This window comes from Paenibacillus sophorae, assembly GCF_018966525.1.
Taxonomy (GTDB): domain Bacteria; phylum Bacillota; class Bacilli; order Paenibacillales; family Paenibacillaceae; genus Paenibacillus_AQ; species Paenibacillus_AQ sophorae.
This window is the reverse complement of record NZ_CP076607.1, coordinates 977,818-1,035,488: the sequence shown is the minus strand read 5'-3', so window position 1 is coordinate 1,035,488 and position 57,671 is coordinate 977,818. Positions and strand designations below refer to the sequence as shown.

Sequence of the window (57,671 nt, the reverse complement as noted above, 5' to 3'; positions counted from 1 at the left end):
TGCTGCAGCTGTTTAAGCAGAACGACACCCTCTATCATCCGATGTACCTCGCGCTCGCCTTCTCGCGGCATGTTGATCCGGACAAGATTGCGAAACTGTTGGAGGAGCGCATCCGGGAGACCGAGCATCAGGTCAATCTCGCTTATCAGGTCTATGAAGAGCATGTTTCCACCGTTCCCCGCGCCGCGCTTCATCTCATGTACGGCAAATATGAGCACAGCCTGACGGAACTGAAATGGCTGAAGCGCCTGTACGCTGACGTACGGGCGCACAAGCTCGGCGATATCGGGAAGCCCTTGGATCTAAAGGAGTAGCCCCCTTGTATGCCGCCTGGCACCGCTTCTTAAGCGATTAAAAGTATCGTACTGGCTTCCAAAGTTGTACAATATCTCTGAAATCATCTATCACTATGACGGAGGGATTGAATTGAAAACGTTACCGCTTAACAAGCGCGGAATTCCCGCAAGCCGGCTTGTCCTGGGCTGTATGGGCCTTGGTGGAGACTGGGACCGCGAGGCGATTACCAAAGAGCAGATCAATGAAGGACATGAGGCTGTCGAAGCTGCGCTCTCCATCGGCGTCAACATGTTCGACCATGCCGATATTTACACCCGCGGCAAAGCCGAGCAAGTATTCGGCACCGTCCTTAAAGAACGGCCGGAGCTGCGTGAACGTATCATTCTTCAATCGAAGTGCGGCATTAAGCTGGCCGAACCGGGCGAAAGCTCCAACGTGTTCGATTTCTCCAAGAGCCATATCCTGAGCAGCGTGGACGGCATCCTGTCTCGTCTGGGAGCCGAATACCTTGATATTCTGCTGCTTCACCGGCCCGATCCGCTGATGGACCCTGAAGAGGTGGGCGAAGCGCTTCACCTGCTTAAGCAATCCGGCAAGGTGCGGCATTTCGGCGTCTCCAATATGAGCGAGGGGCAGATCAAGCTGCTTCAGGCATACAGCGAAGAGCCGTTTATCGTCAATCAACTGGAGATGAGCCTTGAGAAGATCTACTGGCTCGATTCGGTTGTAAGCGTCAATCAGAAAGCCTGGAGAGAGCAAGGTATGCCCGAGGGAACGGTCGAGCACTGCAGACTGGAGAATATCCAGCTTCAGGCGTGGGGGCCGCTGGCCCAGGGCAAATACAGCGGTCGCCCGCTGGACGGAGAATCCGAAACGGTCCGCAGCACCGCGCGCCTTGTCCGTACGCTGGCCGATGAGAAAGGGACAACCCCGGAAGCGATTGTCCTCTCCTGGCTGATGGCGCATCCGGCCACGATTCAGCCCGTCATCGGAACGGTAAATCCGAAGCGCATCTCAGCCTGCGAAGGGGCGGACAAGCTTGCACTTACCCGTAAGGAATGGTATGACCTGTACGTCAGCTCCCGGGGCGTGCCGTTACCCTGACGATTCGCTGGCGCGCCGCCGCAGAAATCGAAGGGATAGAAGGCAGCGCCCAGCCGCCGATAGCTTTCAGATTCGTTAGAATTTCTGGAAAATGCCTGCTTTGCCTTGTATGCGGACCTTTGCTATACTAGTACCAAAAACAAGGAGGGGGGCGTAACTCATCGTGCCAGATAATATAGGACAACACATTCAGCATCTTCGTCTGGAGAAGGGATTATCTTTATCCGAGCTGGCGGGCAAGGCTGATGTGGCCAAATCATACTTAAGCAATGTTGAACGCAACATTCAATCCAACCCCTCTATCCAATTCATTGAAAAAATTGCCGAGGCTCTGGACGTTCCCGTTCACGTTCTTCTCTATGGGGAGATTTCCGATACGCAGGAGGAACCGCTGGATTCCGAATGGTTCAAACTGGTTCAGGAGGCTATGGCTTCGGGCGTCAGTAAACGCGAGTTTAAGGAGTTTCTGGATTACCAGAAATGGCGTCTTGAACAGAAGGACCAGTGACCCAGCAAAGCCCACAAACATACAGAGGACATGACGCCGCGCCGCCATGTCCTCTCTCAAATTTCAATTGATAATGCCCTGTCAGACCCCTCTTGCTACATTGCCTTAAGGGTCCTGTCATTGAAGAACCGACGAATCTCATCCACTTGGAGCCCTTGCTTCTTTGCTTTCAGAAGCAAATACACCCATTCCATATCAAGCTCTGACGTCTGCAGCTCTCCGATGTTCCCCTGGTTGGACTTGTCCAAAAAATCTCCTCCTAAGATTTTTGTCCCCAGGCAGTCCGGCCGTCGTAGTATATAAAAATTACCTTAGACCCGAGACTTTGTGCCCCTGCCTTTCAGCAAGTTTACCTTTTACTGGACCCTTGCTATTCAAGGATCTGATCTTGTTCTCATTACAACGAGTCTTGCAAGAATATTATACAAGAAGCTTGCCCAAAAGTGTGTCGAATTTTGGAAATAAGTAAGTATGCGCGGAGAAAAAAATAGAGTTGATCAAACGGCACCCGGAAGTAGAAATAACTTGAACATATGTATGATCTTAGTAGTATGAATGAACTATATATGACAAATACCCATTTTTCAAGTCTGCTAACCATTAATTTTGAAAACAGAGAACCCTCTATGTTGGTCCTGCTCAAAATTATGCCTTTTTTCGAACGAATTGGACGAAAGCTTGAATTGATTACAAATGTTGAAAGTAGCACAATAGGATGAGGCACTTACTTTATAATGGTTTCTTTTTATTATAGAATGTAAACGTAACCATCGAAGCTCCAAAAGCGGGCCCTCCTTGTTCACCGCCACCTTTGGAGTTTAACTGTTAGGAGGATGTTTCATGTCAGCCAAAGAGTCCTACAACGAATCCGTCTGGAGCAAGTATTACGGTCCCAATCTGGGCTACATTCAGGAAAAGTACGAACATTTCGCCGAAGATCCTTCTTCAGTGGAAGCCCACTACCGCGAACTATTCACCATCTATGGTCCTCCTCCGCTGACATCCGAGGCTGCCAGAACTCCCGGACCGTCCCTGTCCGAAGATACCGATTGGCTCCGCAAAGCGGTTAGAGCCTCCAAGTTGATCGCTAGCATCCGCATTTTTGGCCATCTGGCGGCCGACATTGACCCGCTGGAACAGGGCCATACCTCCATGGCCAAATGGCTGGACCCCGAGACTTATGAGCTTACGCGCGAAGATTTGCTTGCCCTGCCGGCTTCGCTTATCTGGGAGAATGCTCCGCAGGATGTGCTGACAGGCTGGGACGCTTATCACCGGATGCGCCAAACCTATACCAAGACGATCGCTTACGAGTTCGGCCATGTCCACGACGAGCAGGAGCTTCGCTGGTTGAACAGCCAGGCCGAATCGGCCACCTCGCCCGCTCCGCTGACTCCGGCGGAACGCAAAGGGCTGCTGGGCCGGCTCATCCAGGTGGAGCAGTTCGAGACGTTCCTGCATAAGACATTCGTCGGCCAGAAGCGGTTCAGTCTGGAAGGCAATGATGCGCTTGTTCCCATGCTGGACGAAATTGTCCGCGCGGCCGCGCACGACGGCGCGGAGCATATCCTGATGGGGATGGCCCACCGGGGCCGTTTGAATGTGCTCGCGCATATCTTGGGTAAACCATACGATATTATTTTCTCCGAATTCCACCACTCTCCAAACAAGGAGCTGTTCCCGTCCGAAGGCTCCATGGGCATCAACTACGGCTGGACCGGAGATGTAAAATACCATTTGGGCGCCGACCGCGCGTTCCATGAAGGCGAGACCGTACGAGCCCGTCTGACGCTTGCCAACAACCCGAGCCACTTGGAATTCGTCAACCCGGTCGTGGAAGGCTTTGCGCGCGCGGCCCAGGAAGACCGAAGCGCTCCGGGGCTGCCTGTGCTCAACACGAACAAGGCCATGGCTGTGCTGATCCACGGAGACGCCGCCTTCCCCGGCGAAGGCATTGTAGCGGAGACGCTGAATATCGGCAAGCTTCAGGGATACCAGAATGGCGGAACGATCCACATCATCGTCAATAACCGGATCGGCTTCACGACAGAGAGCGAGGATTCCCGCTCCACGCACTATGCAAGCGATCTTGCCAAAGGCTATGAAATTCCGATAGTCCATGTCAATGCTGACGATCCGGAAGCCTGCATTGACGCCGTCCGCCTGGCCAGCGCTTACCGCAACCTGTTCAAGAAAGATTTCCTGATCGATCTTATCGGTTACCGCAGGCACGGACATAATGAAATGGATGATCCCGAAATGACCCAGCCGATCGTCTACGGCAAGGTGAAGAATCATCCTACCGTTCTCCGGATTTATGCCGAGAGGCTGGAGCGCGAAAAGGTGATTACCCAGGATGAACTGGCGAAGATGAGCGCCGAAGCGGACAATGTGCTTCAGCAGGCTTACGAGCGGATGAAAGAGGGTAAGCAAAAGAACGGCGAAACGAAGACAGCCGTCGCCTTGCAGACGGATGAAGAAAGCTCAGCGCCTACAGCTGTTCCGCTGGGCAGGCTGCAGAGCATTAACCGCCAGCTGCTGTCCTTTCCCGAAGGCTTTAAGGTGTACCCGAAGCTGCAGCGGATTCTGCAGCGGCGCAAGGATCTGCTGAACGACGGGGAAAAGGTGGATTGGGCGCTGGCCGAAACGCTGGCTTTCGCGACCATTCTCCAGGACGGAACGCCAATCCGTCTGAGCGGCCAGGACGCGCAGCGCGGCACCTTCTCGCAGCGGCATCTCGTGCTTCACGACAGTGAAACGGGAGAACTCTATTCTCCGCTTCACCAGCTTGAAGATACCAAGGCTTCCTTCGGCGTCTACAACAGCCCGTTGTCGGAGGCTTCGGTGCTCGGCTACGAGTACGGCTACAATGTATTTGCACCGGAGACATTCGTGCTGTGGGAAGCGCAGTACGGCGATTTCGCCAATGCCGCGCAGGTGATTATCGACCAGTTCATTTCTGCCGGACGCGCCAAATGGACGCAGCGCAGCAACCTGGCCATCCTGCTGCCCCATGGCTACGAAGGGCAAGGACCGGAACACTCCAGCGGCCGATTGGAACGGTATTTGCAGCTATCCGCAGAAGAAAACTGGACGGTTGCGAATCTTACCAGCGCCGCGCAGTACTTCCATCTGCTCCGCCGCCAGGCATCTCTGTGCGGACAGGCGGACGCAAAGCCGCTCGTCATCATGGCGCCGAAGAGCCTGCTCCGCAACCCGCGCAGCGCTTCTTCCGGCTTAGAGCTGGCATCCGGCCAATTTCAGCCCGTGCTCCCGGAACCGCTGCTCGGGCAGACTCCGGGCGCAGTGAAACGTCTGGTCGTATGCAGCGGAAAAATCGCCATTGACCTGCAAGCCGAATTGGAAGCGGCAGCGGGCCAGGACTTGTCCTGGCTGCATATCCTGCGCTTTGAACAGCTCTACCCGTTCCCGGCGCGCGAATTGGCCGTCTACCTGAACGATTTTACTTCTCTGCAGGAGATCATCTGGGTCCAGGAGGAACCGAAGAACATGGGCGCCTGGAGCTATATCGAGCCGCGGCTGCGCGCCATTGCGCCAAGCAATACCGCTGTACGGTATATCGGCCGTCCGGAACGCTCAAGCCCGGCCAGCGGGTATGCGGACGTCCACACCTTTGAACAACGCAGAATCGTCACGGAAGCACTGAACTCGAACTCGCAAACGAAAGCGGCTGTACCGTCTCCTTCCGGGACGGTGTCACGATAGCATTAATCACAATTTGGGGAGGTAGCGGCCTGTGTCCGAAATTAAAGTGCCCGATCTGGGCGAATCCATTACCGAAGGAACGATCTACAAGTGGATCGTAAAAGAAGGCGACCATGTCGGCCAGGGGGATGTGCTGGCAGAGCTTGAGACGGATAAGGTAAACCTGGAAATCAGCGCGGAGGAGAGCGGCGTCATTTCCGCCATCTTGCGCAGAGACGGAGACAATGTCGCGGTCGGCGAAGTGATCGGCTTGATCGGCAGCGCTGGAAGCGGCGGAGCCGAAGAGGCTTCGGCAGCGGACAGCGGCAAGCCAGCCGCGCCGGAAGCGCCTGCGGCTTCGCCGGCGGCGCAGCAGCCGGCAGCGCAGCCAGCCGGGACCCTGGCGGCCGCCCCGGAGGGCCCGGCCGCCGAGAGCGGCGCCGCGTACCTGGCTACGCCGGGTGCGCGCAAGCTCGCGCGCGAGCGCGGCATCGACCTCGGCGAGGTCGGCGCGCGCGATCCCATCGGCCGGATTGGCCAGGCCGATGTGAAGACCTTCGGCGCAGCAGCGGCGCCCGCTGCGCCGAAGCCGGCCGCGCCCACGCAGGGCGCACCGGCCGGCGGCACGCCGCCTGAGGCCAAGGCGGCGGACGGCAAGGAGACCGAGCGCAAGCGCATGTCGCGCAGACGGTTGACGATTGCAAGCCGCCTCGTGGAGGCGCAGCATACGGCGGCCATGCTGACCACCTTCAACGAGGTGGACATGACCGCGATCCTCGATATCCGCAAGCGGCGCAAGGATAACTTCAAGGAGAAGCATGACATCGGCCTCGGCTTCATGTCCTTCTTCACCAAAGCGGTGGTCGGCGCGCTTAAGGCGTATCCGCTGCTCAATGCCGAGATTGACGGCGAGGACCTCATCATCAAGAAGTATTATGATATCGGCATCGCCGTGTCCGCCAAGGAAGGACTGGTCGTGCCAGTGGTGAGGGAGGCCGACCGGCTCAGCTTCCCGCAGATCGAGCGGCAGATCGCCGAGCTCGCCGCCAAAGCCCGTGCCAACACGCTCGCCCTCTCCGATCTTCAGGGCGGCACCTTCACGATTACCAACGGCGGCGTATTTGGTTCCCTGCTGTCGACACCGATCCTGAATGCTCCGCAGGTCGGCATTCTGGGCATGCACAAAATCCAGCTCCGCCCGATCGCCATCGACGAAGTAACGACCGTTAACAAGCCGATGATGTACATCGCCCTGTCCTACGATCACCGGATCGTTGACGGAGCCGAAGCGGTAAGCTTCCTTGTCAAGGTCAAAGAACTGCTGGAGGACCCTGAAGCGCTGCTGCTGGAAGGCTAAGCGCAGAATCTGTCGCGATAGCACGGCTTCATTCTATGGCTTTTTGTCTAAAATGAAGAGGATATCTCTCCCCAGTGAAATGGAGTGTGATATTCTCTTTTCCACTCTTCCCTAGCCTAAGCTTTGTCATTTCAAGAACCGCTTGATGCTCTTAAGCCCGTTCTTCCGGTTCGGGTACCGGAACGGGAGATCGAACCATGTCGTCTGCTTCATAACACTCTTGCTGTGCGAGAACGTATCGAAGCTCGCTTGCCCATGATATGCCCCCATCCCGCTGCTCCCTACTCCGCCAAAAGGCAGGTACGGCGAAACGATATGATATACGGTATCATTGATGCAGCCTCCGCCGAAAGAAACGCTCTCCCGCACTTCCTCCTGCACGCTGTTGCTTTCCGTGAATAAATACAGTGCAAGCGGCCGCGGCTGGTTGCGTATCCTGGAAATCGCCTCGGACAGATGGCGGTATTCCAGCACCGGTAGGACAGGCCCGAAAATCTCCTCCTGCATCACTGGATCTTCCCAGCCAATGTCCGTTAGAACGGTTGGTTCGATGGTTAATCTCTCTGGGTCCGTTCCTCCGCCGAATGCCAGTGTTCCATTCCCCAGAAACGCCCCAAGCCGGTCAAAATGCTTCCTGCCGACAATCCGCGTGTAGTCCGGATTCAGCAGAGGCCGTTCCCCGTACAATTCCTTTACCGCGCTTTCCAGCTCACTCAGAAAACGGTCTTTAACGCTTTGATGGACGTAGATATAATCCGGCGCTACGCAGGTTTGTCCGGCGTTCATGAACTTCCCCCAAGCAATGCGCCTCGCGGCCAGCTTAAGATTGGCGTCTTCATGAACGATGCAAGGGCTTTTCCCCCCAAGCTCCAGGGTCACCGGCGTCAGATGCTTTGCGGCAGCGATCATGACGATCTTCCCGACCGGAACGCTCCCGGTAAAGAAGATATAGTCGAACTTCTCCGCAAGCAGCGCCTCGCTCGTTTCAATACCGCCCTGAACGACAGAAATATAGTCTTCCTGAAAGCTTGTACGGATGATCTCTCCGATTGTCTCCGAAGTCCTCGGGGTTAATTCCGACGGCTTCAGGACCGCGCAGTTTCCTGCCGCGATTGCGCCGATCAATGGAGCGGCGGCCAATTGAAACGGATAATTCCAGGGAGCGAGGATCAAGGCCGAGCCGTACGGCTCGGAATAAATGTACCCCCTGGTGCCAAAATGAGTGATCGGCGTCTTTACCTTACGAGGCTTGGCCCATGCCCGCAAATGCCTCAGCGTAAAGCTGATTTCCTCAAGAACAATTCCAATTTCCGTCGAGTAAGCTTCGAATTCGGATTTGTTCAGATCCGCTTTTAAAGCATTGATCAGCTGTCTTTCATGCTTCTGTATGCCTGCTTTAAGACGGCGAAGCGCGTCGATCCGATAGCTTAATTCTTTTGTTGCCTCGCTCGCAAAAAAAGATCGTTGTCTGTCGATCAGCCTTCCATAGCTCACCATTCTACAACATCCTCCGTTTGATGCGTTCTACGAACTATCATATTACACTTATCCGCTAAAATATCAAAAGTCTGCTAAAATATCAAAAGCTCACTCCGGCTGAACAAGCCTAAAGCAAGCTTTTTTCAAAATGCCATCATTCTGCGAAAACTTGGGTCAGCTCAGCTTCAGCCGTTGTCCCGTGGATGCTGCTTGCCTGATGGTGTCCAATAGCCGATGGAGCCGTAGCGCATCATGAAAATTTGCTGATTGAAAGGTATGATCAAGAATATCCCTGGCAAGTACTGTGTGAGCCTTTAGAACATTTTGCACGGGGGACCTGGTCTCCTCTTTCTCAGGGAGAACGGTTATAAAGTCATCCATGCTGCTTGCTGCCGAGCTGCCGGGTGCATACACCGCCTGCTGAAGCTGCAAATTTCCAAACTGCACATGTCCCACTGAAGACTGCTGCCGCAGCCGGATAACTCCTTTCTCACCCTGGATATCCATAGTGAACCCCGGATAGGCGCCTCCTTGAATATGGACGGAAACCGATGCCGCGCTTTTCAATGTCCCGTGAATCATAATCTGATCCGCTGTATTCTTAGCTGCTGGTTCTCCTGTATCCGTAAAAACGGCTTGTAAATAGTTACTGTTCATTGCAGCAGACAATTCCTTGAAATCACCCAAAAGATAACACAGAACGTCCAGAGAATGCCCCCCATTAATCGTGAGCAGCGTAGCGCCATTTTCCTCCATCAACAGGTATGCACCCTTTCGGTCCGTCACACCGCCTTTGCCTTGAGTGGATACTTGCATGGTGCAGGATAGAATCCTGCCTATTTCGCCGCTTTCAATTCTCCTCTTTGCTTCAAGTACCGCATTGTCAAGCCGTGCCTGAAGACCAATCGCATGATGAATCCCGGCCTGGTCGGCAAGCTCGGCCAATTCTTCGGCTTGACTGGTGGTAGCTGCCAAAGGCCACTCACAGTATACATTCTTTCCGGCCAGAATAGCGGTCTTCACCGCTTCATAATGGAAAGGAACCCGGATGCTCACTACAACCAATTCCACCTCAGCGGATTGGCTTAGCTCTTTATGTCCTGCAAAAGCAAGAGGGACATCCAAGGCCGCGGCGCTCTGTAAGGCGCTCTCCATTTTGGAAGTAGCAATAGCGGTAATTTGATGCACGGGGCTATTCCTAAGCGCAGGAATATGTGTCTGGCTTGCCCATTGATGATTGAGCGAGCCGCCGATGATGCCCGTTCGAATACGTTCATTACTCATGTTAATTCCTCCATTTGCGGGGGGTGAAATGATTTTACAGAGCAAGTATACTGAACATGAACCTTTTAGAATAATGCTGATTTAGCATAGTAGTATCATTTTTTTTGATGGGAAAAGGGAGAGAGAAGGATGGACATCGATAATATCCGAGCTTTCGTTACGGTAGCTGAATTAAAAAGCCTCTCTGCCGCCGCCTCTAGAATGAATCATCTTCAATCCAATATGACGGCCAAAATCAAAAAGCTGGAGGCACACTATCGGCAGCAATTATTTATACGCAGCGCAAGAGGGATGGAATTAACGGAGGAAGGAATTAAACTGTACCGTCAGTACAAAAAGCTGCTGGTACTTTGGGAAGAAACAGAGCAAGCGATGAACCGGCGAGAGGCCAAGCTTCGGCTCGGTACCATGCAATCCGTCATCAGCGGAGAGATAACTTTGGCGCTCACGAATCTATATGAAAAATATCCTGATCTTTCAGTAACGCTAAAAACCGGAACAACGGAAAAAATGGAACAGGAACTGATTCAAGGCAATATCGACCTGGCTTATACCATCGGAAAAACCGCTTCCTCGCAGCTTACTTACCGCAAAATCGGGACAGAGGAATTGGTTCTGATCGGAAGAAAGGCAGCAGAAGGCGCAAGTCTGGAGTACTGTCTACAAAAGGAGAATCGGATCATTCTGTCCGAAGACTGCTTGTACACTTCGATTCTGGAGCAATTATATTCGGTTTATGGCTTTCAGAAGGGCAATGCAATCGAGGTTGGCGTGCTGGAGACGCTGCTTCAATTTGCCCGGTTGGGCATGGGAATTTCCGTGATTTCCAAGCGCATTGCGCAGCAATATAAGCTAAATCATTTTGTGCAGCTTCCACCGGAGTACCGGTACATCGACAAATATATCGTTACCCGTTTGAACTATGAGCTTTCGCCACTGGAGAGGCAGTTTATCGAAACCAGTCATTTCTTGTAAAATGACCAGTTTCGACTTCCGCCACGCAGGCTTCGAATTCGGATTTGTTGAGATCCGCCCTAAAGCTCTCTGCCGGTTACTTTATCCCGTCCTCTTCCACCCTGTCCAGCCATTCCTGCATCAAGGCGTTGAACAGCCCCGGCTGCTCGATTTGCAGGTTATGACCCGCTCTGTCCAGCACCGCAAATGAAGTCCTGGTATATTTGTTCAGGATGGAAAAAGCATCTATGTAGCCCGTCATGGAATCCTGCCTTCCTTCGACAAAGAGTCCCGGTTTATGAAATTCGTCCTGATCCACCGGGAATGAAAAGCCATACCGGGCTTTGATCGCAGCCAGAAAATCTTCGTCGGCCAATCGGCAGCCCGATAAAATCTCCTCGTTGTAGCGATTCCAGGTATATTCATCAAGGACGACTCCGATTGAACTGAAATCGTCCCGTTGTTCTTTTGTAAGCTTTTCCACAAAATTCGCGTCCGTATGAACAACGGAATGTGCGGGAAGCTTCCTGCCCTTTTTCTCCGGTATAATCATCGGACAAATCAAAGCTACGCCATCCACTTGTTCCGGACGATCTGCAATGATTCCCCTAACCATATAGCCGCCATAAGATTCCCCAACCAGACAATAGTTCTCACCCGGAAGCACGGCATCCAGAAAAGCCAGGACCGCTTCGAGCATCTCGTCCGAGCTGCCGATATCCTGATAATTACGTGACCTTCCCATACCCGGCAGATCAATGTACAACCGTCTCCAGCCTTTTCTTCCCCTAAATACAGGCTCCATACAACCGCTCATCAGCCGATGGTCGGGACTGTATCCGTGGATCATCACAATCGGCCTTCCCTCGCCCCAATCCTCATAATAAAGCTCCGCTTTTCCGGTTTGACAGTATGGCATATAACGCTTCCTCCCTTTTCCATTTTATAATTTTACCACTATATCCCTGATTTCGAAAGTATGTTCCCATACGAAAAAGACTGTCCCTTCAGGCCTGGTATGACCCTCAGGGAACAGTCTCCTTACATGTTGCCGCCCTTTTTCTATTCTTTTAGGAGATTATTGAAATCTTGTTTGGGCGGTCTGTTGTCCGACATCATTTGAAACTTACTGCTGCCTTTAAGAGATCCGTCCGTACGCAGTGCGGCTCTGTACCTCCGTATTCCGTTTGCGTTCCTTGCGCGCTCCAACCGGAGGCTTCAAGGATACTGCGATCAGGCAGGCAATCGCGCACAGCACGCCAATAGTGACGAAGGTCGGTTTGAATCCGCCCAGGAAGGCGGCAATGATCGAACCGGACAATGCCCCAAGGCCAAAGCCTTGATAGATGATGCCATAATTCTTGTTGTGGTTCTTCAGGCCGAAGAAGTCGCTGGCAATAGCCGGAAAGACGGTAATATTGCCGCCGAAGCAGAAAGCGATAGCGGCCACACAGGCGAAGAACAGTCCGAAGTTCAGCTGCGCGAAGCTCAGAGTCAGCGTGGCGACGGCAGTAATGGCCATTGTCCCGGCAACCAGCTTCAGGCGGCTCATTTTGTCGGACAGCGCGCCGAGAATAAGGCGTCCCGCCGTGTTGAAAATCGCGATCATCGCCACCGCGTTAGCCGCGGTCTGCACATCCAATCCGGCCAGCTTCACGCCGATATCCTTTACGATACCGATCAAATAAAGGCCGCTCATGCAGGCGGTAAAGAAAATGACAAACAGCAGATAGGCTTGCTTAGTGCGAAGCATTTCGCCAACCGTGTAATCCTTGACTACGTTTCCGGTATCCGTCGCCGAGAGAGACGGCGAAGCTTTAACAACCGAAGCCTCACGCACAAGCAGGGAACCGATGACGACCATAGCCATTACGATCATGCCCCAGTACAGGAACGCCCGGGATACGCCGACCGAACTGATCAGACTGCCGTTCACATATTTGAAGACCAAGCTTCCTGTTCCGTAAGCGCCGACCGACACTCCCGAAATGAGTCCTTTGCGATTAGGGAACCATTTAATCAGATTCGACAGCGAAGTGATGTAAGCCGTTCCATCCGCATACCCGGCAATGACCCCTGCCAGCAGATAAAGCATCGGCAGCGAGCTTGCCTGCGAGCTAAACATTAGACCGAGACCGAGCATAACTCCAGCCACCGCTGTCAGGCGGCGAAGCCCGATTTTATCCTGAAGCTTGCCCGCGAAGAGTGTCGCGAATGCCAGCGCAAAGCTCGTTATAGAAAAGGTAGTGGATACCGAGCTTAGCTGCCAGCCAAATTTGGTCACGAGAGGCTGGTTGAACAAGCTCCATGTATAAATGGTACCCAGACCCATCTGCATAATGATTGTTCCCAGTACAATGAGGAAGCGATTGTTTGCTTTAGTGCCTACCGACATGGTCATTTCCTTCTTTCATCCGATATTGCCGCGTTCATGAGCGCCTTTTGCATCTTTATTGTAACTCGCCTGCAAAAATGCGGATCAAATACGGAATGAAATGACGAAAAGAAGGAATGAACTGCCTCTACAGCCGCATAATCTGCCTGAACTCTTTTACCTTGCTCCGGCTGACCGGCACTTCAAAGTCGAGATCGCGCAGCCGCAGCAGATACGTATTGTTGAACCAGGGGATGATTTCCTTGATTTTGGACAGGTTGACGATAAAAGACCGGTGGCAGCGGAAAAAACGTTCCTGCGGCAGCCGGCCGTGAAACTCGCTGATGCTGATTCCCATGGAGTACTCTTCGTTTCGCGTAAAGACGCTCGTCGTCTTCTCCTGGGCCGAGGCGTAGTAGATGTCATCGGCGTCGACCACGATAATTTTTTCATTTTTCCACAGATTGATCTTGTTGCTGACTGGACTGCGCTCCTCTTCCCCGCCGGGTCGGTGCGCAAAGGCCGCCTCCAGCTTGCCCAGCATCCCCTTAATCCTTGTTTCGCTGTACGGCTTCAGGATGTAATCGAACGCTTCAATCTCGAAAGCTTCGGCTGCATGCTCTTTGTAGGCGGTAATGAACACAATATAGGGCTTTACGGAAAATCTGCTGATATTCTGGGCCAGCAGCACGCCGTCCACAGAAGGAATATTGATGTCCAGAAACAGCACATCGACTTCCTTGGTCTGCAAAAATTTCAGCGCGTCCAGACCATCCTCGAACTGGGCGACGATCTCGATGCCGCTGTTCGCCTGAATCAAATAGGCAAGCTCCTGTCTGGCCAGCTCTTCATCTTCTACGATTATCGCTCTCATCGGCTCTCCTTTTTGACGTCAAAAGTAATATCCGTCCCTTTATCCAGCCTAGTAATCGTCAGTCCCTCGCCGTAAATCAGCTTCACCCGCTGATGCACGTTGAACAGCCCGATCTTGTTCTCCGGCATGCTGCCATCATACACCTTCTGAATCGTTTCTTCACCGATGCCGATCCCAGTGTCGCGGATGCCGATCCGCACGCTGTCCCCCCGGTCCTTGACCGAAATCATTACCGTTCCCGCACCCCGCCCTTTCAGTATGCCGTGTACAATCGCATTTTCCACCAAGGGCTGAATAATCAGGCTCGGGATGCGTACTTCCGTCTCGTCGTCGATATCGTAGAGAACCTTAAGGCGTCTGCCGAAGCGCGCTTTCTCGATCTCCACATACTGCCGGACCTGCTGAAGCTCCTTGCGGATATCGATGAAGTCGTCCGTCAGCTCCAGGTTGTACCGCATATAACCCGAAAGATTGATAATAAGTTCCCTGGCCTTGTCCGGATCAATACGAATGGAGGAAACGATAGCGTTCAGCGCGTTGAACAGAAAATGAGGATTAATTCGGGTCTGCAGCGCCTTCAGCTCCGCCTTGTTCGCCATCTCCTTGATATCTTCCACCCGCGAGACCTCCATTAACGTAGATATCATCTGCGACAGGCCGATCGCCATCGCCTGCAGGGAATACGTGATTTTGTGGGCTTTCGTGTAATAAATTTTGAGCGCGCCGGTAACGATTCCCTTTTCCTTGAGCGGAATGATGATGAGCGATTTGATATGCTGATGATTGTAGTCGGTATCGTTATTGCGTATCGTAATCTCCCCGCTGGACAGCGTAATCTTCGTCTCCTCGCTGATAATCTCGTTCTTCTCGGCGTAATACTCTTCACCGATGCCGACGTAGGCGCGAATCCACCGGGTATCGGTAATCGCGACCGCATCCGCGCCGATGTCTTCCTTGATGATCGTGCATATTTTGTGCAGAGACTGCGGATTGATGCTGCGAAAATAGGGAAGCGTCTTGTTGGCAATATCCAGGGCCAGCTTGGACTGTCTTGCCGCGATCCGCTCCTTCTCCCCTTCTACGCTCTGGACGAGCATGACGATGAGTCCGACGCTGACCTGGCTCATAATCATCGGAAAGGCAATCTTCGATACAATCTCTACGCCAAGCGACGCCGGGTGGGCCATAACGAGAATCAGCAGCATCGTCAGCGCTTCGCAGCCCATACCCGCCAGAATCCCGGCCTTCCAGCGGCGCTCGGCGGATGTGCGGCGGTAGATGATTCCCGAGACGACGCCGGTCGCGATGCTGGTAATCAGACAGGGTACCGAGGTGACGCCGCCGATATCGATCAGAAACCGGTGAACCCCGGAGATCAGGCCTGTAATCAGCCCTACCCAGGGTCCGAACAGAATGCCGCCGGCCATGATCGCTACGATCCGCACATTGACGAGAGAGCCTTCCACCTTAATTCCGCTGTACGTGCTGAATATGGCGAACAGGCTGAAAATGACGGTTGCAATAAACAGCTCCTGCGGAGTGTAGGCCCTTTTTTGAAAAATCTCCTTGAAGCGCGGCACCCGGGTCAATACAAACAGAGTCATAAGCAGCAGCGCCGCGCGTTCCAGCAGCTGCAGCAGGATGACGAACGTATACTGCATCGCTTACTTGCCCCCATAATTAAAATATATCGGTCATTATAGACAGATGAACCGTGAAATGTCCACGAAAAAAAGGAAAGCCTCCGGCTCCTTACTAATGAGGAGAACAAGCAGCTTCCCTTAATTGTTAATTGAGAGACCTGTTAATCCGCGCGCGGTTCAAACGGCTTAGGCCCGGTCAAGCATGCCCCGTGCTACCCAAATCCCCGCCGCACCCGCCTGGGCCAGCCCGCGCGTGATGCCCGCGCCGTCTCCGCCGCAGTAAAGGCCGGAAATTTCCGTCTCGAACGTCTCCGTAAGCTTCGGACGGGCCGAATAGAATTTGGCTTCCACTCCATAGAAGAGTGTATGCTCGGAGGCGATGCCCGGCGTTACCTTCTCCAGCGCCTCCACCATTTCGATCAGACTCTTCATCGTATTGTAAGGCAGCACAAGACCAAGGTCGCCCGGGACCGCCTCTTTGAGCGTAGGCTCGACGAAGCCTTCGGCGATTCTCGTTCCGGTAGAGCGGCGCCCCCGCAAAATATCCCCGTATTTCTGCACGATGACTCCTCCGCTCGACAGGTCATTCGCCCGTTTGCAAATTTCGCGCGCATATTCATTGGGCTTATCGAACGGCTCGGTGAATTTATGGGAAACAAGCAGCGCAAAGTTGGTGTTAGTGGAACCGAGCGCAGGGTCCTTGTACGAGTGTCCGTTCGCCGCCATAACCCCGCTGTGATTCTCCACGACAACATGTCCGGAAGGATTGCTGCAGAACGTGCGGACCCGGGTTCCAACCGAGGTATTGAAAATGAACTTGCCTTCATAGAGATGCTCGTTGATCTCCTGCATAACGACATCCGAGGTTTCCACCCGGACGCCAACGTCCACCTGGTTATTGTACATCTTCAGCCGATGTCTCTTGAGCACTTCCGTTAGCCAGGCGGAACCGTCGCGTCCCGGAGCGACCATGGCTAGTCCCGTCTCGTAGGTCTCCCCGTTCTTGAGCGTAACACCCGTAACCCGGTGAGTGCCGTTATCATTAACCGTCTCAATGTCCTGCACTTCCGTCTTGAACAGCATATCAATCCGGGTGCGCAAATATTCGTAAATCGACTTCAGGATTTCCAGGTTCTGCTCCGTTCCCAGATGGCGCACCTGCGCCCGCAGCAGCTTGAGTCCGGCTGCGTACCCGCGCTGCTCGATGCGCCGGATCGGATCGGTTGTGGGATCGGTGATCGTCTCCGTCGCCCCGTGCTCCAAATTGATGGCATCGACGTAGCGGATCAGCTCCAGAACTCTGGAAGGAGGCAGATAATCCGTCATCCATCCCCCGAATTCGGTCGTAATATTGAACTTTCCGTCGCTGTATGCCCCCGCCCCTCCGAAGCCTGCGGTAATGGAACAGGCCGGCAGACATCCGGCAAATTCCTTGCGGCCGGCAGCCGGTGGACAGAACTGAATCTTTTCCTCCATAATCGGGCAGCTGCGTCTATAGATGTCATGTCCCTTGTCTATCAACAGCACTTTCCAGTGAGGGGCCTTCCGGGTCAGCTCATAACAGGTAAAAATACCGGCAGGACCGGCACCAACGACAATCACATCATATTTACTCATCTGTTCCTCCAGAAATCGAATTTATCCATCCAAAGTAAGGGCAGCACAACAAAAATCCCGGCCGGTGTCAGGGTAGGCCAAAGGCACCCATCCGTAGCCAGGAATTTACGGTTCCCTGTAGAAACCCCCAAACCTTATCTTTGAGGATATACGAACAGCAAGAAATATTTATTTAGCCATTAGAATCTTATCGAATATAGACGAATATGTCAATTGAAATATTGACGATTATTCGTGTTTCAAAGAATGATTCGCATTAATTTTAAGATTATTGTAATAAATATATATAAAATCCGAACATTGCAATCATTCCGTCGCAAGGGAGGAAAATGGGGATTTCTGTCGAATTATATAAGCATCGAGACTGGAAATGAGGATCACCTTATGTTTAATTCTTTGCATACTCCTCGTCAATTAAATTGGAACCGTCTGCTGCTGAATGCCTTCTGGATTATGCTGCTGGTCCATTTATTAAATCAAATGCTTAACTCCCATAGCTTGCTGCCCGATTTAATGATTTTGGGCATCATTCTTCTGCTTGAGTGCGTTTATAAATGGAAGACTGCGTTTTCTGAAATCTCTATCACCATTGGAAGCTACTTTATTTCCAGTCTGATCATTTCTTTTCTTTCGGAGAATATTCATGTAAAACCGTTCTTCCTGCTGCTTCCGCTTCTGGTATCCATGATCTATCTAGAGACTGCGTACCTGCTTCTTTCCTCGATAGCTGCCCTGCTGTATACCGTAGTGGTGTTCGGGAGAACGATTGGCAACGAAGACATGCGGATTGAAATGATTCTGACCATGAGCATTATTGTGGCAACTTTGCTGACAGGGCTTGCCGTAATCCGCCGGGGACGGGACTTGATCCGCTCGCTGGAAAGCTCGGAGAAATCGGAGCAGGATCTGCGCATCCAGAATATCATTATGGACCGTCTGTCCAAGATCGACCCGCTGACGGATCTGTATAATCACAAGACCTTTCACGAATATTTTGGTTGGCTGATCGAACACCAAGAGTCGAATCCGTTTCCGATGCAGCTGGCCATACTCGATATCGATAATTTTAAAAAGGTCAACGATACCTACGGGCATTGGGTAGGGGATATTGCGCTAAAGCAAGTGGCTGGTACGATACTGGATCACATCGGTGCAGATGACTTTGCCGCCCGCTACGGAGGCGAAGAGTTCGTCGTCATTCTGACCGCCAAGCCGCTTGAGGCAGCCCATGAAATCATGGAACGGGTCAGGACAGGCATCGCCGGTCTGCCCATTGCCGAAATGGAAGGGAAATCGGTAACGGTGAGCATCGGTATGCATGATTTTCAGGGTGCCGGCTCCAAAAGCCTCGTCTTCCAGAAGGCGGACGACGCTCTATATGAAGCCAAGAAGACGGGAAAGAACAGAATCGTCATTCTATAATGCCAGGGAAACAGCGAAAGGGATGTCCACACCAGCATAAGGCTGGACTGTAGACATCCCTATTTTTCTTGCAGAACATGAATATCATTTCACTCGGCTTGCTGGGTGCTTACGACATACCGGGTTACCTCCAGCCTAATCAAGCTTATGGCGTCGCATCAGCTCCTGCGTATTCCGCTGCGAGAGCGGTCTGCTGAACAGGTAGCCCTGTACCTTGTCGCATCCGGCCTCCTCAAGAATAACCAGCTGGCTGCTGTCTTCCACGCCTTCCGCTACGACCTCCAGCCCCATTTCATGACCCAGTGACACCATCGTCCGGATAAACGACTGGCTGTATGAATCGTCCGACAGCGGATCAATAAAGGCCTTATCCATCTTGAGCGTGGTAATCGGCAGCTGCTGCAGGTAGCTAAGCGATGAATAGCCCGTTCCGAAGTCGTCCAGTGCGATGCGGATGCCTTGCATTTTTAAATACTCCAGCTTACCGACAATCCGCTCGAACGATTCAATGAAGACCGTCTCCGTAATCTCCAGTTCAAGGCACCCGGGGGAAATTCCGCTTTCGGACAGGACGTTCAGCACGGTTTCGATAAAATCGTCCTGCAGCAGTTGAATAACCGAGATATTGACCGCAATTTTATAGCAATTATTTTTCTGCTGGCACAACCCCGACATGAAATGGCAGGCCTTCCGGAGCACCCATTCCCCTATAGGGATAATCAGCCGGGAATCTTCAGCAATCTTGATGAACGACAGCGGCGAGACGAAGCCGAGAACGGGGCTGTTCCAGCGGATCAGCGCTTCAAAGCCGGAAATGGCGCCGGTAAGGAGATCAACCTGCGGCTGGTAGAATAGTTCAAACTCCTCATTGTCCAGCGCGCTGCGCAGATGCTTCTCAATCACCACCCGCTCGTTAAACTCGGTGTGCATCCCCCTGTCGTATACGGCATAAACGCCCTTGCCCGCTTCCTTAGCGCGGTACATCGCCACATCCGCATTTTTGAGAATTTCCTCCGTCGTATTTCCGTCTTCCGGGTAGAAGGAGATTCCGATGCTGGCGGAGACATAAACGCTGCTCTCACCGATCTCGAACGGTCTCCTGAACTCGAGGAGCAGCTGCTCCGCCAGCGCCAGCACTTCCTTATGCTCTTCAATATTTTTTAAGAATACGACAAATTCATCGCCGCCCAGTCTTGAGAGCATGCTGCCGTCACGAACAATGATCGACTGCAGTCTTTCGCTCACCTGGCAGATGAGAATGTCGCCGAACTTATGGCCCATCGTATCATTGATGTATTTGAAATTGTCCGTATCCACGAACAGCAGCGCAGCGCTGCCGCCGGGGCGCCCGAAGTATTCCTCCATCGTCTCCAGCAGAAAAAGACGGTTGGGCAAATGGCTCAAAGAATCGAAATAGGCGAGATGATGCATCTTTCTCTGATTCTCCAGCAGAGTGTCATACTGGTCCACAAGCTCCTGCTGCGTTGCCGCAAGCTGCTCGTAGGTCGCTTCAAGCTCCTGATAGCTGCCGCTAAGCTTAAGCTCCATTTGTTTCCGGTTGCTAATGTCGATCAGGGAACCAAGGAACAGCTGGATTCCTTCCCCCTTGTCGTAAGTCGCCTTGCCTCTGACCTCAAACCAGAAGTAATGCCCGCTCTTGGTCCGCATTCTATATTCACTTTCATACAGCGGCGTCAGGCCCGCCAGATGCTCCTCCCGGGCCTTGCTTGCCCGCTCCCGGTCATCGGGATGGATCAAACCAAGCACCGTTTCCACGGAAAGATCAATTTCATCTTGTTTATAACCCATGACCTCATACCAGCGTTCCGATACCCAGTGCCCCTGCTTCTCGTGATCGTATTCCCACAAAAAGGCGCCGGAGGCTTCCACAGCCAGGCGGAATCTTTGCTCGCTGTAGCTCAGCTTGCCGTTCTGATCCTGCAGCTCCTCCTTTGCGGTTGCCAGCTCTAAATGAGTGGCTTCCAGCTTCCTGTAGCTGTGCTGCAGCTCCAGCTCATTACGCTTAGACTCGTCGATATCTATGCCGATCAGTACAAAAGCTTTTGAATTGCCGCCCCCAAGCCCCTTAATCAGCGTCGTCCGGAACGTAAAGTATCGCCCCTCGGAAACTCCGTCCGGGATTTGAAATTCAACATGGCTGACAAAATCCTTCAAGGCCGCCCGGCACAGTAATTCTATCATCCTGTTTCCGCCGGGCACTCTCACCACCACATCGTCCAGGCTTTTTCCGATGATTTCCTTCTCCCTGAGGCCGATGACTTTTTCACCGTACTTGTTTAGGCGCAGCACCGTCCTGTCCTCATAAACCGCCCAGACCAGAACGCCCGTATGCTCGATCATATCCTCGAAAAACTGCTGCTCGGCCTGAATAATCCGGCGCAGATGATTAATATACATTCTGAGAAGGAAAGCGCCTACGGCCAGCAGACAGCAGCCGATCACGATCCAGGCGATGGTCTTCAAATGCATCCTGTTGCGGTAATCTTCGGAATGCTCGAAAAAATACTGCTGGTACAGCTCTTCAAACGCCCCGCTCTGCTTCAACTGCTTCAGACGGTCATTAATATAAGGCACAAGTTCCCGTGAAGTTTTACTGACTCCGTAAGCCACGTCCGCCGGATAAAGATTTCTCATTTTATGTATAATGCTGTCGGTTAATCCTTCTTCCACAATCAGATAATCAACGACCGTCTGGTTCTCGAACAGGAGATCAATATCGCCCCTGCCCAGAGCATTCAAAGCTTCCGCCACCGTCGGATACGCAGTATAGCCAGGGACCCCCAGCCTCTTCCGAAGCACGTCCTCGGTATACTGTCCCGCCCCCACGCCGACTTTATAATTGCCCAAGTGTTCCAGATCAATATCATCCTTTAAATCCTGCCGGGCGTACACGGAAATACGGATCTTCATGACAGGACTTGAAAAGAGAACGTCCTTCTTCCGCTCCTCGGTTACAGCCATCATTCCCGCCGTGTCAATCTCTCCGTCGCGAAGCTGCTGGTATACCTTGCTCCATGAGTCGCTGCCATAATGAACCAGGTAGTCCTGCTTCCCGAAAATCATATTGGTGAGATCAATGTCAAAGCCGGTCAAATATTCATTCTGTATATATTTGTAGGGAGGATAGTCCAGTTCCGCCTTGTAGACGACTTCTTCTCTTGCAGCGTAAGCGGCATCCGGCAAAAGTATAAGTAGAATAAAAAACAGGAGAATGACTTTGAACCGCCTCATACAATTTCTCCTTTTCGAGTACTTATTAACTATATAAGATCTTTCGACAAATATTGGGAGATATCCTGCTAACATTAGTATAAAACACCATCTCTAATCGTAAATATCACTTCTCATATCCATGCTTACATTATTAAATATTCCTTCTCTTGTCAGTTTGCTTAAAATTGTAACATTTCAAAGTGAGATATTTCACTTTTCATATTGATTTTTAGACGTATTATGTGGATAATAACAATAATGGTTTTGGTGATAATGATTATCATTATTAAAAACTGTTGTTGAAATTAATTTGAAGGAGACTGATTGCATATGAACGCAGCCGCTGCCCGGACGTCACTGAAGGTTGATGATTACCTGGATTTGTTTAATCTTGCCGTCAAGGTAGGAGATGTGAAATGGCAAAAAGAAATCAAATCCCGCCTGCAGTTCATAACTTACAAGAACTGCTGACTTACACTTGAACAGCCGCTGCCCGGTTTGCCGGAATGCGGCTTTTTTGCTGTTTACGCTGCCGTATTTCCTGTATGCGCATATCTTCAACGGCTTAACTTTTTACTCTACCTGCCTACCTGCATCATTTCAATAAACCGCTTGAAGGAAGAGGACAGCCAGCGGTCTTTGCGGTATATCAGCTGGATGAAGAAGCCTTTGCCGCCGTCTTCCGACACTGGAATCGCCTTTAGCTCCCCCCGCCGCAATTCTTCTAAAATCGTATAGCCCGGAAGAAAAGCAACTCCCCACTCATGCTTGACGGCCTGCTTGATTCCCTCCAGATTGCCGAACTCCAGCTCCACTCTCGGCGTCATTCCCAAACCTCTCATTTTTTGCAGCAAAAGATTCCGGTACGTACACGTATCCTCGGTCAGAACGAGCGGCTCGGCGGCAAGCATGGACAACTCTACCGAATCACGGCCCGCCAGCGGGTGCCCGGGATCGACAATGATGAACAGTTCCTCCGGCTGCAAAGCCAAGACCTGAAGCTCATCCGATGCATAGGGCATGTCAAAAATCAGGCCAAAATCGGCGGATTTATTCCGTACAGCGGCGATAATGTCACTTTCGGAACCCGGCAGCACGCGCATGCGGATATCCGGATACTGTTTACGGTAATGATGCAGGCGCTGCGGCAAAAAATAGGCGGCAAGCGTCTCGATCGAACCGATCGTCAGCTCTCCCGCCTGCCCATCGGAGATCATCTCCTTCGCTTCCTCCCTTAGCGCCAGCATTTGACCGGCATATTGGAGCAGCGTTCTGCCGGCAAAAGTGGGAACCATTCCCCTTCCCGAACGCTCCAGCAGCTTCGCCCCGTACATTTCCTCCAGCTTGGCAATCTGAGCCGTTACGCTGGACTGTGCATACCCCAGATTTTCAGCCGCCCGTGTAAGGCTGCCGCTTGCGGCGACCTCGCAAAAGGTTCGCAAATAGGTAAGCTCCATCCCGCATCCTCCCATTTAAATATCATTTATTTCGATAGTTGTTATCCAATACTATAGATAACTATAATGACCGATTCAAGCTAAAATAAAGAAAACAGCCATTTCAGAATTTTCAAGGAGGTTGAACGCATGAATTTCAAGCCGAAATCGCAGGTGCTGGCCGCCCCGGCCACTTCTCCTGCCGAGGCCGCAGCCTATTTTGCCGCAAAAGGAAGATTCGAAACCGACGTAGCCGATGTCGCTTACGATATTCGCGAACGAATCCGGAACTTCGTTCTGGTCGATGTCCGCGATGCCCGTTCCTATGAAGAAGCGCATCTGCCCGGCGCCGTCTCTCTCCCCTCGGGACATCTTGGCAGCGGCGGACTTACGGCTCTTCCGCAGGACAAAGTGCTGGTCCTGTACTGCTGGGGGCCGGCCTGCAACGGAGCAACCAAAGCGGCCGCCCGGCTGGCCGCGCAGGGCTACCGGGTCAAAGAGATGCTCGGCGGCATCGAGTATTGGCGGCGGGAAGGCGGACCGCTGGAAGGCACGCTTCGGGAGGAAGCGCCGCTCTGCTGGCATATGCCGCCAATGCCGCCGCAGGACCGCTAACCAGGAAGAAACGGGGCGGCCCATCAGGCCGCTTCGCAAGCAAAAGGCCTTCGCTTCTGTCTTCATGCAGAAGGAAGGCCTTTCTTTAATCAAGCCGGAGGATGCCATGAATTCCAGCCGCCGCCCCTTAATTAATGCGCTTCATCGTCCAGGAAAGGCTTGTTCACATAATAGTACATGACACCCATCAGCACGCCGCCGCCGATCAAATTGCCGAGGGTTACCGGAACCAGATTGTGCACGACACCGCCCCAAGAGATCGTTCCGGGGTGATCCAGCACAAGCGCGATCGCGAAGGTACACATATTGGCAATGCTATGTTCATAGCCCGAAATAAAGAAGCAGAAGACAAACAATACCATGGCGAACAATTTGGCGCCGTCGGCCTTCATCGACAGCGGCACGAAAAAGGCGAGACAGACGAGCCAGTTACAAAGGATCGCCCGCCAGAACAGCTGGATCGCCGGAGCTTCCATTTTATGAGCAACGACATTCAGGAGGAACCCGTTTACATTCGAATCATAGAATAGACCAGTCAAATAAATGAGCAGTGCAAATGCCGTTGCTCCAAGAATATTTCCGATATAGCTCCACACCCACATCCGTCCGACATCCGTCCACTGCATCTTCTTGCGAAGCGCCGCATAGGTGTAATAGAACGTATCGCCGGTAAACAGGTCGCCTCCGCCGTATGAAATAAGGATGATAGCGGCTCCGAATGTGACGGCAGCCATGGGATAGGTCATTGGAGAATGCTCCATGTAAAAAAAGTTTCCGGTTTTAAATGCCACGATAACCCCGAACCCGATAAACATACTGGCCAGCATAGCGCGGGCAATGTAACGGAATATACTGTTGCGGTATACTTTTTGCTTCTTGAGCGCCAACTGCTCGACTTTTAACAGCGCTTCATTCTCCATAGTTCCTCCGTGGGTTGTCGTATTTTCAGCAGCCTCTGGGATAACGCGAGCCTCGGCCTTATTATACCCAATAAACCGCAAAAAAACGCTTGAAACAACAAACCTCGAAGATTGGCGAATAATCTCTATTGCCAGAAATCCCTGTCGTCATTGAGCTCAGCGATTCCCTCCGCCTTCTTGCTGCTTGCCGCCACAAGAAGCACGAGAATCAGGCACCCCAGGATCATAAGACAGCCCCCTCCCCCATATTGCCGCGCCCTGTGGCAATGTATGTACCGGAGAGAGGGATTATGATTGCAGCGGCAAAAAAAGGCCTGCCGATCAAATCGGACAGGCCTGGCGATGATTCAATAAAAGAGGGTTGTCCCGATTTAGAAAACTGCCCAGCCCATGGTCCGCCGCTTTCAGCGCCTGAGGCCTGAGAAAAGGTTGTTCAATGGTGAACTTCGTTCTTCGCTTCACTATTATGCTTACGCCCGGCGCTGTACAGAATCGTTCCGACAAAGACGGAGATGATAACGGCAAAGAAGATAACATGGGGCATTTCGTATCCGAAAGCGCCGGCCATCATTTTACCGGCTATAATGGCAATCAGCAGGAAAGCCATCTGCTCCAGTTCAGGGAATTTCTCGATCAGCTTCAGGAAGATCTGCGCCACGCCGCGCATCATCAGCACGCCCAGAATTCCACCCATAAACAGCACCCATACTTCGCTGCTTAGGCCGAAGGCGGCGATGACACTATCGATACTGAAGGCGACGTCCATCAGCTCGACGAGCAGCACCGTTCTCCAGAAGGAAGCTCCCTTGTTCTCTACCGTTCCGTTCCCGCCGCCCTTGAAGATTCCTTTATAGGCGATGTAGAAGAGATAGAGGGCGCCAAGCACCTTGACCAATGTGAACTTGATCAGATAGGTGCCAAGGCCGATGGCCAAGAATCGGAACAGATATGCTCCCAGAATTCCGTAAAAGAGTGCCTTCTTCTGCTGCTCCTTGGGCAAATGCTTGACCATTACGGCAAGCACGAGCGCGTTGTCCGCCGAGAGCAGACCTTCAAGCAGGACCAGACTTGCGATGATGCCCCAGCTAACGGGGTTTGACAGCGTAGCCATTACATCATGCCATGAGAAAAAATGGCCATAGCTGTCGCTCATGCTCCTAACAAAATTTGATAACCCTTCCATATTCGCTTGCCTCCGGTAAAATCATATTATTTTCCGCCTGCGACACGGCGCAATCCCGGGCATTCGGCTTCGTTCATCTCACGCGCCCGCTGCTGGTATTTGTTCATGTCCCAGGTTATACATACCGCTCAGCCAATTGACTGATATGCGCCGCATGGCTGCCTTCGCCGATCGCCGAAAATTTCCATTCCGATTCGTGCCTGTACAGTTCTCCGCTGATCAGGGCGGTGAACCCGGAGTAGTTGTCCGACAAGTTATACTTGACCAGCTCGGCGCCGCCCGAAGCATTCTTCACACGGATATACGCCGACTTGATCATGCCGAAATCCTGTCCGCGGTGCACGGCATCGTAGATGTTGACGACAACCAGAATCCGATGCACATCAGATGGGACCGCGTCCAGGTTCACCCTGATTTGCTCATCATCCCCGTCATCATCCCCCGTCAGATTATCGCCGGAATGAACGACCGAATTACAGGAGCTTTGCATGTTATGGAAGCAGACCAGATTGGTCTTTTTCGTCAATTTCCCGTCAGCGTTCAGCAGCAGAGCCGAGGCGTCGCAGTCGACATTGTTCTTCTGCTTGGAGCCGAACAATCCCTTGTTCCCGGCAGGGTCCCAACCCAGACCGACGATCACGTTCGTCAGACCTGAGTTTCCCTTGGTCAGATCAATGTTCTGGCCTTTTCCCAAATGAATTCCAGCCAAGCGTGATCCCTCCATTTCGCAAAAAATGCATATACAAAGTCTTACGCTTAGAAATGGAATATGTTTCAATAAGGCGTACAACCACTTTCCCGCTTCTCGAAGTTTCCGGCTCCGATAGCGGAGCATATGGCAACAATGATAGGGTCCTTCCCACGCAGAAAAAAGCGGCGGAAAATCCCCGCCGCCTACAGTACCTTCGACAAAAATTCCCGGGTCCGCACATGCTTCGGATTTCCGAACAGTGCCTCCGGCGGCCCTTCTTCCACAATAGCGCCCTGCTCCATGAACAGCACCCGGTCGCCTACCTCGCGCGCAAAGCCCATCTCATGCGTGACGACGACCATCGTCATCCCTTCGCGGGCCAGATCCTTCATGACGGCCAGCACCTCGCCGACCATCTCGGGATCGAGCGCTGAAGTCGGCTCATCGAACAGCATAATTTTCGGTTCCATGGCCAGCGCCCTGGCAATGGCTACGCGCTGGGCCTGTCCTCCGGACAGCGAAGTAGGATATACCTCGGCCTTTTCGGCGAGCCCAACCTTATTCAGCAGCTCAAGTGCCTTTTGACGGGCCTGCTCCTCCGGCCATTTGCGAACCTGAACCGGCGCCAGCATAATATTCTCGATCACTTTTTTGTGTGGAAACAGGTTGAATTGCTGGAATACCATCCCGACCTCGGTGCGGATCTCGTTGATCCGCGTCTTCTTGTCCATCAGGCTAACGCCCTCGATAACGATGTCGCCTCCCTGCGGCTGCTCCAGCAAGTTCAGACAGCGGAGAAAGGTGGATTTGCCCGAGCCCGAAGGCCCGATTACGACGACTACCTCCCGGCTGTTAATGTCGATACTAACATCGCCCAGCACCGTATGGCTTCCAAACGACTTGCGAAGATGTCTGACTGAAATAATCGGTTCCATAGCTACTTACATCCTCCGTTCGATATAGCCGAGCAACTTGTTCAGCGAATAGGTGAGAATAAAATAAATAACCGCCGCCGTCAAATACGGCTCCCAAATCCGCATATACTGGCCTTTCATCGTATTGCCCCAGTACATGATTTCCGGCGCCGCGACGAGCGCCAGCAGCGAAGAGTCCTTGACCAGTACGATGAACTCATTGCCGAAAGCCGGCACCATCCGCTTGATGGCCTGCGGCAGCACCACGAACCGCATCGACTGCCCTCTGGTCATGCCCAGCGACAACGCCGCCTCCCGCTGACCGGAATCGACCGACTGAATGCCTGCCCGGAAGATTTCCCCCGCATAGGCCGCCGAATTGAGCGACAGCGCGACAACACCGGAAATCAGCGCGTTCGTGCTTCCGTAAAAGAAAGGCACCACCCCGAAATGCACGATCAGAATCTGCACGTACAGCGGAGTGCCCCGAAAGATATTGACATAAGCGTCAAAAGGCCAGCGCCAAAGCGGACTCTTCAGCATTCTGCCGAATCCGATACCCAGCCCGAGGATGGACCCAAGTATAATGGAGGCGATTGAAAAACCGATCGTGTACAAGGTTCCCCGTAAAAATAATGGAAAGTACCCCCAAATGATGTCGAAATTGAAATCCATCTTTCTCTTCCCCTTCTCTTCTTTTCGCGGGTAGGCGGCATGCGCCGTTCCCCATAGCTTCTCTGTCAAAAAAACAAGCACGCGCAATAGTGTTCATTACGCATGCTTGTTGGTCTTCCTTGCTTACTGCGCATTCTTCAAATTAGTCAAGTCGGGAGCTTCTCCGAACCATTTCTTGTAGATTTCCTCGTACTTGCCGTTCTCAATTACCTTTTGGATCGCAGGGTCCAGCTTCGCTTTCAGCTCGCTGCCCTTCGGATACAGAATCCCGTAAAACTCGGAGCCGAAATTCGGCGTATCCGTGATGCCAACCAGCTTCATTTTAGGATTGTTCTTGATGTACTCGCGAACGATCGCGATATCGGCTACAACCGCATCCGCTCCGCCGTTGTCCAGTTCCATCATCGCTACCGTATTGCTGTCAAAGCGCTTCAGCTTCGTGTTGCCCACGCCCATAATCTTGCTCATCAGTTCATCGGCGGTAGTGGCGGTCTGTACGGCAACCGTCTTATCTTTCAGGTCCAGCGCACTCTTGATGTCGCTGCCTTCCTTGACCATAATCATATTTGTCGATTCAAAATAAGGAACAGAGAAATCGTAGGTCTGCTGGCGGTCGTCGGTAATGGACACCGAAGACAGGCCTGCCTGATATTCCGTACCCTGCTTCACGCTCTCAAGCATCGTATCCCAACCGGTGTTCACCACTTCGTATTTCATTCCTGCTTCTTCCATGACCGCAGCGATAAAGTCGATGTCGAAGCCCTTAATCGTATCCTTGTCCATGTATTCCATCGGCGCATAAGAAGCGTCACTCGCGAACTTAACGACTGTTTCTGCGGCGCTGCCGCCGGAGTTTGTGCTGCCTGCATTACTTGCGCTGCTTGCATTATTTGCATTATCCGATCCGCAGCCCGCAATAGCCAATACCAAGATTGCGATTAAAGCTGACAAAATCCATTTATTTCTGGTCTTCGTCCCTTTTCTAGTCTCCACTCTCTCAATCCCCCTGAGAAATTATCTATAATACAAAGAGATTTTAACAGATTAAAGTGCGGATGACAATTATGTTTTCCTCATGATGTTATGTTACATCACATATTATCGGAAGTTTGTAACAATTTATCTGTACCCCCACTTAGCTTACGCATGAAGTGGGGGCTTCTGTTGGCATCGATACAGAGTTGCACACGCTTGCGAGCTTCATAATTGAAGACTTAGGCGCCTGTTTTATAAGAACATATGTTTGTTGATCAGACATGTCTAACCCCCACCTTAGCTTTTGGCTTAGAGATGGGGGACTGCGACACTAAATCTGTTCAATAAAAGTCATCAAAGGTGCGAATACTTCTGACACAAATATCATAAATGGTTCGATAAGCAGACTCAGAATACCCTTCTTCCTTATCTTCCTAATGGGGTTTGGTTCCCTAAGTTGTATGTCACATAACAGCATTGAACTCTCTTTATGATTTAACTGGAAGCCATTGCAAAACTCTCTGAATTTGGGTGTCCCAGTAACTCCAATCATGCCCTCCGGGACCTTCTTCGTAAGTTAAATCGAGTCCAATCTTTTTGGTAAAATCTTTGAAATCCTCGTTAACTTCATAAACATAATCTTCTGTTCCACAGCACTGATAGAGTTTAGGAATTTCTGTATTGGATTCTTTGACTCTCTCTGCAAGGTAATTCAGATCGTGCTCCGTTCCACTCAGTTCTCCCATATTTCCAAATGCATTCATAGCAACTTGATGCAAAGGCAGCAGAGTAGGACTTCCTTTATGCACCTTCTGGGCTAAGCTGTTAGCGACCTTATATAGATTAAGTGCTCCAGATAGGCTTGCAGCGGCAGCGTATTTATCCGGGCTGCTGAGTGCAAGCTTGAATGCTCCGTATCCTCCCATTGATAATCCGGCAACAAAATTATCTTCTCGCTTGCTGGAAAGAGGAAACAACATTCTTGCTATCTGTGGCAGCTCTTCGCTGAAATAGCTATAGTAAGGTTTACCATAGGCCATATCCGTATAAAAACTATGATCTGCTGCCGGCATCACAATCGCGATTTTTTTTGCCTCAGCATATCGTTCAATCGAGGTATTTCTCAACCAGGCACTGTGGTCATCGGACAAGCCATGGAGTAAATACAGAGTAGGATACTTCTTACCTTCTTCAAAATATTGCTGTAGTCTCCCGAAATTTTCATCATCCATTGTCGGAGTAGGAATATAGACGAACATAGAAGTTTGTAACATTAATTTCCTAGAAAAAAACTTACATTCCATCAAAGCCAAAAAAACCACACTCCATTCGTAAAAATATTGAATGCCAGGCTGCGCCTACCGGCGTAGCCTGGCGGGATTAATCGTGCGATACTTTTAACGCTGGCTTCAATCATGGTATGGTTAGCGCTCAGGCCTACATACGCCCCTTATGATTTATCTCCAGTTTTTAAACAAAGTTTCAATTTCCTCTAAAGTTTGAGTAGAGCTAGCTTTCTTTGCAACAAACTTCTGTAATACTTGACCGATATCGGTTGCTATAGGAAAGTAGTCCCAAAATGCCACTGGCACGACTTTTCCTTGTTCAAGATAAGATAATAAATCCATATTGATGGGACCAACGAATTGCTCTGTGGGTTTGATCGTTTTCATGGCTGGAACTTGATGAAAAACTTCAACGAGAGTTTTCTTCCCTATATCTGAGGTTACAAGGAAATTTAAGAATTTTTTGGCAATTTCTTTATTCGGAGATTTGTTGTATACCGCTAGTGAATAAATTTGCATGTTTATTTTGTCATTTAAATTGATATCATCCGTAAATGGGTATGGCATGATTCCCATTTTTAATCCCGGATTTGATTTATTAACATTGTCTTGAATCCAATTCCCTTGTAAAGCCATCGCAGCCTTTCCATTTACGAGATCATTTGCCTGTGTATTTCCGTCAGTTGTTAAATCTTTATGGTTTCCATGTTCAGCCGAAAAACGTAAAACATCAAGCATTCTTTCAAATAAGGGGTTACCAACAAGATGTGCCTTGCCATTCCTAAGGTCTTCAATAAACTGAACGGGATTATCTACTCTATCCATAGCATTATTAAAAAAATGTGCTCCCAACTGAAATAATGGTTCTCCATAAGAGTTAACAAACGGCTGGGTTCCAGAATCCTCGAGCTTTTGTGCAATAGCTTTAAGCTCTGTGAACGTCTTCGGTGTTGCTGTAATACCTGCTTTTTCAAAGAGCTCTTTATTATAAACCAGCCCAGCCCCTTCAATAATATAGGGCATCCCTAACAACTTGCCATCCCTCGTGACAAATCCTTTCGTACCTTCAAATAAATCACCCACCCACGGTTGGTCGGACAAATCCTCATAAAAGTCTTTCCAGACATCTACATTCCAGTTATTGAAAATATCAGGCATATCTCCGGCAGCGTATCTTGCTTTCATAGTTGGATCAAAGTCGACTGAATTAATATACGAGAACTCAACTTTAACTCCAGGGTTCTGTTTCTCAAATTCCCTGGCTATATCTTTGTATCCTTCAAGATTCTTATACTCAACCACTTTAATCGTTACTTCTTTTTGTTTATTGGATCCATCACCATTTGCTGCTTGATCTGTTTTTGATTGATTTCCACTAGAAGAACATGCCGACAGTAACGTTCCCAGTATTATTACCGTACAAACAACCGACCAAATCTGTTTCATACTTACCCCTCCAGTAATTTTTTGGAATTGCGATTGCTTATGAGAACAAACCCCTAATATGAAACAATTTATTAGGTAGATAGTTTGTTCAATTCGTTACCCTTTTACAGAGCCGGCTGTAATCCCATCAATGATATAACGCTGTAGGAAGAGGAAGAATAATAAAAGTGGAGCAGAAGTTATGACTAAAGCAGCCAATGCAGTGTTCCAATCTTTTTCCCTTTCACCAAAAAAGGTACTTACTGCCAGTTGTATAGTGCCGTAACCCGGTTTCCGCAACATAATGTTTGGAAGCAGAAAATCATTCCATATCGAAAATGAATTAATCAAAATAACCGTTACAACCATCGGTTTCAGTAAAGGAAATACAATTTTCCAATATACTCGGTACGGGCCGCAACCGTCTATTCGTGCCGATTCCTCAAGCTCTATTGGAATGGATTTAATAAATCCGTGAAATAATATTACAGCAAAAGAAACTCCGAGCCCCCAATATACAACAACAATTCCTAGAATGTTGTTCATTAATTGAAACCATTTCGCGACCTTGATCAAAGGGATCATTACCGCTTGAAACGGAACAGCCATTGAAGCTATACACATTCCAAATAAAAATCTATTCACCCGAGATTCATGACGTGCGATTCGGTATGAACCCATTGCCGAGATCAAGGTAATCCCTATTGATCCTAACAATGTGATAACAATCGTATTTCGAAATGCAATCGGAAGATTAATAGATTTCCAAGCTATTGAAAAGTTTTCCCAATGAAAACTAGTTGGAAGGGTCGCAGCGTTTTGGGTAATTTCGGCGAAAGTCTTGAAAGAATTAGCTAACACAAGGTAGAAGGGAGAGAGAAATAGGACAAGAATAAGCAGTAGCATTAGTTCTATTAGGAAAAATTTGCGGAAATAAGTGACACTCATCACACTTGCACCTCCCGCTTCTTCGTAAGATATACTTGAATAATTGAAATAATCATGACTATAAAAAAGAAAACAATGGCTTTTGCAGCACCCAGGCCCATATTATTTTTTGCAAATGCCTCAGTATAGATGTTCATAGCAACTGATTCGGTAGAAAGAAAAGGACCTCCTTTTGTAAGGGAATAGTTTAAATCAAATGATTTGAAGGAAGCGACAGTAGAAATAAAAATACAAACTGTAATGGATGGCATGATCATTGGGAAAATTATATTGCGCAGAATCTGTAGGGTTTTAGCTCCGTCAATCGTAGCTGCCTCGATCAAATCTTGCGGTACATTTGCAAGACCTGCAATATAATAAACCATAATATAACCGACTCCCTGCCAGACAAACACGATGACCAGCGCCCAAAAAGCGGTTGTTTCAGTACCTAGCCATGGTAGATTAAAAAAAGCAATGCCAGTATACTCACCGATAGTAGAGAACCCCTGAGTATATATAAATAGCCATATGAAACCAAGTATTATTCCACCAATTACGTTAGGCATAAAAAATAATGTGCGCAGTACATTTCTGCTCTTTAAAGGCTTCGATAAAAAGTATGCTATTATGAACCCGATTACATTGCATAAAATAACTGACACAATTGTAAAACGAATCGTAAACCAGAGTGAATGTATGAACGCTGTATCATTTGTGAAGATAAATTTATAGTTGTCAATTCCAACCCAAGGCAGCTTATCCGACAAACCGTTCCAATCCGTAAATGAATAATAGATACCAAAAGTAAAAGGAATGGCCGTGATCAAAATGAACAAAACAACAAAAGGGCCCATAAATACAATTTGTTGCATTATACTTGATGACCAAACTCTGTTCATTACAACACCTCTGTTGTTATTTCTTAATATTAATAATGCTATCTGGAATAATAACGAACTTCGAATGTTTTACAGCCAGTCGGCGATATCCAAGGACCGTGCTTCATACCGGGCGGTCGGCAAGCCACCATACCCGCAGTAAACTCCTGATTTAGAGTCAAGTCGATTATTGAACCTTCAATGATATACAATTCCTCCCAAAAATCATGGATCTGTACCCCGTTAGGCGTCGTATCGGTCCCTGGCTCAAAGATGAGGATCCGCGTCGCGACACCCGATTCCGGATCTTGGGCGATGACTCTTTCTGATAAGCCTTCCACCTTGCTAAAAGGTACTTGCGCAAATTGACGATAATCGGTAAATTCCAGTTCCGGTTTTCCCATTTCTTATTCCTCCTCAGCATTTTTTAAAAGCTTCATTTGATATTTAAGCTCAAGCTTGCGGCCTGTCTTGCGATCCACCAGCTCAGCCCGAAAGACGCCTCCAAACACAAATCCCCCGTGAAGCGGCAGTGTGCCGCAATAAAGCGCCATATCGGAGCCTGCATAGCCTCTTTCTTCTACAATTCTCATCAACTGCTCCGGATGCAGAAACTCGCCTAACCTTCCGGATTGATATAATTGCTCGCTGCCATTGATCTGTACCCAGCTTTTAATTTCAATTTCATCCCACCGATTAATAAACGAATCAAGCAACCAAAGCTCTTTAGTAACGGTTTTGGCGCAAACCTGTTTTGATTTTTGGATCGATACCGCCTCCAGTATCCGATCGGTATGGTCACTGCCAAGCCCTGCGTACCAGCTTCCATTAATGTGGAGCAATACGACCTCTGCTTCACCGCTGCTGTCATTTTGAACAACTGTGATTTCGTTCGAGGTAAGCAGCAGCTCCGGGGATAGATCATACAGCATCGGAACCTGTGGCGGGGCCGGGACACCCAATTCTTTCAATTCCTCTATATGTTTCTTGACAGCCTCTTGATCCTTGCCTGTATAACCCGCAATAACCAAGCGTTGGGGTGACCAGCTTATAACGGTCTCTTCGCATATAAATTCCATCTTCTCATACATCCTTTCTCATCAGCCTATAACACACGATGTTTCAAGCTAGGGAATGTTTCTCTTATTCGGGATACTTCGGACGGATCAATTTCTGATTTCACGATCGTTTCTTGTTCTTCGCCTGATGCCAACGTAATGCCCCACGGATCAACTATTGAACTGTGTCCGCCGAGCAGAACATTCTGGGTTGTACCTACACAATTACATGAAATAAGAAAGCTTTGATTTTCCAATGCGCGCGTAGCATTAAACAACTTCCAATGCTCAAGACGCTGATGCGGCCAAGCCGAGGCAACAAGGAACATCTCCGCTCCTAAGTCAACCTGCTGGCGGTAAAGTTCAGGAAACCTAAGATCATAGCATGTTGTCAGTCCAACCTTTCCGAACTCGGTTTCGATTACTTTCGCGCCATCTCCTCTTGTCAGAAGCTCGCCTTCTTTTGAGCCATAGCGGAATAAATGCGTTTTATGATAAGTGCCTGCCAGCTTGCCTTGACGATCAAACAGAATGCTTGTGTTGTAATAATTTCCGTCTCTCTTTTCGACAAAGCTTCCCGCAAACAAATAGACCCCGTGACTTTTCGCAATTTCAGAAAATAATGTAACAAAGGGACCTGTGATCAACTCCGCCTCTTCTATATACCTATCAAACGAAAAGTAACCGGTGGCCCATATTTCCGGCAGCAGGATCAGATCTGCGTCTTGAGCCGCTTGATCCACCAGCCCGGCAGCACGTTCAATTCGCTGTTCTTTACTCTCCTGATCCTTAATTTCCAATTGAATGGATGCAATTTTCATGCCTCTCTGTCCCCTCCTTTTGGGATCGTGAATATACGTTAAGCAAGGTTAATCAGCGCATTCTTCATTTCGTCATCCAGCTTTTTAATCAATTCAGCTTTGTATGTTTTGACAAATGTCGGAAGGGTAACCATTTTGCCGCCGTAGAAGATGATGTCTCGAATTTCTTGTATTTCCACTTCTAACAGTGCCATCTTTAACGTAATATCTTCTGTTTTACTGACCTTTACCACTGCAGTCCCTTTAATAGAGTACACCGTCTCATGTGAAAAAAAATTCAAAACCAATTTGGGGTCCTCTTTCAATATCCGTACAAAATCAGATTTGGCGTCGATTGCAAAACGAATCGTTTGGGGACCTACTGCATAGACCCATGAAAGGGCCGTCGAAAATATATCCCCGTTTTCTTTATTCACTACATTCAGGATCACAATGCTCTGGCCTTGTAACTCGGATATCATGCCGGCTGTAAGCTCGGTAATAAGTGTGGTCATGTCCTACTCCTCCTTTAATAAGGCTTTCGGAAGGGTATAGCTTCCCAGAAAACGGTCGACGATTTCAAGAGGTTCATGATAACCATAATTACGATAGGCGTGCCCCCTTACGACAAATGGAGCTCCATTGTAAAACATTTCATATTGTTGGTGGCGTCCAGCGAACTCTGAACCGATGATATCCCATGCCAATCGGTACAATTGAATTCTTGCCTCTGAATCGACGCCGGAAGCGCGTATATATTGGCGGATATCATCTTTGGTTTCCGGATTGACCATCTCATGATAGGAGGAAGGCAACTGCAGCACGCCTCCACCGACAAGCTCGCGCAGAATTTTAATTACACCTGCATAAATTTGATCTTGCATACCGACTATGCCATACAAAAACCGCGCATTAGGTCGAGCTGTGCCCTTCTCATCCACTACACACTCATACTCACTTGCAAGCAGCATGCCTTCAACTGTCGCAGCCAATGAAGCAAGTTCACCTAACCGTTCCTGTACCTGCGGAAACTTGTCAGTCCCCCCCATTGCAGTAATCTTTCGGGCTACCCCGATCGTAAATTTCAATTTTGTAGACAGTCGAATTTGCGCCTGATTGTTCCCTAACACATGAGCCGGTGTCTCATGGAACTGCGCCCTCGTTGCTTCAATGTTCTTATATGTGAATACATGCTTCCACGGAATAAATACATCGTTGAATACAACTAGCGAATCACTTTCGTCAAACTGAGTAGAAAGAGGATAATCGAATGTGCTTTCCTTGCCTGTTGCATAGGCAGGACGAGGGTACAGCTTTAACCCGGGCGTATCAATCGGCAGGACAAAGGATATGGCATAATCCTCATCGCCCGGTCTGAGAGGTGTAATACAACTGACAAATAAATAGTTGGAAACTGCAGTGCTCGTCCCGAGCATTTGCGATCCGCGTACGACTATGCCCTCCTTCCTCTCTTCAAGAACACCAACTGGTAAATACTTTTCTTCTTGCTCATGTGCGGCCTTGCTGCGATCCACCTGCGGAGGAATGATGACATAGGTTACAAACAAGTCTTCATCGCGAGCGTACTGATAGAAGTCCAACACGTTTTGCTTGTACTCACCGAATACTTCCGGGGAACTGGCGAATCCTGCAAGGAAAGCGGCAACGTGGTCAGGGCTGCGTCCTGCGAACCCACAAGTCGCTTCCGCCCACTTGGTGATTGCTCGGCGGCGGATAGCCAGTTCCTCGCGACAGCGGGGGATCATAAACACTTTATTGGCGGTGGTCCCGTCCTCGGTTGTATAAATCATGTCGTTAGCCGGATCCGCAGCCAAATCATACAGGGTCGCAAATGACTGTGTAATACCCCTGAACGCGGGATGTGTCGTGACATCATCAACTTTCTCCCCATTAATGTAGATACATCTGTTATCTTTCAATGAATCCAAATATTGTTTGCCATTACGAACCATCGCTGACCATCCCTTCGCCTAATTCAAGTTTGAATTCCGTATGTTGTGTTGTGTATACACAAAATCATAAAAAAAATTTACTTGAATCGTTTATGTTAGATTAGCTAACTAAATTCTATGCATTAGGCTCTTATTAGTCAATAGTATTTCAAATTTTCTGAAAAATTTGTAGGTTTCCTTACATAAGAAGATATATATATATAAAATACATGTAATCGCTTTCTTAATTGGGTGCTATCATTTTATTATCTTATTTAGTTAATTAACGTATGTTTTGTATTGTTTAAATGTAAAGTCATCGCTTCACCAGATTTTTCTTCATCTTTGCTTTCCATACAAGAAATAATAGACATATGCTCCTCTAATACCTCGTTCATCCGGTTACTTTTCTTAATGGCCCTTAATCCGATAAGCTGTGACAAATTATGAAGATTCAGCAGCACTTGCTCAATTAATTCAAAATCGACAAATTTAACAAGAGAAGTATGAAATAATTGGTCGAGTTTAATAAAAGCAATGTCATCGTTGGCTAACATAGCTTCCTTTTGCTGCTTACAAATATTTTTTAGCATCTTCAATTGTTCCGGTGTAATGATTTTGGCCAGTTTTCGGATTATTTTCGTTTCTATTGAAGTTCGAAGTAAAAATATTTGCTCGATTTCACTTTCAGTCACTCTGCGAACTGTCATCCCTTTGCGCGGAATTGAAACGATTAAGCCTTCTTTAATTAAATCCTGCAAAGCTTCCCTAACGGGTGTTCTTGATGTATTCAGTAATTCTGCCAACTTAACTTCAGTAAAAATTTCTTCCGAAGAAATATAGCCACTCAAAATAACGTGCTTAATTTCATTGTAAACTCTTTCCTTTGTCGTGGAAGGTTTATCGATTGGTTTTATATTAAACTTAGTTGAAGCCATGTCAATTCATACCTTTCTATGTAGTGATTTATGTATACATAATACGCAACTAATCTAGTAACGTCAATATAATATATGGCAGTTTTCATTTTCATATCCTCAAGACTCAGCGCCTGTTGCACCCGAATGAGAGAGCCAACGTCCAATACGTTCGTTTTGCCAATGAAGGGTCTTTTACCTCCAAGGACAACCGGATTTATTCAGAGGTGGATTTTTGTATATTACGTAGCACGTACCGCGCGCCGATATTATACGAGACGCCCAGATCCGCGTGATACGTTTTGCCTGTTGTAAAAAAGAGCACTGCCAAGAGTGTAGCCTCTTGATCAATGCCCTAATATAAAAATCTGTGAAATTTTGTTAAAACGTCAGATCCCCGTCATAGGAAGCGATCAGGCGATACAGCTCCGGACGGCGGTCGCGGAAGATGCCCCACTCGATCCGCAGGGTCTCCAGCGCGTCCAGATCGAACTCGCCGACCAGCACCGTCTCTTCGCCGCGTCCAGCCTCGGCAATCTTGTTACCCTGCGGACCGGCGATGAACGAGGACCCGTAGAAATTGATGCTTGATTCTTCGTCCTCTTCACGGCCGATGCGGTTGGAAGCCACAACGGGAATCAGGTTCGCCGCGGCATGGCCGAGCATGCACATCTGCCAGTGATCCTTCGAATCAATGGAGCTGTCCTGCGGCTCCGAGCCGATGGCTGTCGGATAGAACAGAAGCTCCGCGCCCATTAGCGTCATGACGCGCGCCGCTTCCGGATACCATTGATCCCAGCATACCCCTACCCCGATTTTGGCGTAACGGGTGTTCCATACTTTAAAGCCGGTGTCCCCGGGATTGAAATAAAATTTCTCCTCATAGCCGGGACCGTCCGGAATATGGCTCTTGCGGTATTTGCCAAGAACGCTTCCGTCGGCGTCGATGACGGCCAAAGAATTGTAACGTGCATAGTTTTTCTTCTCATAGAAGCTGATCGGCAGCACGACCTTCAGTTCTTTTGCCACCTCTCTAAAATGGTTCACGGCTTTATTCTGTTCCAACTCCGTGGCGTACTCATAGTAATCCGACTTTTCCTTCTGGCAGAAATAGGGCGTCTCGAACAGCTCCTGCAGCAGAATAATCTGCGCTCCCTGCGCCGCCGCTTCCCGAACCAGTTTGTCGGCCTTGGCAATATTCTCATCAATGCTGCCGGAGCAGCTCATCTGCGTTGCGGCTACTTTTACGTTTCTCAAGCTTATGTCCTCCTTGCTATGACTTCAATCGAAATATATTAACTTCTGGGGCCGGCATTTGCTGCGTCGTGCAGTGCACATTGCCGCCCTCACGGATGACCGCCATTCCATTTACCGTGCGGATTCGCCGGTCCGGGAACAGGCGCTTCAGCGTTTCCTCCGCGAGCGCATCGCTCTCGGACGCGCCGAACACAGGCAGGATAATTCCGCCGTTGACGAAATAGAAATTCAGATAGCTGAGCGTCAACCGGCTTCCCTCATGGTCGGCGCGCGGCGGCTGCTGGATTTTGACGATCTCCAGCTTCCGGCCCTTAGCGTCCGTCGCATTCTCCAGAATGCGCAGATTCTCAGCCGTGATCTCATAATTCTCATCCTGCGGGTCCTCGCAGACCTGAATGATCACCTTGCCCGGAGCGGCAAAGCAGGCGATATTGTCGACATGTCCGTCAGTCTCGTCTCCGCTGAGGCCGCGTTTCAGCCAGATGATCTTGTCCGCGCCGGTGTACTGGCGAAGAACCTCCTCAATATCTCCCCGGCCGAGCCCCGGATTGCGGTTCGGATTCAGCAGACATTCCTCGGTCGTAATCAGCGTGCCTTCGCCGTCGGTATGAAAGGAACCTCCTTCCATCACAATCGGTGCGTCGAACCGGGCAACCTTCACCGTCTCGATAATTTGCGGAGCAACCTTGTCGTCGAGATCCCATGGCGAGTATTTGCCGCCCCAGGCGTTGAACTTCCAGTTGATGCCGGCAAGCTGCCCGTCAGTGTTCATGACAAAGGTCGGACCGTTATCCCGCAGCCAGGCGTCGCTGTGTTCAATCGGCAGAAAGGTGATTCCGGGCCCGCTTACCAGGCGCATGACCTCCTCCTGCTCGTCCGGATTGACAACGACCGTCACCGGCTCGAATTCGGCGATGGCCCGGATAATATCCGCATATCCTTGGCATACGGATTCATGATCGTCCGGAAAGCACATGGACGCCTGCACCGGCCAGGAAATAAACGTGCGCTCATGCTTCGCCCATTCGGGCGGCATGCTATAATTCAAATCTTCAGGATTCATCATTTTAGCTCACTTTACATTAGTCTCCGGAATACAATTCCCCTGCATTCCTTACCCATCATACAATATTATCAACCCGGGCTCAATTCCGTCCGGACGACTGAAATCCGGCATTTTCCGGCAGACGAATGACCGCCAATCGAAAAAACCGGACGCATGCGCCCGGTCTTCATCCATGCCCGCAGCGGCGGGCGTATTCTTTTTACGAATCAGAATATCTGAATCGACTTCACCGTCTCCCCCGCAAAGCTCTTTACCGTAAACACCCCGCCCTCCAGTACGGCATAGGAATTGGGATTGTTTTCTTTGGGGAGCGAGATGGAGCCGGGGTTAAGCACGTAAATGCCTTCCTTGACGTCGGCCACCGGAACATGGGTATGTCCCTGGATAAAAATATCCCCTTCGCTAAGCTCCGGCAGATTCTCAATGCTGAAGCCATGTCCATGCGTGACGTAAATGCGTCTGCCTTCATACAGAATTTGCGTATAGTCTCCCATCATCGGAAAATCGAGCAGCATTTGGTCTACCTCGGAGTCGCAGTTGCCCCGCACGGCTGTAATATGCGGCTTGATCGCATTGAGTTCCTGCGCCACTCCCTTAGGATCGTAACCATCCGGCAGCGGATTACGGGGACCGTGGTACATGAAATCCCCCAGAATAATGAGACCGTCCGGCTTCTCCTCGGCGTATTTCTCCAGCGCTTTCTTTAACCAGTGCAGCGAACCGTGAATATCGGAAATAAACATCAGCTTCATGCGTTTCCCGCCCTTTCCTGTTTTGGATATGTACTATTATCACGCAAAAAGCCCCACAAAGTGAGGCCTTTCATTGATGTTGGTCAGATATTGTGCCCGGACCCCGAAAATAATACCGGTAAAGGGGGCCGGCTACCAGCCGGACGCCCCGCTGTTGCTATCGCGCTTGCTTCCTGTCTGCAGTTGCCAAGCCTTAAGGCAGATTCGAGGAGCCCATCAGATAACGGTCCACTTCCCGGGCAGCCTGACGGCCTTCGCTGATCGCCCACACGACAAGGCTCTGTCCGCGGCGCATGTCTCCGGCGGCAAAGACGCCATCCACATTCGTTATATGCACTCCGTACTCCGCCTTGATGTTGGAACGCTCGTCGAGCTCCAGACCAAGCTGGCTTGCCACCGTCTCCTCCGGTCCGGTGAAGCCCAGCGCCAGCAGCACGAGCTGCGCCGGAATGACTTCCTCGCTGCCCGGCACTTCTTTTGGCACCATACGGCCGTCTTCGCTGCGTACCCATTCGATACGTACCGTGTGCAGTTCCTTCACATGTCCGTTCTCATCCCCGGCGAACCGCTTCGTCGATACAAGATAGCGGCGCGGATCTTCCTGATACAAAGCCTTCGCTTCCACCTGTCCGTAGTCCACCTTAAGCACCTTTGGGAATTCCGGCCACGGGTTGCTTGGCTGGCGGGTGAGCGGCGCTTGCGGCATGATTTCCAGTTGGATTACGCTCTTGCAGCCATGACGGATGGAGGTCGCCACGCAGTCGGTGCCGGTATCGCCGCCGCCGATGACGACAACATCTTTGCCGGCTGCGGACAGATACTCCCCGTCCTGAAGCTCTGAATCAAGCAGGCTCTTCGTATTCAGGGTAAGAAACTCCATCGCCTGGTAGATGCCGGACAGCTCTCTTCCTTCGATCGGAAGATCCCGGGTCTTCGTCGAACCCGCGCAAAGCACAACCGCATCATACTGTGCCTTCAGTTCCTCGGCCGAAATATCCTTGCCGATTTCCGTTCCGGTTATAAAGTTAACCCCTTCGGCCGCAAGCAGATCAACCCGGCGCTGTACCTTCTTCTTGTCGAGCTTCATATTCGGAATGCCGTAGGTCAGCAGTCCGCCGATCCGGTCGGCCCGTTCATAGACGGTGACCGTGTGGCCCGCTTTGTTAAGCTGCGCCGCGCATGCCATTCCCGCCGGCCCCGATCCGACGACGGCCACGGCCTTGCCGGTGCGTGCAAGCGGAGGCTCAGGCTTGATCCAGCCTTCTTCGAAGCCTTTGTCAACGATAGCTTTCTCGATCGAGCGGATCGTTACGGGCTGCCCGTTCATTCCCACCGTACAAGCGCCTTCGCAAGGAGAAGGACATACACGGCTCGTAAATTCGGGGAAGTTATTAGTCTTCTGCAGCCGCTTCAGGGCTACCTCCCAATTCCCTTTATATACAAGGTCATTCCATTCCGGAATCAGATTATGAAGGGGACAGCCGGAAGCCATGCCCGACAGCAGACGGCCCACATGGCAAAAAGGCGTTCCGCAGTCCATACAGCGCGCACCCTGCTCGCGCAGCTTCTCCTCATCCATCGGTACCGAAAACTCATTCCAGTTCTTAATCCGCTCCAGCGCTTCGCATTCCGAAGGCGTTACACGCTGATATTCCATAAATCCCGTAGATTTACCCATCCCTGTCATCCTCCGTGTCTTCTTGGATTTCCGCCGGGCCGGCCGGCGATGTATTCTAGGGTGCCGCTTACACCAAGGACTTCAGTCCCTTCCGAGCGCCCGTTCGTATGACGCAGTAAAGCAGCAAAGCAGCAGGCCGCATCCGGGCGATTGCCGCCGGCTGTACGGTTGTCCGCCACATTTAAAATTAGAAGTAATAAGTGACTACATAGTACCATCCGCTTTCCGTATCCGAACGTGAGCAATGTCACCTTTTGTTGAAATCGAGAACATCATTTTGCCATTATCACAGAAATTTCAAATTTAAATCAATTTATCTTTAATCGTGGAGGCGCAACCGGGAGACTCTTCACAATAAAAAAGACCCCGAAGGGTCTATAGATCCAAAAACAATCACTGCACCGCCAGCACCGTCATTCCGATGCCCCGGATAATGGCCTGTTCTTTGGTTAGACGGACAATTTGTTCTCCGCCGAGCAGCGGCTGCCATTCTCCCAGCTTCGGAAGCGCCAGCGACATCTCTCCTATCAGCGCTTTATAAACCACGTATAAGTGACTCGCCGAATCTCCTCCAGCGTGATTCCGCAGCGTATAGGCTACCGCTCCGCCAGGGGTCCGCTCAAAGAAAAGACCCCGGCGGATCTCCTCCGCGCTCCGCAGCCGGAACGCCGGATGCTCCTTGCGCAGCGCAATCAATTTCTTCATATATTCAACGTCATCCCGATGGGCGGCACACCGCTGCCAATCGAGCCAATTGATTTCTTCCGGTCCGTTATAGCTGTTCTCAATGCCGTATTTCGTCCGCATGAACTCCTGGCCGGCATGCAGAAACGGAATGCCCTGACTCGTCAGCACCATTGCGGAAGCAAGCAGGTGCATAGCGCGGCGTTCCTCGTCCGTCGCCCCTTCCGTAGACAGCAGCAATTTATCCCACAGCGTATGATTGTCATGGCATTCCACAAAGTTGACGGACTGCTGCGGTTCCTGGGCGAACTGCCAGATCCCCGGCCCGTAAGTGATGCCTCCGGCGATTCCGGCCATGACCCCGTTCTCGGCTCCGGCTCCTCCGCTGATGAAGCCTTTGCGGTTATGCAGAAAAATGCTTCCCTTGACCGCGTCACGGAAGCCGTCGTTAAACTGCCCGAATCTTGGCAGCAAAGCGCTGTTGTGCTGGTTCGCCCGCTGCGAAGGCGCAAGCTCCGTGTCCATCACCCAGCCCTCCCCGATCGTAAGGATGGAAGGGTCCAGCTCATCAAGCCGCCGGCGGATCTCCGTCATGGTGCCGATGTCCATGAGGCCCATCAGATCGAAGCGGAAGCCGTCGATATGGTACTCTTTTGCCCAATACAGCACGGAATCGGCAATATATCGGGACATCATCCTGCGCTCGGTAGCGCAGTCATTGCCGCAGCCCGATCCGTTCGACAGCGTACCGTCCGCTTTATAGCGCAAGTAGTACCCCGGAACAAGCTTGGCCAGATTCATGCGGTAGCTGTCATAAACATGGTTATATACAACGTCCATTATGACCCGCAGGCCGCGGTCATGCAGCGTCTGAACCAGGCACTTAAGCTCTTTTATTCGAACCCCCGGAACGTAAGGATCGGTCGCATAGGAGCCTTCGGGAACATTATAGTTCTTCGGATCGTAACCCCAGTTATAATGCGGCTGATCGAGCTTCGTTTCATCCACGCTTTCGGTCGCGTAATCCGCAATCGGCTGCAGCTGCACATGGGTGACGCCAAGACTGGCGATATGGTCCAGCCCGGTAAGAATCCCCTCCGGTCCGCGTGTGCCGCTCTCGGCAAGGCCGGTAAACTTCCCTTTCTGCCGGATGCCTCCGGCCGGATGAATCGATAAGTCCCGCAGGTGCAGCTCATAGATGACAGCGTCCACGGGATCGTTAAAAGGCGGTTTGTCTTCGGTCCAGCGCAGCGGATCCGTCTTTCGGAGATCGAGAATGGCCCCAAGGTCGCCATTTACGCCGACGGCTCTAGCGTAGGGATCGACCGCTTCGTTCCACTGCTCTTCGATCCATACGCGATACGTATAGAATTTGCCTTCCAGATCGCCCTTAACCGTCAGCATCCAGGTTCCCCCAATATCACGGGTCATCGGCAGAACAGCTGAAGCATCTCCCTGCCAGGAGTCGTACAGTACCAGCTCCGCTTGCTGGGAGGTCGGCGCCCACACCCGGAACGTGGAGCGCTCCGGCGTGTAGCTCACGCCCAAATCGTCGCCCTCGTAACCGGGCAAATCGTCAAAGCCGCCAACATGGACGGGGACACCCCCTACGACCGCAGGATCGCCGTAATCAATCGGCTCACCCTTTCCCCTTTGTACCGACAAATCGATCATGGCTCCTTTATATTCTCACTCTCGGCGATCTGCCTGATCGCGCGCAGAGCAAACGTTTGATTTGTTATCATAACGGATGCGGTCTCTAAAAGGACGGGCACGCCGTTTTTTCCTGTATTCCCCGGGATTATACAATGCGTCCCATCTGGTGTCAAACTGCTAAACTTCCGTTTTTTGTAAACCAACCATCCAGTTTTCTGTAAAATACTGCAAAAATCAGAGCAATTGGTTTAATAGCTTGCCGGATTGCCGCGTAGGGATCGAAGTCATTGCTCCGCCCGAATTAAATCCACCGCCACCATCGTAATCACCTCGCGATTCGCAGCATATTCAATCCGGCGCTCCCGGCTTGCGGTAAACCCTCCGTTCGCCCGTTTCGATCCGTTATCCTGGACAATCAGCCAGAGATTGGGCTCCGTCATCTCATAGCCGGTTCCCACGGTCCAGTGATAGTTGTATGCGTAGTTCCCGAACCAGCGCAGGGAGAACCATTTGTCGAACTTCACCGCCACCGGCCGGCCTGCGTCGATTTCCGCCTTGTACAAGGCGAAATCATTGAAGCTCCGCAGCCGAATCGCGGGTGCATTTCCGAGGGACGTTCGGAGATACGCCTTAATCCCCTTTTCGAAACCGCGCGCGCTCATCCCCCAGCGCCTTCCTCCGTATCTCGCGTACAAATGATTGATATGCTCCGTCTTCGAGCGGAAACGCTCCTTGCCGATAAGGTTCGGCTCCCCCAGCTTCCTGCCCCAGTACTCGGTGATCGCGGCCATCGTGGCGGGCCCGCAGGCGGATGAGGCAAACCTGACACCCTGCGCCCATTGGGTGTACGGCTCCAGATTGAGCTTTTTTCCGGTTACGGTACTCGTCATAAAGCAACAGCATCCAGCCGCCAGAGCCGGACCCTTCCGATCTTTGGTGAAAGAGGAGGCTTGGTGACGAAATCCCGCAGTCCGCACTCGCGGTCTTCTCTACTAATGTATGCCGGCACCGCCAAGCAGTTCATTGAATTAAGACCCCTTTCTGAGCGTAAAGCCGCTGTTGAACGAAGAATTACTGACATTCAAGTATACGGTAACAGGGAGGCAAACATACGAGGGTACATAAAGGCTATTAGGGGAAAAATCTCTGTAATCCGGAATCATTGACAGCTCCTTCGCTGCTTAATAGGTTCATTACAAAACAGAAGCACCCGCAAAGGCTTCTTTCGCCCATGATTCGGGTGCTGTGTGTCTTTCCTAAAAGCCTTGATATAAGTTCGGTACCGCTCCAGCGCAGAGGCCGTGAATCTGGCACCAGGCGATTAGCTTCGGGTCTGCGCTCCTCTGAGCTCCCGTATGCCTCTGAGATAGCCGCTGCTTGCCTCTTTCCGGCGCCGAAGAGCCGTTTCCGCATATAAAAATCCGGCTGTCCACAGCAGCATGGCATAGCGGAAAGGCGTTATGCCGGTTCTGAGCTTCAGCAGCTCATAGTGGTTGATAACCTTGGTATAGGCGACCTGTTCCTCCTTGTCTCTGGAAGCCGGCGATCCGTAATGCACCAGCTTGAGTTCCGGGTTCACAATCATCGGCCCGTGCAGCCCGGCCAGATAGGACAGATACAGGTCCTCGCCAAGGCTGTAGCCGTTCAGCCATTCAACGGGTTCCACATCCCGAAGCGCCGATTTGCGGAAGCACATATTGCATCCGTGCAGGAATTCGGTCCGGAAGATCCGTTTCTGCCGGTTCCACAAATTCATGGAGGAGGCAAATCCGCTGTAAGACAGCTTCCCGGGGGAGAAGCGGCTTCGGCCGCTTACCAGCATGAGCAATCTGCCCTTCAGGGAGCAGGAGAAGCTCTGGTCTACTCCGCCGACGCCGACGGCATCAGGATAGCGTTCAAAAGTCCGCAGAAGTACGGCCAGATAATCCGCTTCCAGCTCTACATCGTCATCCAGGAACAGAAGGGTCTCATACTTGGAGGCATGGGTCGCATAAATCCGTGATTTAAGCAGGCCCGCTTCCTCCCGATTCTTCCGGTGATAGCCCAGTTCCATACCGGAAGGCATTTCCCTCCTGACCTCTTCCAGCCAAGATTCCTGCGTATCGCCGTCGTCAATGATCAGAATTTCAATCTCCGTACCGGCAATATCCCGCTGGCTAAATATCGATTTCAGGCATTTCTGCAAATCCTCATGTCTGTTCCGGGTGCAAATGGCTATCGATAACGTCACCGATCCGTTCAAACTCCCACCCCTTTTTCCAAAAATGAATAATAGACGGACTGTTCTACAGACTGCGTTGCTACTGCTACCTGACGAAATTCGATCTTTTCCACAATTTTTTTGTAATTACCCTTTATTGTGCAGGTTGAAACGCAATATGCAAATTTTCTTGTTTTTTTTCATTTTCAGAAAGAAAAGAGTGCAGGTTCTAACGTTTGGGACGGGTTGTCTGCTGTGCCCGGCGGTAGGCCATAACCTTGCGGTACATGGTTTTATCCGAAAGCTGATTAAAAATGTACGGATCGGGATTGGTGTTGACTTCAATGATCCATGGAGTCAGGGAACGGTCGAGGCCGACATCGACCCCAAGCTGCTTGAACCCCGGGTATTTTTCCTTGTAAAATTGTCCGACATCCTTGCCGAGCTTCCGCAGACGCTTCATGGTTTCAGCCCGAACCGCATCGCTCATATGCGGAGCGAGCAGCTTCTCCACCGAAGTCGGTTTGCCGCCGGCATGGTAGTTCGTAACGATCTTCCCCTCCCCGGCCACTCGGCCGATCAGCCCTGTCGTTTCCCAGACTCCGCTGGGACTGCGCTGAACCATGACACGGATATCAAAGCGCCGGCCCTTGGCTTTCAGCAGGTCGATTCCTTTTTGAATCAAGTAATTGCGGCTTCCCGTCTTCCCTTTAAGTGAGGTATAGAACGCCTCAAAGGTGCCGAAGGTTCTCTGCTTGGTCCCGCTCTGATACCAGTACGCGGCTCCGCTTTTTCCCGATCGGCGTTCTGCCCGTATTACTCCGTTTCCGTAAGTGCCCACCTCCGGCTTGATATACACCATTCCGTATTTGTCCAGCATTCTCTTGGCATTCTCGCGAGTCAGTCTTACCGTCTCTGGAATCAGTGCCGAAATTTCCGGACTGCGGAGCAGCACCTTCGTCTTGATCCATTTGCTTGTCAGCGTCGATTTTGCTTTCATCCTTCCATTCCACACTCCCGTTCACTAAGTTCCTGTCGAAGCATGATTATACAAGGTAAACTATGCTTCGGCAGAAGCTTTCGCATTGGATAGACGCCGCTCTCCGGCAAAGAAAGTGTCTACCGGCGAGACATGAGCATATAGTGCAAGGAAGAAGAAAATCCGCTGCTTGGGAAAGGGGCCTAACGATGAACATCTGCATGATAGCGCCGGGACGGTTTCCGCTTCCGGGCAGCGGTTCCGTGGAAATCTGTATCTGGGAGACAGCCAGGCTGCTTGCCCGCCGACATAACGTCACCGTAATCAGCCGGAGAATGCCGGGACTTCCCGGGCTGGAAGAGCGCGAAGGAGTCAGGCTGATCCGCCTGCCTGCTGATACTCCCGGCGTCTACCTTGCCGGGGCGCTGAAGGCCCTCCGGGAGGAGCCGTATGAGCTTATTCAGGTAGACAACCGTCCGCATTTGGCGGCCGCCGTGAAGCGGACCTCCCCTCACATTCCGGTCGTGTTGTTCCTGCACTCCCTCACCTTTGTGCCCAGGGACCCGAAGGTCGCCATGAGCCTTGGCCTCGCCGATCTTATTGCCGTCAACAGCCAGTCGCTGCACGGCCGGCTGGACCGCCGATTCGCTGCTGCCCGCCTCCCGATTGAAGTTGTACCGCTGGGCGCCGACCTGTCCCGGTTCACGCCGCTTCCGGAGGATCAGCGGCAGCTGCTCCGCCGGGAATACCGGCTGCCCCGCCGCTTTACGGTTCTTTTTGTCGGCCGGCTCATCCCCCGCAAAGGCCTGCACGTCCTGATGCGGGCGGCGGCTATGCTGGAAAGACGCTTGCCCGTGCATCTCATAATCGCCGGCACGGGGAAACCAGCCTATATGCGGAAGCTCAAGCAGCTCGCCCGGCGTTTGCGCCTGTCCGTTTCCTTCATCGGAGGCGTTCCGCACGAGGAAATTCACCGAATTTACCAGATTGCGGACTGTCTGGTCTGCCCTTCACAGCGGCATGAATCTTTCGGGCTGGTCAATGTGGAAGCCATGGCCGCCGGACTGCCGGTCATCGCATCCAACAACGGCGGTATCCGCGAAATCATATCATCCGGCCGCAACGGCTTCCTTGTGGACCACTACCGGGAGTCCGCTTCTTTCGCCCGAATGATGCTGCCGCTTGCCCGCAGCCCGAAATGGGCCGCCGCCATCGGAACGCAAGGGCGACGGGACGCGCTTCAGACTTTCGACTGGGCGCAAACGGCGAATCGTTTGGAGCTTCTGTACTCCGGACTCTGTCAGCGCCGGAAATGAAATTAAATATTATGCAATGACAATATTCACTTTTGCACATCGGCTTCCGTTGTATAATGACGATGTAAGCGTTGCCATACCGAAATAAACATCTCATCTCCTATGTCGGCAACACCCTGCATATCTTTTGTCCGTGGAAAGGGTGGATTGTTATGTTGATGCTTGAAATTATCGTAAGACCGGAGAAAGTCGATGATGTGATGGCGGAATTGCTGCTCGCAGGTTTTCCTTCCATCAGTAAAATGGATATATTGGGACGCGGTAAGCAAAAAGGAATTCAAGTCGGCACGAACCACTACAACCAGATTTCGAAAAAGATGCTGATGATGGTCATTCCTGAGGATGACAAGGAGGAAGTCATCGACATTGTGAAGCGGACGGCAAGAACCGGCGAACACGGCTCTTTCGGGGACGGCAAAATTTTCGTACTCCCCGTCCTGGAAGCGTATACAATCAGTAACGGCAAAAAAGAATTGTAATTAGCTGCGAGTCAGCGGCGGAACCCCCCCTTATGGCAGGAACCCCGAACCCCAAATCCTGCCATGACCGTACGGATGTGTCGGCTGTATTTTACTTAAGAGAGACAGACTTAAAGAGAAAGGGCAAGGCTCCGGATGCTTACAAAAAGCTCCGGCAGCCTTGCCCTTTGAACATTAGCGCATCCCGTTTAAGTTAACGGGATCCATTGGATTAGGGTAAGCGCCAGACCGACCACGAACCCGCACACCGCGCCGTTGACGCGAATCCATTGCAGGTCCTTCCCGACCTTCTGCTCCAGCATGGCGACCAGGCTGGCATCGTCCATTTTGTCGAGATTTTCCTTCACCAGCACGCCGATCCGATAATGGTTCGCCTCCGCAAATGCGATAAGGGAGGAACGGATTTTGCTCTCCCATTCCGAGATCCATTCCTTCTCCCCGGCGATGCGGCGGGCAAGCAGCGCATAAGCGGCGAACAGCCCCCTGCCCCCGCGGAAGCGGTCTTCTTCCAGTAGAGCGAGTACCCTGCCGCGAATCTCCTCAAGCCGGGCCAGCAGAAAGGCTCCCGCCTCCTGGCCCTCAAGTTCGGCCGCAGCCCAGTCCGCCAGAGCTTTCATCCGCTCTTCGTCGTTCACCAGTTGGAACAGGGCGACGCGGACCTCCCGGATGATGTCCTCACGGTAGACGTTGTCCTCATCCTGAATATCGCGGATGGCAGACCGCAGCATGTTCTGCAGCAGTTCGCCCAGCATCTCTTCATCGACGAAGCCGACAAACGCCTGAAAAGCCACTCCCTTCAGTCCACCCAGCTTTACTTCGGCAAGCTTGGAGGACGCGAGCTGGCCGAGCATGGCCTTCGTCTCCGGACGGCTGATCCAGACCTCAGCCTGCCCGAGACCGTAATCAAGGGCTTCCTTATCCCTACCGTCATGCAGGAGCCTCGTAACGACTGTATCGGCGGTCTTCTTGAGGTCCGCGTTCCGGACATAACCCGCGAGCGCCGACTGAAGATACGGCAGCGCCTTTTCCGCCGGAATCTGGCTCACAAGGACGCTCAGGCGGGCCAGGATTTCCATTCTCGTCTGCTTACGGCTGAAGAACTTTGTAAGCATCGAGGACCCCAGCGAGATGAACTTGATTCCGCGCAGCTTGTTCTCGATGCTCTCCTTGTTCAGCAGTTCGTTCTCCATTGCCGAAATCAGGGACCCTACGATCTTATTCCGGTTCTTCAGCAGCAGGGAAGTATGCGGAATAGGAAGGCCCAGCGGATGGCGGAACAGCGCCGTAACCGCAAACCAGTCGGCAATGCCGCCGACCAGTCCGGCCTCAAAGCCGCCCCGGAGCAGCTTTACAGCCGTATTCTCAGGCAAAAACAGCGTCAGCAGAAAGCCGCACGCCATAACTACAAGTGAGATTGTAGCCAAGTTTCTGGATTTCATATCAAATAATGCCTCCCACGTTCTGTCGACAAGCCTAAACACTAAAAAATATTGTACCACGAATAATCCCCGTTTCGGAAATTCACGCTCCCGGAAAAAAAATCCGACCAAGACCAGACGCAGACTGCGCCAGTCCATCCCTAGGCCAATAAGCCGGCTGCCGGCTGGGCCGGACCGGACAGGGGCTTATCTGGCTCAAAATTCGGCCTCACTGAACAGGGAGCCTTTTCCCCATTCGTTATTTCCCCAGACGGATTCTCCAGAGCGGCAATCGAATCGTGTTCGGGCTTCGGGAGCGATTTCTTGCGGATGGTCATTCCTATATTCATGAATAAAAAAAAGCAGCCCCCTGCCGCCAAGGGCCCAGGGGACTGCCAAAATTTTATAACTGCGGGGGAACCACTTGCTATTCTACATTGCTGTGCAGCTTGTATGCCGCGGCATGATCGACGCCCTTCAGCTCTGCATAGCTCAAGCAGACGCTGTCCAGCACGAAATGAACGCACTGGTCGAACAGGGAGCCGAGCGGCTGCACGCTTTGGCGTTCTCCCTCGCGGCGGTTCTTCGTCGCCGCCGGGATTGTCAAGAGCCGGGAAGCGCACTTGCCCAGCGGTGAACCGCCGTCCGTCGTCAGGGCGATCACGAACGCGCCCAGTTCCCGGGCCTTCTGCGCCGTCCATACGACACCGTGAGTCGTTCCCGATCCGGATACGGTCACCAGGATGTCGTCATGGGAAATGGATGGAGTAATCGTCTCGCCGATGACGTACACGGTCGCTCCTAAATGCATCATCCGCATGGCGAATGATTTCGCTACAAGGCCCGACCTTCCCTCTCCGACGACAAAAATCCGCTTTCCTCCTGCCAGCAGCACAGCCGTTTCCGTCACATCCGCTTCATCCACACGTTCCAGCACTTCCCTTGCTTCCGAGAGAATTTCCTTCAGCTTGCTCATCTTGGCGGTCACTCCTTATCTGCTTATGAATAGGCTGAATCTGCTTCCTGTCCCGGATATGCTCCCTGCATTCGATTCATAATGAACTTTTCAGCTCGAACTGCTGCCCTGGCGGCTCTCTCCGCTATATTCCCGAATACGCTCCTTGAACTCGCGGGCCGCCTGCGCCGGATCAGACGCTTTCGTAATCGCCGAGCCGACGATAATGACCTCCGGCTTCAGCGACAGCAGGCCTGGCAGCGACTCCAGCGTAATTCCGCCTGCGGCCGCAAGCCTTAGGCCTTCCGCGCCTTCAGCGCCGGGACCGCCGGATGCTCCTTCGCCGCCGCCATCACGGCCACCGGCAGCCTCATGCGCTTCGGTGAAGCCTCCGCTTTGGCCTCCGGCAGCGCCTTGCGCCCCAGGATCGCTTCGATGCCCGGCGTCTGCGCCGCCAGCGCCTCCCAGCCGGAGGCCGCCGCCTTCCTGCTGGTCCTTGCTGACATGCAGGCAGTGGATCGCTCCGGGATACAGCGCCAGCTCCCGCTGCTGCTCCGGCGAAGTATGAAGCAGGTCGATCATGACCTGCTTCTCCATCCGCAGCGCCGTCTCCGCGCACAGCCCCACGGTGACCGGCGGAGCGGCGCCCATTACGGTCGCCACATCCGCCCCCGCCTTGAAGCACAGCTCGAATTCGTACTTGGCGTTATCGAAGGTTTTCATGTCCGCCACAATGATTTTATGCGGAAATTCACGCTTCAGCGCTTCCACGGAAGCCATGCCGAATTCCTTGATCAGCGAGGTGCCCACCTCGATCCAATCGATATAGGGCTCCGTGCGCCGGACCATATCCTCTGCTTCCTCAATGCTCATGCGGTCTAGCGCCAATTGGATCTTCACCGCGCGGACACCCCCAGCTTCGGTTCAGGCTGCTGCTCGGACGCTTTGCGGGATTTGCCGACCGTCATCGTCAGAATCGCCGACAACAGCAGCGAACCGGCCATGAAGATGTAGGAAGCGCCGAAGCCGCCGGTGGAGCCGTTTAGGTAGCCGACGATATACGAGCCGGCAAAAGAACCGAGCGCGCCCATGCTGTTGACCAGCGCGATCGCGCCGCCCGCCACGTTGCGGGGCAGAATTTCCGGCATGATGGCGAAGAACGGTCCATATGGAGCGTACATCGCTCCGCCGGCGATCACGAGCAGGACAAAGGAAATCCAGAAGTGATCCGCGCCCAGCAGGTACGAGGCGTAGAAGGCAACGGCACCGACCAGCAGGAACGGCCACACGAAGGCTTTACGTTTCAGCGTCTTGTCGGAGAAATAGGAAGCCGTCAGCATGCCGATAACCGCCAGCACGTAAGGAACGGAAGTCAGCCAGCCGGTCGTAACCATATTCATGTCGGGAGCGGCCTTGATAATGGAGGGCAGCCACATCACGAATCCGTACACGCCGATGCTCCAGAAGAAATACTGCAGGCAGAGCTTGATGACAAGCGGCGATTTGAACGCTTCGCCGTAATTTTTTACAGGCTTGAGCCCTTTTTGTTCTTCCTGAAGAGCGCTCTCCAGCGCCGACTTCTCTTCATTGTTCAGCCATTTGGCCTCGGACGGCTTGTCGCTCACCAGCTTCCACCAGAAGAATGCCCAGATGATCGGCGGCAGCCCTTCGATAATGAACATCCATCTCCAACCGACGGAGGATACGAGATAACCGGAAATGATCGACATCCACAGCACGGTTACGGGATTGCCGAGGATCAGGAACGTGTTGGCGCGCGAGCGCTCTTTTTTCGTAAACCAGTGGCTTAGGAAGACCAGCATCGCCGGCATAACCGCACTCTCGACAACGCCGAGACAGAACCGGATGACGATTAAGAAATGGACGTTGTGGACAACGCCGGTAGCCGCAGCCAGCAAGCCCCACAGAATGAGGGACCAGAAGACGAGCTTCTTGGCGCTCTTGTTCTCGGCGTAATGCGCGCCCGGCACCTGAAAGAAGAAATAGCCGAGGAAAAAGAGCGCGCCCAGCAGCGAAGACATTGAGGCCGTAATCTGCAAATCCTTGGCCATGCCGGCCGCCGCGCCGAAGCTGTAGTTCGCCCGGTCGAGATAAGCCAGACTGTACGTAATGAATACGATAGGCATGAGCCGCAGCCAGCGCGCGGCGACGAAGCCGCCGCTTTTCTTGTTATTCATCATTATTTCACTCCCGTAAGTTGATATTGGAGATAGGTTTCAAGTTCGGACTTTGTCGGATAGCCGTCATGATCGCCCTCCGACTGCACGGCCAGCGCGCCAATCGCATTCCCCCGCTGCACCGCCTGTGAAACCGTAAGACCTTCCAGCATACCGCTGACGAGTCCGACGGCAAAGCCGTCTCCGGCGCCTACCGTGTCCACGACCTTTTCCACCTTGAAGCCCTGTACCGTACCTTCGTCCGTCTGCGTGTGGAAGTACGCGCCCTCCGGCCCCAGCTTGACGACAACGAGCGAGACGCCCTTGTTCAGATAAAATTCGGCGATTGCGCGCGGGTCCCTGGAACCTGTCAAAATCTCGCCTTCTTCTACTCCCGGCAGCACCCAGTTGGCGCGGCAGGCCAGGTCGTTGATGACTGATACCATCTCTTCACGGGAGGACCAGAGCGAAGGCCGCAAATTCGGATCGAAGGAAATGCTGCGTCCCGCGGCCTTCATTGCGTCCAGCGCAGCATAAGCGAATTCGCGGGTCTCTTTCGTCAGCGCTGCAGGGATGCCGGTCATGTGCAGATGACGGAAGCCCGTCAAGTAACCGGCGTCGACGTTGGCGCTCGAGAGCGTGCTTGCCGCCGAATTTTTGCGGAAATACTGCACCTGCGGATCGCCTTCAAGCACCTTCGACTTGAGCTGAAAGCCGGTTGGATGCCGGGAATCGCTCGTTACGCCGGAGATGTCGATATTCTCTCTGTCCAGATACTCACGGATATATTCACCGAATACGTCGTCACCCAATCGGCTGACCCATCCTGCCGAAAGTCCCAGCCGGGCGAAGCCGACTGCCGTATTCACTTCCGCTCCGGCCAGGCGCCGGCTGAACATGTCAATGTCCTTCAAGGCCCCTGGTTGCTCGGCAACGAACATGACCATTGCTTCTCCAAAAGTGACTACATCCTTCAGGCTCATTACGCAATCCCCTTTCCGATTTCTGCGGCGACTTCTGCGGTTCCTGCCCCTGTCGTCTTAAGACAGCCTCCGCGCAGCATCTCGATATATCCTTCAAGGCATCCCTCCTCCGGAAGCCCGAACTCGATTGCGCGGGGCACATCGCCCGGCAGCAGCCCAAGCAGCTTCCGCCACAAGGCATCCTTTTCCTGCGGAAGCGGCAGAGTAACCCATACTCCGTCCGAACGGATAACATGCTTGCAGTGAATATAGGCCACATAAGGAGCGAAGGTTACCGCCGCCTTTAGCGGGTCTTCTCCGCTGTACAGCCAGTTGCCCGTATCGAACGTCATCTTCACACCGCCAAGCCCGCAGCGCTCCACCGCCTGGAAAAACGCTTTCAAGTTTTCGGCTCTGCCTCCGTAAGAAGTCTGATCGTTCTCGATCAGCAGCGTCAGCTCTCCTGCTGTCTCTCGGTACTGCCGAAGCAGCCGCTCAAGCTGGCCGAGCTGTTCATGTTCGGCGCCTCTCAGCTCATCCTCCGATGCAAATCCTGGAATCCCCGCATAATACCCGAGCGACACTTTCAGCATTTCAGGCCTCAATACCGCCGCTTCCGCAAGAATGTGCGACAGCACTTCTTCATTAAGTCTCCCCTCCGGATTCCACAGCTCCATCGGAACGGAGTATACGCAGCGCAGGCCGCTTCGCAGAATCGCCTCGCGGCACTCGGCAAGCGGAAGAGCCCCGGACGGAAACAGCTCGCGCCGAATCTCAATGCCGTCCGCTCCCCCGGAGCGTATAGGCTCCGCCAGGCCGTACTGCGTTCCGCAAACGCTTCCAAAAACGGAAGTTGGAACAAAAACCACATTCATCATAACGCCCTCCTTAACGCAAAATGTAGACCCTGTATACCGGATTATGCTGCATCTGACCATCGGGCCGTGCCTAAGTGTGACCATCGATTCTGCTGTATCTTACCGTCGATTATTGTCGCCTGTAAATCGGTTTAGTAAATCGGTTTACTGCTATGACCAAATTATAATTCAGCCTTATCTTCTTTGCAAGCCCTTTCTTTAAAGCGCTATCATTTTTTTTGTTTACATCCATTCGCCAACTGCATGGTATCACGATTCTGTATATAGAATGCCTGTTATGGAAAGTAGACTTTACATTTTTTGGCTGCGGGTGTTATATTGAAAATGTAAAGCTTACTTTCCATTTGAACAGAGGTGTGGTGTTGAAAAACCGTCTGGAGGAAATCCGAAAACAGCACGGAATCAAGCAGGAGGAATTGGCCGAGGCTTTGGCGGTTTCCAGGCAGACAATCGGGTCGCTGGAGAACGGGCGCTACAATCCCTCGATTATTTTGGCGTTCAAGATCGCCCGCTATTTCAAAATGCAGATTGAAGAGATTTTTATCTATGAGGAGGAATAACTTGTGAAAAAAAGCTCTGCTGCGCGCAATGTTATTTTACTGGTGATAGGGATTCTGCTGTTGGCTTCCGGTCTATTGGAAGTGGGAGACATGGCCAGGAACGTATCCGGTCTGTGCATAGGTGTAGGCTCAGGGCTAATCGGCATG

General features: G+C 51.6%; 55 protein-coding genes and 2 riboswitches (2 of these 57 only partly in view). Of the genes, 13 read left to right on the top strand and 42 right to left on the bottom strand.

What is annotated here, in order from left to right:
- The 3 genes from KP014_RS05000 to KP014_RS04990 form a co-directional block, all read left to right on the top strand.
- On the top strand, nt 1-314 hold the 3' portion of the coding sequence (locus tag KP014_RS05000) for a PadR family transcriptional regulator (RefSeq protein WP_036595221.1). The gene continues 253 nt to the left of window position 1, outside the view; 314 of the gene's 567 nt are visible here — the last part of the coding sequence; the start codon falls outside the window, past its left edge; its stop codon occupies nt 312-314.
- Nucleotides 315-426: 112 nt separating this feature from the next.
- Entirely contained in the window at nt 427-1,401 is a 975-nt protein-coding gene (locus KP014_RS04995; protein ID WP_036595223.1) for an aldo/keto reductase, read from the top strand.
- A gap of 163 nt (nt 1,402-1,564) precedes the next feature.
- Complete coding sequence (locus KP014_RS04990) at nt 1,565-1,909, top strand: helix-turn-helix domain-containing protein (protein ID WP_036595225.1); 345 nt, start codon at nt 1,565-1,567, stop codon at nt 1,907-1,909.
- A gap of 95 nt (nt 1,910-2,004) precedes the next feature.
- Here the strand turns inward: KP014_RS04990 and KP014_RS28595 are convergent, their stop codons facing one another.
- The gene (locus tag KP014_RS28595; RefSeq protein ID WP_090834241.1) at nt 2,005-2,157 is read right to left on the bottom strand and encodes an anti-repressor SinI family protein; all 153 of its coding nucleotides are present in this window, start codon (nt 2,155-2,157) and stop codon (nt 2,005-2,007) included.
- A 26-nt stretch (nt 2,158-2,183) separates the two neighbouring features.
- Nucleotides 2,184-2,273: riboswitch (cyclic di-GMP riboswitch) on the bottom strand.
- A gap of 476 nt (nt 2,274-2,749) precedes the next feature.
- Between KP014_RS28595 and KP014_RS04980 the strand changes: the two genes are divergently transcribed.
- Together KP014_RS04980 and odhB are read left to right on the top strand one after the other, a co-directional pair.
- Nucleotides 2,750-5,635, top strand: a complete 2,886-nt coding sequence (locus KP014_RS04980) for a 2-oxoglutarate dehydrogenase E1 component (protein WP_036595227.1) — start codon at nt 2,750-2,752, stop codon at nt 5,633-5,635.
- Nucleotides 5,636-5,666: 31 nt separating this feature from the next.
- A complete protein-coding gene (gene odhB, locus KP014_RS04975; protein WP_090834240.1) occupies nt 5,667-6,971 on the top strand; it encodes a 2-oxoglutarate dehydrogenase complex dihydrolipoyllysine-residue succinyltransferase in 1,305 nt (434 codons plus the stop codon).
- 126 nt (nt 6,972-7,097) lie between these two features.
- On the opposite strand, the gene KP014_RS04970 is transcribed toward odhB, so the two are convergent.
- Both KP014_RS04970 and KP014_RS04965 read right to left on the bottom strand, forming a co-directional pair.
- Nucleotides 7,098-8,468 (bottom strand): aldehyde dehydrogenase, encoded by a 1,371-nt coding sequence (locus KP014_RS04970; RefSeq protein ID WP_036593376.1) that lies wholly within the window; start codon nt 8,466-8,468, stop codon nt 7,098-7,100.
- A 156-nt stretch (nt 8,469-8,624) separates the two neighbouring features.
- Complete coding sequence (locus tag KP014_RS04965; protein WP_090834239.1) at nt 8,625-9,734, bottom strand: Gfo/Idh/MocA family protein; 1,110 nt, start codon at nt 9,732-9,734, stop codon at nt 8,625-8,627.
- Between the two features lie 129 nt (nt 9,735-9,863).
- Between KP014_RS04965 and KP014_RS04960 the strand changes: the two genes are divergently transcribed.
- Nucleotides 9,864-10,709, top strand: a complete 846-nt coding sequence (locus KP014_RS04960; protein ID WP_036594215.1) for a LysR family transcriptional regulator — start codon at nt 9,864-9,866, stop codon at nt 10,707-10,709.
- A 76-nt stretch (nt 10,710-10,785) separates the two neighbouring features.
- On the opposite strand, the gene KP014_RS04955 is transcribed toward KP014_RS04960, so the two are convergent.
- The 5 genes from KP014_RS04955 to KP014_RS04935 all read right to left on the bottom strand — a co-directional run bounded on the left by KP014_RS04955 (nt 10,786) and on the right by KP014_RS04935 (nt 17,196).
- On the bottom strand, nt 10,786-11,607 hold the full coding sequence (locus KP014_RS04955) for an alpha/beta fold hydrolase (RefSeq protein ID WP_036594214.1): 822 nt from the start codon (nt 11,605-11,607) through the stop codon (nt 10,786-10,788).
- 219 nt (nt 11,608-11,826) lie between these two features.
- Nucleotides 11,827-13,083, bottom strand: a complete 1,257-nt coding sequence (locus tag KP014_RS04950; RefSeq protein ID WP_036594213.1) for an L-lactate MFS transporter — start codon at nt 13,081-13,083, stop codon at nt 11,827-11,829.
- Nucleotides 13,084-13,210: 127 nt separating this feature from the next.
- Nucleotides 13,211-13,936 (bottom strand): LytR/AlgR family response regulator transcription factor, encoded by a 726-nt coding sequence (locus KP014_RS04945; protein WP_036594212.1) that lies wholly within the window; start codon nt 13,934-13,936, stop codon nt 13,211-13,213.
- Nucleotides 13,933-15,597, bottom strand: a complete 1,665-nt coding sequence (locus KP014_RS04940; RefSeq protein WP_036594211.1) for a sensor histidine kinase — start codon at nt 15,595-15,597, stop codon at nt 13,933-13,935. The genes KP014_RS04945 and KP014_RS04940 overlap by 4 nt, the downstream gene beginning before the upstream one ends.
- A gap of 168 nt (nt 15,598-15,765) precedes the next feature.
- A complete protein-coding gene (locus KP014_RS04935; protein WP_036594210.1) occupies nt 15,766-17,196 on the bottom strand; it encodes an NAD(P)/FAD-dependent oxidoreductase in 1,431 nt (476 codons plus the stop codon).
- Between the two features lie 74 nt (nt 17,197-17,270).
- Nucleotides 17,271-17,370, bottom strand: a riboswitch (purine riboswitch).
- A gap of 210 nt (nt 17,371-17,580) precedes the next feature.
- On the opposite strand from KP014_RS04935, the gene KP014_RS04930 reads away from it, so the two are divergent.
- Nucleotides 17,581-18,618: a GGDEF domain-containing protein gene (locus tag KP014_RS04930; RefSeq protein WP_036594209.1), complete on the top strand. Its 1,038-nt coding sequence runs from the start codon at nt 17,581-17,583 to the stop codon at nt 18,616-18,618.
- A 135-nt stretch (nt 18,619-18,753) separates the two neighbouring features.
- On the opposite strand, the gene KP014_RS04925 is transcribed toward KP014_RS04930, so the two are convergent.
- Nucleotides 18,754-21,870, bottom strand: coding sequence for an EAL domain-containing protein (locus KP014_RS04925; RefSeq protein WP_051499914.1), 3,117 nt, complete (start codon nt 21,868-21,870; stop codon nt 18,754-18,756).
- Between the two features lie 312 nt (nt 21,871-22,182).
- On the opposite strand from KP014_RS04925, the gene KP014_RS04920 reads away from it, so the two are divergent.
- Complete coding sequence (locus KP014_RS04920) at nt 22,183-22,323, top strand: hypothetical protein (protein WP_175491865.1); 141 nt, start codon at nt 22,183-22,185, stop codon at nt 22,321-22,323.
- Nucleotides 22,324-22,430: 107 nt separating this feature from the next.
- Here the strand turns inward: KP014_RS04920 and KP014_RS04915 are convergent, their stop codons facing one another.
- The gene (locus tag KP014_RS04915) at nt 22,431-23,309 is read right to left on the bottom strand and encodes a LysR family transcriptional regulator (RefSeq protein ID WP_036594208.1); all 879 of its coding nucleotides are present in this window, start codon (nt 23,307-23,309) and stop codon (nt 22,431-22,433) included.
- A gap of 129 nt (nt 23,310-23,438) precedes the next feature.
- Here KP014_RS04915 and KP014_RS04910 point away from each other — a divergent pair, with 129 nt between their 5' ends.
- The gene (locus KP014_RS04910; protein ID WP_036594206.1) at nt 23,439-23,903 is read left to right on the top strand and encodes a rhodanese-like domain-containing protein; all 465 of its coding nucleotides are present in this window, start codon (nt 23,439-23,441) and stop codon (nt 23,901-23,903) included.
- 131 nt (nt 23,904-24,034) lie between these two features.
- Here the strand turns inward: KP014_RS04910 and KP014_RS04905 are convergent, their stop codons facing one another.
- The 25 genes from KP014_RS04905 to KP014_RS04785 form a co-directional block, all read right to left on the bottom strand.
- Nucleotides 24,035-24,823: a formate/nitrite transporter family protein gene (locus KP014_RS04905; protein ID WP_036594205.1), complete on the bottom strand. Its 789-nt coding sequence runs from the start codon at nt 24,821-24,823 to the stop codon at nt 24,035-24,037.
- A 433-nt stretch (nt 24,824-25,256) separates the two neighbouring features.
- Nucleotides 25,257-26,006 (bottom strand): TerC family protein, encoded by a 750-nt coding sequence (locus tag KP014_RS04900; protein WP_036594204.1) that lies wholly within the window; start codon nt 26,004-26,006, stop codon nt 25,257-25,259.
- Nucleotides 26,007-26,121: 115 nt separating this feature from the next.
- Nucleotides 26,122-26,715 carry a TerD family protein gene (locus tag KP014_RS04895; protein ID WP_036594203.1) on the bottom strand — a complete coding sequence of 198 codons (594 nt, stop codon included), beginning with the start codon at nt 26,713-26,715 and terminating at the stop codon, nt 26,122-26,124.
- Between the two features lie 185 nt (nt 26,716-26,900).
- Nucleotides 26,901-27,623 (bottom strand): amino acid ABC transporter ATP-binding protein, encoded by a 723-nt coding sequence (locus KP014_RS04890; RefSeq protein WP_036594217.1) that lies wholly within the window; start codon nt 27,621-27,623, stop codon nt 26,901-26,903.
- Between the two features lie 15 nt (nt 27,624-27,638).
- Complete coding sequence (locus KP014_RS04885) at nt 27,639-28,286, bottom strand: amino acid ABC transporter permease (protein ID WP_036594202.1); 648 nt, start codon at nt 28,284-28,286, stop codon at nt 27,639-27,641.
- A 123-nt stretch (nt 28,287-28,409) separates the two neighbouring features.
- On the bottom strand, nt 28,410-29,279 hold the full coding sequence (locus tag KP014_RS04880) for a basic amino acid ABC transporter substrate-binding protein (protein ID WP_036594201.1): 870 nt from the start codon (nt 29,277-29,279) through the stop codon (nt 28,410-28,412).
- Nucleotides 29,280-29,749: 470 nt separating this feature from the next.
- Complete coding sequence (locus KP014_RS04875; RefSeq protein ID WP_036600685.1) at nt 29,750-30,574, bottom strand: alpha/beta hydrolase; 825 nt, start codon at nt 30,572-30,574, stop codon at nt 29,750-29,752.
- 144 nt (nt 30,575-30,718) lie between these two features.
- A complete protein-coding gene (locus KP014_RS04870) occupies nt 30,719-31,993 on the bottom strand; it encodes an ABC transporter substrate-binding protein (RefSeq protein ID WP_036600686.1) in 1,275 nt (424 codons plus the stop codon).
- Nucleotides 31,994-32,089: 96 nt separating this feature from the next.
- A complete protein-coding gene (locus KP014_RS04865; RefSeq protein ID WP_036600687.1) occupies nt 32,090-32,920 on the bottom strand; it encodes a carbohydrate ABC transporter permease in 831 nt (276 codons plus the stop codon).
- On the bottom strand, nt 32,920-33,801 hold the full coding sequence (locus tag KP014_RS04860; RefSeq protein ID WP_036600688.1) for a carbohydrate ABC transporter permease: 882 nt from the start codon (nt 33,799-33,801) through the stop codon (nt 32,920-32,922). The genes KP014_RS04865 and KP014_RS04860 overlap by 1 nt, the downstream gene beginning before the upstream one ends.
- Before the next feature lie 38 nt (nt 33,802-33,839).
- The gene (locus tag KP014_RS04855; RefSeq protein WP_036600689.1) at nt 33,840-34,184 is read right to left on the bottom strand and encodes a cupin domain-containing protein; all 345 of its coding nucleotides are present in this window, start codon (nt 34,182-34,184) and stop codon (nt 33,840-33,842) included.
- A 3-nt stretch (nt 34,185-34,187) separates the two neighbouring features.
- Nucleotides 34,188-34,859 (bottom strand): DUF2848 family protein, encoded by a 672-nt coding sequence (locus KP014_RS04850; protein ID WP_036600691.1) that lies wholly within the window; start codon nt 34,857-34,859, stop codon nt 34,188-34,190.
- Between the two features lie 26 nt (nt 34,860-34,885).
- Nucleotides 34,886-35,659, bottom strand: coding sequence for a carbon-nitrogen family hydrolase (locus KP014_RS04845; RefSeq protein ID WP_036600693.1), 774 nt, complete (start codon nt 35,657-35,659; stop codon nt 34,886-34,888).
- Nucleotides 35,660-35,697: 38 nt separating this feature from the next.
- Nucleotides 35,698-36,153 (bottom strand): PNPOx family protein, encoded by a 456-nt coding sequence (locus KP014_RS04840; protein ID WP_036600696.1) that lies wholly within the window; start codon nt 36,151-36,153, stop codon nt 35,698-35,700.
- Nucleotides 36,154-36,156: 3 nt separating this feature from the next.
- Nucleotides 36,157-37,611, bottom strand: coding sequence for a 4-hydroxyphenylacetate 3-hydroxylase family protein (locus KP014_RS04835; protein ID WP_036600698.1), 1,455 nt, complete (start codon nt 37,609-37,611; stop codon nt 36,157-36,159).
- 254 nt (nt 37,612-37,865) lie between these two features.
- Nucleotides 37,866-38,528: a GntR family transcriptional regulator gene (locus KP014_RS04830; protein ID WP_036600699.1), complete on the bottom strand. Its 663-nt coding sequence runs from the start codon at nt 38,526-38,528 to the stop codon at nt 37,866-37,868.
- Between the two features lie 360 nt (nt 38,529-38,888).
- Nucleotides 38,889-39,764 (bottom strand): N-carbamoylputrescine amidase, encoded by an 876-nt coding sequence (gene aguB, locus KP014_RS04825; protein WP_090834236.1) that lies wholly within the window; start codon nt 39,762-39,764, stop codon nt 38,889-38,891.
- Between the two features lie 16 nt (nt 39,765-39,780).
- On the bottom strand, nt 39,781-40,827 hold the full coding sequence (locus KP014_RS04820) for an agmatine deiminase family protein (RefSeq protein WP_036602876.1): 1,047 nt from the start codon (nt 40,825-40,827) through the stop codon (nt 39,781-39,783).
- A gap of 209 nt (nt 40,828-41,036) precedes the next feature.
- Nucleotides 41,037-41,582: a phosphodiesterase gene (gene yfcE / locus KP014_RS04815; RefSeq protein WP_036602868.1), complete on the bottom strand. Its 546-nt coding sequence runs from the start codon at nt 41,580-41,582 to the stop codon at nt 41,037-41,039.
- A gap of 193 nt (nt 41,583-41,775) precedes the next feature.
- Complete coding sequence (locus KP014_RS04810; protein ID WP_036602871.1) at nt 41,776-43,260, bottom strand: glutamate synthase subunit beta; 1,485 nt, start codon at nt 43,258-43,260, stop codon at nt 41,776-41,778.
- Nucleotides 43,261-43,653: 393 nt separating this feature from the next.
- A complete protein-coding gene (pulA, locus tag KP014_RS04805) occupies nt 43,654-45,609 on the bottom strand; it encodes a type I pullulanase (protein WP_036602879.1) in 1,956 nt (651 codons plus the stop codon).
- Nucleotides 45,610-45,884: 275 nt separating this feature from the next.
- A complete protein-coding gene (locus tag KP014_RS04800; protein WP_051500562.1) occupies nt 45,885-46,490 on the bottom strand; it encodes a C39 family peptidase in 606 nt (201 codons plus the stop codon).
- Nucleotides 46,487-46,624 carry a hypothetical protein gene (locus tag KP014_RS04795; protein WP_175491864.1) on the bottom strand — a complete coding sequence of 46 codons (138 nt, stop codon included), beginning with the start codon at nt 46,622-46,624 and terminating at the stop codon, nt 46,487-46,489. The genes KP014_RS04800 and KP014_RS04795 overlap by 4 nt, the downstream gene beginning before the upstream one ends.
- A 297-nt stretch (nt 46,625-46,921) precedes the next feature.
- Nucleotides 46,922-47,842: a glycosyltransferase family 2 protein gene (locus KP014_RS04790; RefSeq protein ID WP_175491863.1), complete on the bottom strand. Its 921-nt coding sequence runs from the start codon at nt 47,840-47,842 to the stop codon at nt 46,922-46,924.
- A gap of 187 nt (nt 47,843-48,029) precedes the next feature.
- Complete coding sequence (locus tag KP014_RS04785; RefSeq protein WP_036602716.1) at nt 48,030-48,800, bottom strand: YheC/YheD family protein; 771 nt, start codon at nt 48,798-48,800, stop codon at nt 48,030-48,032.
- Between the two features lie 188 nt (nt 48,801-48,988).
- Here KP014_RS04785 and KP014_RS04780 point away from each other — a divergent pair, with 188 nt between their 5' ends.
- Nucleotides 48,989-50,095 carry a glycosyltransferase family 4 protein gene (locus tag KP014_RS04780; protein ID WP_090834233.1) on the top strand — a complete coding sequence of 369 codons (1,107 nt, stop codon included), beginning with the start codon at nt 48,989-48,991 and terminating at the stop codon, nt 50,093-50,095.
- Between the two features lie 152 nt (nt 50,096-50,247).
- Nucleotides 50,248-50,574: a P-II family nitrogen regulator gene (locus KP014_RS04775; protein ID WP_036591020.1), complete on the top strand. Its 327-nt coding sequence runs from the start codon at nt 50,248-50,250 to the stop codon at nt 50,572-50,574.
- A gap of 188 nt (nt 50,575-50,762) precedes the next feature.
- Here the strand turns inward: KP014_RS04775 and KP014_RS04770 are convergent, their stop codons facing one another.
- From KP014_RS04770 to KP014_RS04740, 7 genes are all read right to left on the bottom strand, one after another.
- On the bottom strand, nt 50,763-52,013 hold the full coding sequence (locus KP014_RS04770; RefSeq protein WP_036591026.1) for a DUF445 domain-containing protein: 1,251 nt from the start codon (nt 52,011-52,013) through the stop codon (nt 50,763-50,765).
- Between the two features lie 140 nt (nt 52,014-52,153).
- Nucleotides 52,154-52,342 (bottom strand): hypothetical protein, encoded by a 189-nt coding sequence (locus KP014_RS04765; protein WP_216700454.1) that lies wholly within the window; start codon nt 52,340-52,342, stop codon nt 52,154-52,156.
- Nucleotides 52,343-52,419: 77 nt separating this feature from the next.
- Complete coding sequence (gene hxlB / locus KP014_RS04760; protein WP_036591018.1) at nt 52,420-52,968, bottom strand: 6-phospho-3-hexuloisomerase; 549 nt, start codon at nt 52,966-52,968, stop codon at nt 52,420-52,422.
- Nucleotides 52,969-53,058: 90 nt separating this feature from the next.
- Entirely contained in the window at nt 53,059-53,847 is a 789-nt protein-coding gene (locus tag KP014_RS04755; protein ID WP_090834232.1) for an orotidine 5'-phosphate decarboxylase / HUMPS family protein, read from the bottom strand.
- Entirely contained in the window at nt 53,844-55,145 is a 1,302-nt protein-coding gene (locus KP014_RS04750) for an MFS transporter (RefSeq protein ID WP_090834265.1), read from the bottom strand. Before KP014_RS04750 ends, KP014_RS04755 begins: the two co-directional genes overlap by 4 nt.
- Nucleotides 55,146-55,147: 2 nt before the next feature.
- The gene (locus KP014_RS04745) at nt 55,148-56,107 is read right to left on the bottom strand and encodes a sugar kinase (protein WP_036591221.1); all 960 of its coding nucleotides are present in this window, start codon (nt 56,105-56,107) and stop codon (nt 55,148-55,150) included.
- Nucleotides 56,107-56,964, bottom strand: coding sequence for a sugar phosphate isomerase/epimerase family protein (locus KP014_RS04740; protein ID WP_175491862.1), 858 nt, complete (start codon nt 56,962-56,964; stop codon nt 56,107-56,109). The genes KP014_RS04745 and KP014_RS04740 overlap by 1 nt, the downstream gene beginning before the upstream one ends.
- 362 nt (nt 56,965-57,326) lie before the next feature.
- Between KP014_RS04740 and KP014_RS04735 the strand changes: the two genes are divergently transcribed.
- Both KP014_RS04735 and KP014_RS04730 read left to right on the top strand, forming a co-directional pair.
- A complete protein-coding gene (locus KP014_RS04735) occupies nt 57,327-57,524 on the top strand; it encodes a helix-turn-helix transcriptional regulator (protein ID WP_036591223.1) in 198 nt (65 codons plus the stop codon).
- Nucleotides 57,525-57,527: 3 nt separating this feature from the next.
- Nucleotides 57,528-57,671, top strand: the 5' portion of a protein-coding gene (locus KP014_RS04730; protein WP_036591218.1) for a hypothetical protein. 276 nt of this gene lie beyond the right edge of the window; the window shows 144 of its 420 coding nt (coding positions 1-144); its start codon is at nt 57,528-57,530; its stop codon lies beyond the right edge, outside the window.

Bases quoted from the DNA above. Each gene is read 5' to 3' on its own strand.
- KP014_RS04980 (WP_036595227.1), top strand. From the start codon at position 2,750: ATGTCAGCCAAAGAGTCCTACAACGAATCCGTCTGGAGCAAGTATTAC.
- KP014_RS04970 (WP_036593376.1), bottom strand. From the start codon at position 8,468: ATGGTGAGCTATGGAAGGCTGATCGACAGACAACGATCTTTTTTTGCG.
- KP014_RS04965 (WP_090834239.1), bottom strand. From the start codon at position 9,734: ATGAGTAATGAACGTATTCGAACGGGCATCATCGGCGGCTCGCTCAAT.
- KP014_RS04960 (WP_036594215.1), top strand. From the start codon at position 9,864: ATGGACATCGATAATATCCGAGCTTTCGTTACGGTAGCTGAATTAAAA.
- KP014_RS04955 (WP_036594214.1), bottom strand. From the start codon at position 11,607: ATGCCATACTGTCAAACCGGAAAAGCGGAGCTTTATTATGAGGATTGG.
- KP014_RS04950 (WP_036594213.1), bottom strand. From the start codon at position 13,083: ATGTCGGTAGGCACTAAAGCAAACAATCGCTTCCTCATTGTACTGGGA.
- KP014_RS04945 (WP_036594212.1), bottom strand. From the start codon at position 13,936: ATGAGAGCGATAATCGTAGAAGATGAAGAGCTGGCCAGACAGGAGCTT.
- KP014_RS04940 (WP_036594211.1), bottom strand. From the start codon at position 15,597: ATGCAGTATACGTTCGTCATCCTGCTGCAGCTGCTGGAACGCGCGGCG.
- KP014_RS04935 (WP_036594210.1), bottom strand. From the start codon at position 17,196: ATGAGTAAATATGATGTGATTGTCGTTGGTGCCGGTCCTGCCGGTATT.
- KP014_RS04930 (WP_036594209.1), top strand. From the start codon at position 17,581: ATGTTTAATTCTTTGCATACTCCTCGTCAATTAAATTGGAACCGTCTG.
- KP014_RS04925 (WP_051499914.1), bottom strand. From the start codon at position 21,870: ATGAGGCGGTTCAAAGTCATTCTCCTGTTTTTTATTCTACTTATACTT.
- KP014_RS04920 (WP_175491865.1), top strand. From the start codon at position 22,183: ATGAACGCAGCCGCTGCCCGGACGTCACTGAAGGTTGATGATTACCTG.
- KP014_RS04915 (WP_036594208.1), bottom strand. From the start codon at position 23,309: ATGGAGCTTACCTATTTGCGAACCTTTTGCGAGGTCGCCGCAAGCGGC.
- KP014_RS04910 (WP_036594206.1), top strand. From the start codon at position 23,439: ATGAATTTCAAGCCGAAATCGCAGGTGCTGGCCGCCCCGGCCACTTCT.
- KP014_RS04905 (WP_036594205.1), bottom strand. From the start codon at position 24,823: ATGGAGAATGAAGCGCTGTTAAAAGTCGAGCAGTTGGCGCTCAAGAAG.
- KP014_RS04900 (WP_036594204.1), bottom strand. From the start codon at position 26,006: ATGGAAGGGTTATCAAATTTTGTTAGGAGCATGAGCGACAGCTATGGC.
- KP014_RS04885 (WP_036594202.1), bottom strand. From the start codon at position 28,286: ATGGATTTCAATTTCGACATCATTTGGGGGTACTTTCCATTATTTTTA.
- KP014_RS04870 (WP_036600686.1), bottom strand. From the start codon at position 31,993: ATGAAACAGATTTGGTCGGTTGTTTGTACGGTAATAATACTGGGAACG.
- KP014_RS04865 (WP_036600687.1), bottom strand. From the start codon at position 32,920: ATGAGTGTCACTTATTTCCGCAAATTTTTCCTAATAGAACTAATGCTA.
- KP014_RS04860 (WP_036600688.1), bottom strand. From the start codon at position 33,801: ATGAACAGAGTTTGGTCATCAAGTATAATGCAACAAATTGTATTTATG.
- KP014_RS04855 (WP_036600689.1), bottom strand. From the start codon at position 34,184: ATGGGAAAACCGGAACTGGAATTTACCGATTATCGTCAATTTGCGCAA.
- KP014_RS04850 (WP_036600691.1), bottom strand. From the start codon at position 34,859: ATGGAATTTATATGCGAAGAGACCGTTATAAGCTGGTCACCCCAACGC.
- KP014_RS04845 (WP_036600693.1), bottom strand. From the start codon at position 35,659: ATGAAAATTGCATCCATTCAATTGGAAATTAAGGATCAGGAGAGTAAA.
- KP014_RS04840 (WP_036600696.1), bottom strand. From the start codon at position 36,153: ATGACCACACTTATTACCGAGCTTACAGCCGGCATGATATCCGAGTTA.
- KP014_RS04835 (WP_036600698.1), bottom strand. From the start codon at position 37,611: ATGGTTCGTAATGGCAAACAATATTTGGATTCATTGAAAGATAACAGA.
- KP014_RS04830 (WP_036600699.1), bottom strand. From the start codon at position 38,528: ATGGCTTCAACTAAGTTTAATATAAAACCAATCGATAAACCTTCCACG.
- KP014_RS04820 (WP_036602876.1), bottom strand. From the start codon at position 40,827: ATGAATCCTGAAGATTTGAATTATAGCATGCCGCCCGAATGGGCGAAG.
- yfcE (WP_036602868.1), bottom strand. From the start codon at position 41,582: ATGAAGCTGATGTTTATTTCCGATATTCACGGTTCGCTGCACTGGTTA.
- KP014_RS04810 (WP_036602871.1), bottom strand. From the start codon at position 43,260: ATGGGTAAATCTACGGGATTTATGGAATATCAGCGTGTAACGCCTTCG.
- KP014_RS04800 (WP_051500562.1), bottom strand. From the start codon at position 46,490: ATGACGAGTACCGTAACCGGAAAAAAGCTCAATCTGGAGCCGTACACC.
- KP014_RS04795 (WP_175491864.1), bottom strand. From the start codon at position 46,624: ATGAACTGCTTGGCGGTGCCGGCATACATTAGTAGAGAAGACCGCGAG.
- KP014_RS04785 (WP_036602716.1), bottom strand. From the start codon at position 48,800: ATGAAAGCAAAATCGACGCTGACAAGCAAATGGATCAAGACGAAGGTG.
- KP014_RS04780 (WP_090834233.1), top strand. From the start codon at position 48,989: ATGAACATCTGCATGATAGCGCCGGGACGGTTTCCGCTTCCGGGCAGC.
- KP014_RS04775 (WP_036591020.1), top strand. From the start codon at position 50,248: ATGTTGATGCTTGAAATTATCGTAAGACCGGAGAAAGTCGATGATGTG.
- KP014_RS04770 (WP_036591026.1), bottom strand. From the start codon at position 52,013: ATGAAATCCAGAAACTTGGCTACAATCTCACTTGTAGTTATGGCGTGC.
- KP014_RS04765 (WP_216700454.1), bottom strand. From the start codon at position 52,342: ATGAATATAGGAATGACCATCCGCAAGAAATCGCTCCCGAAGCCCGAA.
- hxlB (WP_036591018.1), bottom strand. From the start codon at position 52,968: ATGAGCAAGCTGAAGGAAATTCTCTCGGAAGCAAGGGAAGTGCTGGAA.
- KP014_RS04750 (WP_090834265.1), bottom strand. From the start codon at position 55,145: ATGAATAACAAGAAAAGCGGCGGCTTCGTCGCCGCGCGCTGGCTGCGG.
- KP014_RS04745 (WP_036591221.1), bottom strand. From the start codon at position 56,107: ATGAGCCTGAAGGATGTAGTCACTTTTGGAGAAGCAATGGTCATGTTC.
- KP014_RS04740 (WP_175491862.1), bottom strand. From the start codon at position 56,964: ATGATGAATGTGGTTTTTGTTCCAACTTCCGTTTTTGGAAGCGTTTGC.